The following is a 57,671-nucleotide window of genomic DNA, read 5'->3' as shown; positions in this document are numbered from 1 at the left end:
GAACTAGTTCTGTTTGTTGAAAATCTAATTTTGCTTCCTGCTCCGTGATGGTTCTTGCAATTTTGATGCTCTCAGGATAATGCGTTAGGATTTGAGATCCAATTCTGTCTTTGAGCGGTGTTACAATACTTCCCCGATTAGTATAATCTTCGGGATTGGCTGTAAAAACAAACTGTAAATCAAGTGGCATTCTTAGTTTGAACCCACGAATTTGAATATCGCCTTCTTGCAAAATATTAAATAAAGCTACTTGAATTCGAGCTTGTAAATCGGGTAATTCGTTGATGACAAAAATACAGCGATTCGCTCGTGGAATCATACCAAAATGAATCACTCTATCATCAGCATACGATAATTTTAAATTAGCAGCTTTTATTGGGTCAACATCGCCAATCAAATCAGCTACGGTAACATCTGGCGTGGCTAATTTTTCATAGAAACGTTCGCTTCGATGCAACCAAGAAATGGGTGTTGCATCGCCCAATTCATGAATTAAATCTTTGGCAAAACGAGAAATGGGATTCAATGGATCATCATTAATTTCGGAACCTGTAACAAACGGAATGTATTCGTCTAACAATTCAATCATTTTACGAGCCAATCGAGTTTTTGCCTGACCTCGAAGTCCGAGTAAATTGATGTTGTGACGGGATAAAATAGCCCGTTCTAATTCTGGAATTACAGTGTTTTCGAAACCATGAACTTCCGTAAAAGTGGGTTGACCTGATTTTATTTTTTCTCTTAAATTATGTCGCAATTCGTCTTTGATACTTTTGGTTTGATATCCTGATTGTTTTAATTCGCCTAAAGTGTGTATGTTGTTCATTTATAAATATTTTTATTGAAATTGCTATTGAAATTGTTGTTGATTACTGCTGTTTGCGTTAGGGATAGCAGTGGAAATCCTTTTTTGAGGCTTTTCGGCGAAAAAAAGATTGAAACGAATAGCCCGACCCGAAGGGAAACGCCCAAAATTATTTTATTCTTTTTTTTCGATTGGTTTCGTAATCCTCAAAAATCATTTCGCCCAAACCTTTTAGTCCTGTGTAAAATGCTTTTCCTTGATTGGCTTCGGTAAAATGATTTACAAATCGTTGCAAATAGGGATCATTAGCGATCATAAAAGTGATTATCGGAATATGTAATTTTCTAGCTTGTTGCGCTTGATTGTAGCATTTGTCTACAATATATTCGTCGAGTCCGTTGCTATTCATATAATAAGAACCGTCTTTTTCTCGGATACAACTTGGTTTCCCGTCCGTTATCATAAAAATTTGCTTGTTGGTGTTTCGTTTTCTACGCAATAAATCCATTGCTAATTGCAAACCCGCAACGGTATTGGTGTGATAAGGTCCAACTTTTAGATACGGTAAATCCCGAATTGCAATCGTCCAAGCATCGTTACCAAAAACGAGAATATCTAAAGTGTCTTTTGGATAACGAGTCGTAATTAACTCCGCTAGAGCCATTGCCACTTTTTTGGCAGGTGTAATTCGGTCTTCACCATACAAAATCATACTGTGGCTAATGTCTATCATCAGCACCGTACTCATTTGGGATTTGTATTGCGCTTCTTCGACTACCAAATCATTTTCGGTGAGCATGAAATCCGCTATTCCGTTATTGATTTGTGCGTTGCGTAAACTTTCGGTCAACGAAATTCGTTCTAAACTATCTCCAAAATGAAATTCACGAAATTCGCCTGTATGTTCGTCTCCGTTTCCTGCGTGTTTTGTTTTGTGATTTCCACTACCGGAACGTTTTAGATTTCCAAAAATAGTATCTAAGGCTTGTTGACGAATGGCTCTTTCTGTTTTGGCAGTAATCCCAATTCCCGTAGTTCCATCGTCTTTCAATTGTTCTCGAATATAGCCTTTTTTCTTTAAGTCTTCGATAAAATCATCGATGGTGTAAGCAGAATCGGTCAGTTTGTATTCTTTGTCTAATTCACGCAACCAATCGATGGCTTCATCAAAATCGCCCGAAGTATGCGTGATTAACTCCTTGAAAATCGAAAAAAGTTTATCGAATGGGGTTTGAAAAGGAGCTTCGTAACTCTTAAAATAAAATCCTTTTTTTGTGATACTATTCATAGCATTAAAATTACATTATTTTAGAACGTATCAAGGTGTAACATTTATTAATTTTTAGTTAAAACAAAAAAAACCGAAACAATTGCTGTTTCGGTTTCCTTTATTAATATGTGAAAAGTAAGCTGTTTGATATGATTTATTTTTTTTTACCACATAGAATCATGGAAAAAAATAACATTAAGACATTGCACTCTTTAATAGTGAAAACATAAGCTATGAGAATCCAAGACCTGAGTCCGCCGCAACGGACGAACTGGCGAAGCAATTGGTCTATTTCATTCTTCTTTCTATGATTCTCCTATGGTTAATTGAATATTCTTTTTGATAATTATTAAAAATTACACCCAACACAAGGACTATAGTTTTAATTTCGAATCAGCTTTCTGTATTTCAATCGTTTTGGAGTTAAATCTCCTCCCAAACGTTTCTTTTTATTTTCTTCATATTCAGAGAATCCACCTTCAAAATAATACACTTCAGAATCACCTTCAAAAGCCAAAATATGAGTACAAATTCTGTCCAAAAACCATCTATCGTGAGAAATTACTACGGCACAACCTGCAAAATTCTCTAAACCTTCCTCTAATGCACGAAGTGTATTGACATCTAAATCATTCGTTGGCTCATCTAATAAAAGTACATTGCCTTCTTCTTTCAAAGTCATCGCAAGATGCAAACGGTTACGTTCACCGCCGGAAAGCATCGAAACTTTCTTGTTTTGTTCGCCTCCGCCAAAATTGAAACGAGATAAGTAAGCGCGCGAATTCACTTGTTTTCCGCCCATCATGATTAATTCCTGACCATCAGAAAAGTTTTCCCAAATGGATTTGTCAGGTTTTATATTCGAATGTGCTTGATCAACATAAGCGATTTTTACAGTTTCTCCCACAGAAAATTGGCCAGAATCTGTTTTTTCTTCACCCATTATCATTCTGAAAATAGTAGATTTACCCGCACCATTTGGCCCAATAATTCCAACAATTCCAGCTTGAGGCAAAGTAAAATTCAAATTGTCGTACAATAATTTATCTCCAAAAGCTTTGGCAACATTCTTGGCTTCGATGACATTTGTCCCCAATCGTGGACCGTTCGGAATATAAATTTCCAAGTTTTCGTCCAATTGTTTTTGGTCTTCATTCAAGAGTTTATCATAGTTCTGTAAACGTGCTTTTTGTTTGGTTTGACGACCTTTTGCACCCTGACGAACCCATTCTAATTCTCGTTCCAACGTTTTTCTACGTTTCGAAGCTACTTTTTCTTCTTGTGCCATACGAGTTGATTTTTGGTCCAGCCAAGATGAATAATTTCCTTTCCAAGGAATTCCTTCTCCTCGGTCTAATTCCAAAATCCAACCTGCCACATTATCCAAGAAATACCTGTCGTGCGTTACTGCAATTACGGTTCCAGCATATTGAGCTAAATGTTGTTCTAACCACAAAACACTTTCTGCATCCAAGTGATTCGTAGGCTCATCGAGTAACAAAACATCAGGTTGTTGTAATAATAATCTACAAAGTGCAACACGACGACGTTCTCCGCCCGATAAATTCTTGATTGGCGTATCGCCTTCTGGAGTACGTAAAGCATCCATTGCAATTTCGAGTTTAGTATCGATTTCCCAAGCTCCAAGTGCATCAATTTTATCCTGCAATGCCGCTTGACGATCCATCAACTTATCCATTTTATCGGCATCAGAATAATTTTCTTCGAGACCAAACAAATCATTTATTTTATTATATTCTTCTAAAACTGCCATGGTTTCGGCAACACCTTCGCGAACAATTTCGATAACCGTTTTCGAATCGTCTAAAATAGGTTCTTGTTCTAAATAACCTACAGTATAACCCGGTTGAAAAACTACATCGCCTTGATAATTTTTGTCAACACCAGCAATAATCTTCAATAATGAAGATTTTCCTGAACCATTCAAACCTAAAATTCCAATTTTAGCTCCGTAAAAGAAACTTAAATAAATATTTTTAAGAACAGGTTTATCTGCTCCTGGATAGGTTTTACTCAATTTTTGCATTGAGAAAATTACTTTTTTATCGTCTGACATTTTAAATTATGATATTAGATTTATGATATTAAATTTTTATAAATAATCACTGAATACTAATTCAGTAGTTTGATGCTGAACACTGAACACTTTTTAGAGACGTCCTTTCAGCGAGCTAAAAACCCAAGCATTGGCCAAAAAACCAACACCTACGGCAGCAAATCCCCAACCAGCAACATCGTCGTATCTAAAAGCGCCCAATGCAATAAGCAACAAACCCATTAGCACCATTATAAAAGCTGCCCAACCCAAAATCGTATTTTTATTCATTCCCATAGCTCTAGTATTTTATGTTACATTCCTAATTCCAAAAATCGAAATAAGTGTGCAAATATCGTGAATTTTCGGTGTTAATTAAATATTTTATAAAGCATTTCTCGTAATAAATCCGATTGTGGCAAAGCATTTGCGCCAACTCCTTTGCTTTTTACGTCAACATCACGTAACGAAGATACAATCTGGCTCACTTTTTTCATGGAATAATTGCGTAAAGCAACATCATATTCTTTCAAGAAAAAAGGATTAACTCCAATTACTGCAGCTACATTTTTTGGATTTTTATCTTTCAAGCCATGGTATTTTAACAACTGAATGAAAAAGCCAAAAACCAACCCTGTTGTCATAACCATTGGATTATCTTTTGGGTTTTGTGCAAAATTATCTGCGATAGTATACGCTTTTAATTGATTTCTTTCACCAATGGCTTTTCGCAGTTCAAACACATTAAAATCTTTGCTGAACCCAATATTTTCTTCAATATGCATAGGTGTTATCGTACTTCCTTTGGGCAAAATGATTTGCAATTTCTCAAGTTCATTGTTTATTTTACTCAAATCTGTACCCAAAAACTCCACTAGCATAGCTGTTGCTTTGGGTTCAATCGAATAATTTTTTCCAGATAAAACGCGTTTAATCCAATCACCAACTTGGTTTTCGTAGAGTTTTTTACTTTCGTAAAGTACACCAGCTTTGGCTAATAGTTTGGGCAATTTTTTTCGTTTATCTAACGTTTTGTATTTATAACAAAAAACCAAAACTGTCGAAGGCATTGGGTTTTCGACATAATTTTCTAATTTATCAATGGTTCGAGCTAAATCTTGCGCTTCTTTTACAATAAGTACTTGGCGCTCTGCCATCATAGGATAGCGTTTTGCCGATGAAACGATATCTTCAATCGAAACATCTCGTCCGTACAAAACAGTTTGGTTGAAGCCTTTTTCTTCTTCCGAAAGTATGTTTTGCTCCATATAATCAGAAAGTTTGTCAATATAATACGACTCTTCACCCATCAAAAAATAGATTGGCTTGATGATTCCCGCTTTGATGTCATTGACTATTTTTAAAACTTCGTCCATTTTGTCTATTCTCTTTTATCTATTCTCTAAAAGTCTTACTTTTGCTTTATGCAAAAACTTAATTTTCCTTCTTATACATTTCGTTTCAAAAATAGTGAAAATAAAGTCGCTATTTTTGATGAAATCAGGAAAAAATTTATCATTCTCACACCAGAGGAATGGGTTCGTCAGCATGTTGTTCAATTTTTATTGCAAGAAAAAAAATACCCAAAATCCCTGATAAATGTAGAAAAAGTATTAAAAGTCAACGGATTACGAAAACGTTATGATGTTGTAGTTTATAATCCTGATGGTTCTATTTTTGTTTTAATAGAATGCAAAGCACCCGAAATTAAAATAGCACAAGCAACCTTTGATCAAATCGCACGTTATAATATGACGTTGAAGTCAGAACTTTTGATGGTTACCAATGGTTTGAATCATTACTTTTGTCAAATTGATTTTGAAAATGAAAAATATGAATTTTTAAATGAATTGCCAGATTACAAGTCTAATAATGAAATTATATAAATGAAAATAGCAGTAGTAATCCTCAATTGGAACGGCGTAAAATTACTTGAACAGTTTTTGCCCTCTGTTGTGCAATTTTCTCCTGAAGCAACTGTGTATGTTGCAGATAATGCTTCGACTGACGATTCAATTGCGTTTGTAAATGAACATTTTCCAACGGTGAAAATCATTAAAAATGAAACGAATTTGGGTTTCGCTGGTGGTTATAACGAAGCTTTAAAACACATAGATGCTGATATTTATGCTTTGGTTAATTCAGATATTGAAGTAACGGAAAACTGGCTAAAATCCATCGCAGAAACTTTCGAAAATGAACCGAAAACAGCTATAATTCAGCCCAAAATTTTGGATTATAAAAACAAAAATTATTTTGAGTATGCTGGTGCAGCTGGAGGATTCATTGACAAATATGGCTATCCTTTTTGTCGTGGTCGCGTTTTTGAAACTTTAGAAAAAGACAACGGGCAATACGACGACAATTGCGAAATATTTTGGGCTTCGGGTGCCTGTTTTTTTATTCGAAGTAGGGTTTACAGGGAATTGAAAGGTTTCGATGCTGATTTTTTTGCACATCAAGAAGAAATTGATTTATGTTGGCGTGCTTTCAATAAGGGTTATAAAATTAAATACAATTCTCAATCTGTGGTTTATCATGTTGGTGGTGCGACTTTACAACAAGGAAACCCGAAGAAAACATTCTTGAATTTTAGAAATTCTTTATTAATGCTGACTAAAAATCTACCCAAAGAAAATTTCTATACAATTCTATTCAACCGACTGATTTTAGACGGAATTGCTGGAATACAATTTCTTTTTCAAGGAAAATTCAAGCATTTTATAGCTATTCTGAAAGCACATTATTCGTTTTATCAACTATTTACCGCTAATTATAAAAAAAGAGCTCCTTTTCAAGTTAAAAAATACTATAAAACTAAAAGTATCGTTTATCTATATTTTATTAAAAAAAATAAAGTATTTAGTACTATATTTGACATTACTAAATAGTAAAACTAAATTTGTAATTCACAACTAATTAATTTTTAACTTCTATGAAAAAAATTGTAATTGCCTTATCCTTTTTTATGCTTTTAACTTCTTGTGTTTCAAAAAAGAAATACACCGATCTTGAGGCTAGAAACAAAGAAACACAAGATTTATTAAATTCTTGTACCGTAAAATTGAATTCTTGTTTAGAAGAAAAATCAGGGTTAAACGCTTCATTAGCAGCTTTAAGAGATCAAAACGAAAATTTAAAATCGACCAATCAAGGTTTGATAAGCACTTCTAAAGACATGACAATTTTAACTGCTCAAGGTGCGCAAAACATTGAAAAAGCTCTAGAAACAATCAAAGAAAAAGATTTAAAAATTTCAAGAATGCAAGATGCATTGACTAAAAAAGATAGTGTAACTCTTGCACTAGTTACTAGTTTAAAAAGTTCCGTTGGAATTTCTGATCCAGATATTGAAATCAATGTTGAAAAAGGAGTTGTTTTTATATCAATTGCTGACAAAATGTTATTCAAAAGCGGAAGTTATGATGTAACCGATAGAGCTAAAGGAATTTTGGCAAAAGTAGCAAAAGTAGTAAATGATAAACCTACATTTGAATGTATGGTTGAGGGTCATACCGATAATGTTCCTTATTCAGGAAGTGGTGTTTTACTTGACAACTGGGATTTAAGCGTTAAAAGATCGACATCAATCATTCGGGTTTTGACTGGTGAATTAAAAGTCAATCCAGCTCAATTAATTGCAGCAGGTAGAAGTTCTTACATTCCGTTAGTAGAAAATAGCTCTGCTGAAAATAGAGCTAGAAATAGAAGAACTCGAATTGTGGTTTTACCAAAAATCGACGAATTCTATGAAATGATTGAAAAAGAAATGAAAAAACAGAAATAGTAATTCAATTATAGAATTCTGATTTCAGATTAACATAAAACGTCTCGATATTCGAGGCGTTTTTCGTTTATATACGGTCATCTAAAACTACTAACTGAAAACTATAAAATATCCAAACTTCCCTTTCCTTCTCTCACAACAATGGGTTCATCGCCAGATAAATCGATAATAGTTGAGCCAATATTGTCTCCATAACCACCATCAATAACTACATCCACGAGATTTTGCCATTTCTCAAAAATAAGTTCTGGATCGGTTGTGTATTCGATTACATCGTCTTCATCATGAATTGAAGTTGAAACAATTGGGTTGCCTAATTGCCGAACAATTTCTAGAGCAATTGAATTGTCAGGAATCCGAATTCCGACCGTAGTTTTCTTTTTAAAATCTTTTGGAAGGTTATTATTTCCCGGTAAAATAAAAGTGTATGCGCCAGGTAAAGCTTTTTTTAAAAGTTTAAAAGTAGTTGTGTCAATTTGCTTTACATAATCCGAAAGGTTACTCAAATCATGACAAATAAACGAGAAATTAGCTTTTTCTAACTTCACTCCTTTTATTTTGGCAATGCGTTCTAAAGCTTTAGTATTGGTGATATCGCATCCCAAACCATAAACGGTATCGGTTGGATAGATTACCAAACCACCATTTTTTAAAATATCAACTACTTTTTTAATAGCAGCTTCGTTTGGGTTTTCTGGGTATATTTTCAGGAATTGAGCCATATCATTTAGTTTAAAGTTTAAAAATGTTTAAAGTTTAAAGTTCTTAATCCAACAACTTTAAACCTTAAACTTGAAACAAATTTCCTTACCCACTCACATCCAATTTAGCAAAACGCAACAATAATTTTCTATAATTTTGTCATTCTAAAGTAGGAAGAATCTCTACTTGTTACTTGCGTTTATTGTGATTCTTCCTACGTCAGAATGACAAATACACGATTAATTTTTCTGGTAAAATCTTAACAAATAGTTACCCAATCACATCCAACTTCGCAAAACGCAACAACAATTTCTTGATTCCGCCTACTTCAAATTTGATTTCGGCTTTTTTGTCTGCTCCTGCACCTTCGAGGTTGATGATTTCGCCTTTACCAAAACGCTCGTGCAGGACGATATTTCCAACAGTTAATTTGTTGTCAAATAAATTATTACTTCCTGAATTACTATTGCTCGAAACTGGTTTCAATTTACGAATATTTATGCCTGATTTGGGTGTATTATCGGTACTATATTTTGGAGGCGTTCCTCCTACTGGTTTTGCTAAACGCAATTTAGATTTGTCAATATCACCAAAAATATCACTATCAATCATGGGTTTGTATCGATAATTAGTTTCTTCGGCGGTGAGATATTCTAGATATTGCCCATCTATTTCTTCTATAAATCGCGAAGGTTCACTATCAGTTAGTTTTCCCCAACGGTAACGCGATTGTGCATACGTCAAATACGCCTGATGTTCCGCTCGAGTCAAAGCTACATAAAACAAACGGCGTTCTTCCTCGAGTTCGCTTCGTGTACTCATAGACATCGCACTCGGAAACAAATCTTCTTCCATTCCTACTACAAATACGTGCGGAAATTCTAATCCTTTAGCCAAATGTATGGTCATCAATGCCACTCGATCTTCATCGGAAGTGTCTTTGTCCAAATCAGTTGCTAGCGCCACATCTTCCATAAATTCGGACAATGCGCCACGAGCACCATCAATTTCTTTTTGCCCTTCGGTAAAATCCTTGATTCCGTTTAATAATTCTTCGATATTTTGGATTTTCGCCATTCCTTCTGGCGTAGCATCTTTCTTTAATTCTTGTACTAATCCTGTTTTTTTGGCTACATGATCAGTGATATAAAACGCATCCTGGTTTTCGTTGATGACCTGAAAACTTTGAATCATAGTTACAAAATCTTCTAGTTTTTGTTTGGTTCCTGAGTTTAATTTCAAGTCGATTTTGTCCATATTTTGCATGACTTCAAAAACAGAACGCTTGTAATGATTAGCTGCAACAGTCAGTTTTTCGACGGTTGTATCACCAATTCCTCGTGCTGGATAATTGATCACTCGAATCAATGCTTCTTCATCTTTTGGATTAATAACCAATCGCAAATAACACAAAACATCCTTGATTTCTTTTCGTTGGTAAAAAGACAAACCACCATAAATTCGGTAGGGAATATCTCTTTTTCTAAGTGCATCTTCCATAGCACGAGATTGCGCATTGGTTCGATACAAAATAGCAAAAGCACCATTCATCATTTGGTTTTGCATCTTTTGTTCAAAAATGGTACTCGCCACGAAACGTCCTTCTTCGGCATCGGTAATGCTACGATTCACTTTTATTTTAGGTCCAAAATCATTGGCTGTCCAAACAATTTTGTCGAGTTTGGTTTTGTTTTTATCGATAATCGTATTCGCAGCTTCCACAATATTTTTGGTCGAACGGTAATTTTGTTCTAATCTAAAGGTTTTTACCCCTTCATAATCTTTCTGAAAATTCAAAATATTATTGATATTCGCACCACGAAACGCATAAATACTTTGGGCATCATCGCCAACAACGCATATATTTTGGAATTTATCTGACAAGGCGCGAACAATCAAATACTGCGAATGATTGGTATCTTGGTACTCATCGACAAGAATATACCGAAACCTATTTTGATATTTTGCCAAAACTTCGGGAAAACGAGTCAATAATTCATTGGTTTTCAATAACAAATCATCAAAATCCATTGCGCCAGCTTTGAAGCATCTTTCTACATAATTTTGATAAATTTCGCCTAAACGCGGCTTTTTGCTCATGGCATCAGCTTCCTGTAATTCGGGATTATTGAAATACGCTTTTACGGTTATCAAACTGTTTTTATAACTAGAAATTCGACTCAAAACCTGTTTGGGTTTATAAACGTCTCTATCCAATTGCATTTCTTTAATCACAGCCGAAATCAATCGCACAGAATCCTGTGTATCGTAAATGGTGAAGTTCGAAGGATAACCTAATTTATCGGCTTCAGAACGCAAAATTCGAGCAAAAACAGAGTGAAAAGTTCCCATCCAAAGGTTCTTAGCTTCAGTAGAACCCACAATATCGGAGATACGCTTTTTCATTTCTCGAGCCGCTTTGTTCGTAAAAGTCAAGGCCAAAATACTAAAAGCATCCACGCCTAAACTCATTAAATAAGCAATTCGTATGGTCAATACACGGGTTTTACCCGAACCTGCGCCAGCAATAATTATCATTGGCCCATCTTTTTGCAAAACGGGTTCGCGTTGTGCTTCGTTAAGTTGTTCTATGTATTTATGCATGAAATTTTTCTGTTGATTGCAAAAATAAGGATTTAAGAATTAAAAAAAGTATAAATTCAATTCAAACGACAAGCCTTTTTAGACAACTATTTTTTTGCTTTTGGACGCTGATAAAACGGATTAGCTAAAGCGAAATCACGGATTAAAGCAGATTTATTTATATGTAATAACTTTAAAATCTGTTTTTATCTGCGTCTTTACGAAGTAAATCCGTTTTGTCTGTGTTCCATATTTTATTTATAAAAAACATCATAGCCAAACCGAATCAAGGTACCAATAACTACTATCAAAAAGAAAATCCTTATAAAATTATTGCCTTTATTGATAGCCAATTTTGCACCAATCCAACCACCAATTGCATTGCTTATTGCCATTGGAATTGCGATTGCCCAAATGATTTTTCCCTTTAGAATAAACAAACAAATGGATCCAAAATTTGTTGCAAGATTCACCATTTTAGCATTGGCGGAAGCGTGCAAAAAATCGAAACCCATTATGGCAATAAAGGCTACAACAAAAAAACTTCCGGTTCCGGGACCAATAAATCCATCATAAAAGCCTACAACAATGCTGATCCCAATAGCATTGAGAATTTGAGTGGTCGCAGAAATAGAACGTTCTACATGCTGTCCAAAATTTTTCTTGGCATAGGTATAAATTGCTAAAAGCGAAAGAACCACCAGTAATAATGGCTTCATAAAATCATTGCTCACATAAGTCAATAAAGTAGAACCTAAAAACGCCGAAGGAACAGCTAAAAACATCATAATTAACAATAATTTCCAGTTCATATCAACCTTTTTGAGGTATTGATAAGCAGCGAATGACGTTCCACTAAATGACGGGATTTTTAAGGTTCCAATTACGGTTGCTACGGGAAGATTTGGCAATAAAATTAATCCAATTGGAGTTTGAATTAATCCTCCACCACCTACAATGGCATCAATAAATCCCGCAGCAAAAGCAGCTAAACAGAGTAAAATAATAATGTAAGATTCCATTTTAATAAAATTTTACCAAATGTAAGATATAAGTTTATTTGTTTATTCGTTAATTTGTCCTTGATTTAAAAAAATATAAAATGGACTCCACTCGAATTATAGAATTAATAAGTTACACTTTACCAACACTATTAATGGGATTTATTGCTTATAATTTCTTTGAATTGTACACGAAAAACGAGGCTGCGAAGCGAAATTATCTACTTCAAAAAGAAACAAAACCTGATACTTTATCTATACGTTTGCAAGCTTACGAACGTATGACATTATTTTTGGAACGCATTAATCCCAGCCAGTTATTAGTGAGAATCACTCCGATTTCTGAAAATAAAAATGATTATCAAAATTATGTGATTGCACAAATTGAGCAAGAATTTGAACATAATTTAGCCCAGCAAATTTATATTTCTGACGAATGTTGGTCAATAATAACTACTGCTAAAAATGCTACAATACAAATGATTCTTCTAGCAACAAAAAATGAAGCGATAATTAATGCCAATCAATTGCGAGAAACTATATTGAAAAATTTATTAGAAAAACAATCGCCCAGTAGCGCTGCATTAGCGTTCTTAAAAAACGAAGTGAGTCAGTTATGGTAATATAGTATCGCTCTTATTTTGTGCATGAGTATACCCTAATTCCCACCATTTTTTCATTTTCCTTTTATTAAAAATCAAGGCGTTATTTGTTAATTTAGTTGGCGTATAATATAGATTTAGAGTGACTTTGTTGTTATTTGCGATAAGTTTTCCAATGGCAATATTGTGTTTTTCGATTTGATCTAATGTAATCCGGAATAAATCAATTAATAGCGAAAAAGGATTTCTACCAAAAATAGTTTTTGTAGTAAAACTTTCGGTTTCTAAAATAATGACATCAATTTCTGTTGCGCCACGATTAATGGCTTCTTGAATAGGAACTAAACTCGAAAAACCACCATCGCCATATTCATCACCGTTTTTAGTAACTAAACTCATGAACGGAATATAATTTCCCGAAATCCAAGTCCACTCGCAAAACTCTGCATACGTACAATCCTTTATCGATTTATATTCGGCTTCGTTTTTTGAAATATTGGTAACCGTAACTACAACATCGATTTTTGACTCTTTCAATTTATTAAAATCCGAAATAGGAAAATTTGATTTAATTAATTTTAGCAAATTTTTACTTTCTCCAAAAGTCCGTTTTCCTTTTAAAAATTGCCAAATTACACTAAAATGGTTGATGGTTACAATTTCAACACCGCCTCTTTTTTTTATAATAAAAGGGTTAATATCAAATATCTTGTCCATATTGACATTAGTGTAAATGTTCTTAATTTTATCAATATTCCCCATTGCCAAATGCGAAATCAGTAAACTTCCGGTTGAAGTACCTAAAAATAAATCATATTTACATTTTTTATTTTCTATTAAATATTGCGCAACACCGCCAGCAAATGCACCTTTACTTCCACCACCAGATATTACTAATGCTCTCATAAATTTATCTTTGTTCATACAGTTGCAACAATTGTGTTACTGTATTCCAATTGCGGATTGTTGCTGTAACATTCAATTTTTTTTCAATATATTTTTGGTCAAAACGTGTTTTTCCTGCCCCAACTGAATATTTAATGTAAATTCTACTGGCGTCAATACTGGCTTCGTCTGGTTTGAATTGGCTAATTTTCAATTCGTTCCTATTTTCCTTTTGCAATTCTTTCGAAACAAAAGCTACATACAATTTTTTAAAATCGATTTCATTTTCTTTCAAAAAAGGATTGTTCTTGAAACAAGCTTCCAAATCAGATTTTCCAATGACAACTACAGGCACTTCGTGACCAAAAGCCTTGAAAATCTCTTGTTTAATTTTAAAACCCACGGCGGCAGCATTTTCATCATCGGTGTCAACAAAAACATTTCCAGATTGGATATAGGTTTGCACATTTTCAAAACCAATGCCTTCTAGAGTAGTTTTCAAAGCCTCCATTTTTATCATATTATGTCCGGAAACATTTATGCCACGAAGCAATGCGAGATGAGTTGCCATTTTTTAGATTTTATTTTTTAATGATGCTTATTGTTTTGCATCAATTTCTGATTTTCTAAAAACAAAGTTACAAACCTTTACTGAACTAATCGAAGTAAATTTGTAAGTTTACTAACAGAAAAATTTTATAAAATTACATTGAAAAACAAAGCCTTATTTAATTGGAGTAGCGGCAAAGATTCTGCTTTGGCACTCTACAAAGTATTACAAAATCAAGAATTTGAAATTATCAGTTTGATAACAAGCGTAAACCAAGAATTTCAGCGTATTTCTATGCATGGAGTTCGAGTTACATTATTGGAGCAACAAGCACAAAGTATTGGTTTACCACTAGAAATCATGCAAATTCCTGAAATGCCTTCAATGGAAATCTATGAAAATGTTGTTCGAGAAACACTCGAAAAGCTAAAAAAGAACGGTGTTTTATATTCCATCTTTGGTGATATATTTCTAGAAGATTTACGAAAATACCGTGAGGATAAATTAGCCGAAATAGGAATTGAGGGTGTTTTTCCGCTTTGGAAAATTCCTACTCAAGACTTGATTAATGAATTTATTAACTTGGAATTTAAAACTATTGTCGTTTGTGTAAACGAACGTTTTCTTGACAAAAGCTTTGTAGGTCGCATAATCGACCAAAAATTCATTGATGATTTACCAGAAAACGTAGATGTATGTGGAGAAAATGGCGAGTTTCACACCTTTACTTTTGATGGTCCAATTTTCTCTAAACCAATAGCCTTCACAATTGGAGAAATCGTTTATCGCAAATACGAAAAACCAAAAACAGATTCTTCAAATACGGCCTGTGATACGAGTGCTACAGATGCTTTTGATTATGGATTTTGGTATTGTGATTTGATAGAGAAATAGCCAAAATTTGAATTCATACATTCCGCATTTCCAAACAAAAAGCTATCTTCGCTTCTAAAAGATAAAAGAATATAGAACAAAGAGAATAGACTCGATACCTCTATTTTCTATTCTCTTTGTTCTCTTTTCTAAAAAAATTTAAAATGTCCAACAACCTCCTAGAAACCCAAATCGAATATCTCAAAGGTGTCGGAACCAATCGTGGTGCTTTGCTTCGCAAGGAAATTGGAATTGATAAATACGGGGATTTACTTAATTTTTTTCCCAATCGATACATTGACAGAACACGGTATTACAAGATCAACAAATTGCAAAATAACGTTGCCGAAGTACAAATCATAGGTAAAATAATCAATATTAAAACCGTTGAATTTGGCAAAAATCAGAAACGATTAGTCGCCACATTCGTGGATGATACTGGTCAAATGGAACTCGTTTGGTTTCAAGGTCACAAATGGATCCGCGAAAGTTTAAAACTCAACGAAATGTGCGTTGTTTTTGGGAAATGCACTTCTTTTGGCAACACGTTTAATATGGCGCATCCCGAAATCGAATTGATGACAGAACACGAACAAAGTTTGCGTTCAGCAATGCAACCCGTTTATCCATCGACAGAAACCTTGTCAAATCGAGGAATTTCGAATCGGGTTGTAAACAAAATGATGCAGCAATTGTTTCAGGAAACACAAGCTCAATTCTCTGAAACCTTACCTATTTATTTGATTAATGAATTGCAACTGATTCCGAAAAATGCAGCTTTATTCAACATTCATTTTCCAAAAAGTCAAGAACTTTTGAATAAATCAAAATTTAGACTTGTATTTGAAGAGTTATTCTATATTCAATTACAATTAATCACAAAAAATCGGATTAGGAAGCATAAAATAAAAGGGCATCCTTTTACAAAAGTGGGAGACTATTTTAATGATTTTTACCAAAATCACCTGACTTTTGAGCTAACGAATGCTCAAAAAAGAGTCATCAAAGAAATCCGAATTGATATGGGAAGTAACGCACAAATGAACCGATTACTACAAGGCGATGTGGGATCTGGAAAAACAATTGTGGCTTTGATGAATATGCTGATTGCTTTAGATAATGGCTTTCAATCGTGCTTGATGGCACCAACCGAAATCTTGGCAAATCAACATTATAATGGTTTGACAGAATTAGCCAAAGAATTGAATATCAATATTAAAATACTCACTGGTTCAACAAAAATTGCAACTCGAAGAATCATTCACGAAGAACTCGAAAATGGAACTTTACACATCCTAATTGGTACGCACGCTTTATTGGAAGATAAAGTAAAATTCCAAAATCTAGGCTTAGCCGTGATTGACGAACAACATCGTTTTGGAGTGGAACAACGTTCGAAACTTTGGAAAAAAAATGATATTCCACCCCATATTTTAGTAATGACCGCCACTCCTATTCCTCGAACTTTAGCAATGAGTTTGTATGGCGATTTAGATATTTCGGTGATTGACGAATTACCGCCGGGCAGAAAACCCATTCAAACCGTACATCGTTTTGATAGCAATCGCCTGAAAGTTTGGAAATTTATTCGAGACCAAATTGCTTTGGGTCGCCAAATTTATATTGTTTATCCGCTGATTGAAGAATCAAAAACTATGGATTTCAAAGATTTGATGGATGGTTATGAAAGCATTTCGCGAGATTTTCCTTTGCCAGACTATTCCATTTCTATTCTGCACGGAAGAATGAAACCCGCAGATAAAGATGCCGAAATGAGACGCTTTGCGGAAGGAAAAACCAATATTATGGTGGCAACAACTGTGATTGAAGTAGGTGTAAATATTCCCAATGCGAGTGTGATGATTATAGAAAGTGCAGAACGTTTTGGACTTTCACAGCTCCACCAGTTGCGTGGAAGAGTAGGTCGTGGTGCGGAACAAAGCTATTGCATTTTGATGACGAGCCATAAATTGAGTGCCGACAGTAAAACCCGAATGGAAACAATGGTAGGAACAAATGACGGTTTCGAAATTGCCGAAGTTGATTTAAAATTACGTGGTCCAGGAGATTTAATGGGTAAGCAACAAAGTGGTGTACTCCAACTTCAAATTGCAGATTTAATTCGAGATCGAGATATCTTAATTTTAGCGCGAAATTATGCTTTACAAATTTTGAAGGATGATGCGTCAATGCAAAAACCTGAAAACGCTACTCTGAATGCAACTTATGCAGAATTGACAAAAAAGGCAACTATTTGGAATTATATAAGTTAATTATTAATTGAAAATTGACAATTGATAATTATATTTGCACTCAATAAAATATACTTATTTTAAAATGAAAATATCTTACAACTGGTTAAAACAATTCATAAAAATAGATTGGAAATCCGAAGAAACTGCTGCTTTATTGACCGATTTAGGTCTTGAAGTTGAAATGGTCTACAACTACCAATCGGTTAAAGGTGGATTGGAAGGAATTGTTGTAGGTGAGGTTCTAACCTGTGTGCAACATCCAGATGCAGACCGATTGAAAGTAACCACAGTAGATCTTGGAGATGGAATCCCTTTGCAAATTGTTTGTGGCGCAACTAATGTAGCTGTTGGCCAAAAAGTACCCGTTGCGACCATTGGAACAACATTATATGACAAAGACGGCAATGCTTTTCAAATAAAAAAAGGAAAAATTAGAGGTCAGGAAAGTCACGGGATGATTTGCGCCGAAGACGAATTGGGTCTTGGCGAAAGTCACGATGGCATTATGGTACTTGACAATTCCTTCAAAACTGGATCGACTGCGGCTAGTGTTTTTAAAATTGAAAATGACGAAATTTTCGAAATTGGACTAACTCCCAATCGTGCAGATGCAATGAGCCACTTTGGTGTAGCCAGAGATTTAAGAGCCGGTTTGTTACAAAGCGGTGTTAATGTAGAACTAATCACACCATCAGTAAGTAATTTTAGAGTTGATAAAAGGATTTTAAAAATAGATGTGGATGTAAAAGCACCACTTTTAGCTCCACGATATTGTGGTGTCACAATTTCTGGAATTACAATAAAACCATCACCAGCTTGGTTGCAAAACCGTTTAAAAGCTATTGGTATCAATCCAAAAAATAATCTAGTCGATGTTACCAATTATGTGCTTCACGAATTAGGACAGCCACTTCACGCGTTTGATGCAGCGAAAATAAATGGCAAAATTAGTGTAAAAACAGTAGCTACAGGTACCAAATTTACAACTCTTGACGACATAGAAAGAAGTTTGCACGAAGAAGATTTGATGATTTGTGACGAAAACGGTCCATTGTGTATAGCAGGAGTTTTTGGCGGAAAAAATTCTGGAGTTTCAGATACTACCACATCTGTTTTCTTAGAAAGTGCTTATTTTAATGCTGTGAGCATTCGAAAAAGCGCCAAAAGACACCAACTTAATACCGATGCTTCCTTTCGATTTGAAAGAGGAATTGATCCAACAATTACCGAATATGCTTTGAAACGTGCTGCCTTGTTAATTCAAGAAGTTTCTGGGGGCGAAATCACTTCGGATATTATTGATATTTATCCAAAGAAAATTGAAGATTTTCCAGTGGTTTTGAATTTTAATAATGTTAAGAAAATTATTGGTCAAGAATTACCAAAGGAAACTATTAAAAACATTTTAGTTTCATTAGAAATAAAAGTAAATAGTGTTTCTGATGCTGGATTAGGCTTGACAATTCCTGCTTATAGAGTTGATGTGCAAAGAGAAATCGATGTTATCGAAGAAATTCTTCGAGTGTATGGTTACAACAATATCAAATTCTCGGAGAAATTAAACGCAACTGTTTCTAATGCGCCTAGAACCGAAGATTATAAAGTTCAAAACATCATTGCAACGCAATTGAATTCGCAAGGATTTAATGAAATGATGGCGAATTCCTTGACGACTTCTTCCTACGTTCTATTGTCAGAAATGTTGAAAGAAGAACACAATGTATTGATATTAAATCCATTGAGCAATGATTTGGCGGCAATGCGACAATCGTTATTATTCTCTGGATTAGAAGCTATTTCGTACAACATCAATCGTAGAAATTCAGATTTGAAATTTTTTGAATTCGGGAAAACCTACCATAAATTAGATTCAGGTTACGAAGAACACAAACATTTGACGATGCTCGTGACTGGAAACAGAAATCAAGAAAGCTGGACTAATGCTCAAAAACCTTCGGATTTCTTTTTATTTAAAGGGTATGTAAATGGAGTGCTTTCGAGATTAGGAATACAAAAAACACAAAATCTTCCCATAACTTCGGATGTTTTTTCAGAGGGAATGGCGATTGGTTTTGGAAATGATATTCTAGTTGAATATGGCGTGGTCAAAAAATCAGTTTTAAAACATTTTGACATCAAGCAAGAAGTTTTGTTTGCCGATTTTAATTGGGCATTGCTATTGAAATTGCTTTCCAATAAAATCAAATTCACCGAGATTCCCAAATATCCAGAAGTTCGACGAGATTTGTCCTTGCTATTGGATGACAATGTTTCCTTTGATTCTATCTATAACATTGCTAGACAAAGCGAAAAATCATTGTTGAAAGACATTAGTTTGTTTGATGTGTACCAGGGCAAGAATCTTCCTGAAGGCAAGAAATCCTATGCCGTGAGTTTCACGATTCAAGATAATACCAAAACCCTGACCGATGTTCAAATTGACAAAATTATGATCAAGTTGCAAAAGAATCTGGAAACCGAATTGGGTGCTAGTTTGAGGTAAAATTTTTAACCATATAAGGCAATTAAGGTCATTAGATAATCACAAACATATAAAATAGTCCATAAAACAAGGCTATTTGTCACTCTGTAGGAGTCTCGACGCACGAGAGCAGGGACGCTTTACAGCGTGACAAAAGGACTTGGCAGATTGCATTAGATTATATAACTGGTTCGTATGAGTTAAATATAAATGCCAATCCTAAAATTAGGGTTGGCATTTATATTTTAAAACATATTTTCTGATATCTTGCTAATTAGGAATTCAATTCCTAATTTGTGACATTATTTAAAATCTGGCAAGTTAAATATGGAACTTATTTTATAGTTCGTTCGTTCTTGATTTTCATTACCACCATAAACCAAGTGCAAATGTGTATCGGTTTTTAAATATTTAAAATAATCTAGTCCTTTAAAATAGTTTTGGTTGATTGTTTTTGCGGATTTAATCTCAATGGCATCAAGTCTAGCACCAGTTTCAGCGATTAAATCTACTTCGTTTTGGGATTTATCTCTCCAAAAATAAAATTTTGTTCTTGTTGAATTATTTATTCCGTTTTTATACATTTCTGAAACTACTAAATTTTCAAAAATATTTCCTTTTGCAAAATGTAACTCTAAATCTTCTGTACTACGAATTCCCAACAAATAACATAGTAAACCAGTGTCGTGAAAGTATATTTTTGGTGTTTTTACAATCACCTTATTAAAATTAGAATGATAGGGTTGCAACTTAAACGCGAGAAAAGAAGTTTCTAAAAGAGTAAACCACGAATTGATAGTTTTGTTGTCTAAATCCAACTCGTTGCCTAAACTACTTTGATTGAATAATTGCCCTACTCTACCGGCTAATAATTGTATAAATTTTTGAAATAAATCGAGATTTGAAATATTTTTAAGCAATCGAACATCTCTTTCAACATAGGTTTTAATATAATTTCCATAATAATCTGACGAATCTATATTTTGAATTATTTTTCGAGGATAAGAACCTGAAACGGCGTATCCTTCCCAATTTCGCACACTATATTCTGTTTTTTCTAATTCTTCAATCGAAAAAGGTAAAAGAGTAAACAATGCAACTCTACCTGCTAGAGATTGCGTAATTTGTTCCATCATCAGGAAATTTTGTGATCCTGTAATAATGTATTCCCCGTTTATTTTTCGCTCATCGGTAACTACTTGCAAATAGGAAAACAAACTGGGTACATTCTGAATTTCATCAATGATAACGCCATTTTGATAGGTTTGAAGAAAACCCATCGGGTCTGTTTTTGCAAATTCCCTATCCGATAAATTTTCTAAATTGACATACTTATAATTGGGTTTTACAATTTTAGACAAAGTAGTTTTTCCAGATTGTCGTGGCCCAGTTATAGCGACAATGGGGAATTTTTCTAGTAATTCTTCTACTTTTGGAGTAATCGTTCTTGCTATCATTCTGCTAAATTAGGAATTCGATTCCTAATCTGCAAGAACTATTTTTATTTGATGAACTTTATTCCTTCACAAATCGTGCATTCGATGTTCCCTTGTCTGAATTTATTTTGATGAAATAATTCCCAGCTGTTAAACTAGAAACATCAATCTTAGAGACTTTCTCCGCATTGGTAACAACCAAAACCAATTGTCCCAAAGCATTGTAAATACTGATGGATTTAATTTCGATTGTTTCTTTTGCAGTAATATTCAATTCCGTTTTTGCTGGATTTGGATATACAGTAAAATAGCTAGCAAAGTCAAAATCTTGTGTTCCTAAGGTTTTGAAAGTTGAAGTGGCTTTGTTGGTAAGAATCGGGAAATTATAATCGAAATAGATATTGGCTTCGTTGGTAAATGTATCATTTACCACAAGCGTTGGCAACGTTTTTATTTTGAAAACAATATAACCATCATTATTGGCATCATCAAAAGGAAGATTGATGTTTTCAAAGATGAATTCTACCTTATTTCCCGCAGTAATATTGGTTACATAAGAATGACTGGCACTGGTTGGTAACAAAGTCGAAATGTCAAATTTGGTTAAATCAATCATATCTTTTACTACCACATTCGTGGCGGCGAAAGTTCCTGTATTTTCAAAACGAATCATATAATGAACGTATTGACCAATCAGTGCTGGAGTAATTACCGCACCTTCTAAGCAAGTTTTATCATTCGGGTCATAAGAACCCAACACGGTTTGATTAAATTCAAAAGTATTGTCAATAGGTGTTTCGTCTGTGGCAGATGAAGTTATTGAAGTGATAAAATTTAAGTTTGCACCATTAATTACAGGAGGAATTTCCATTGGCGAATTCACATTCATCGTGAAAATAATTTCACGAGTTTCAAAAGGTTTTAAAGTGGTAAAATTCCACGATAAATTATTTGTGGATTGATTTGTTGTTATTGGATTTGCAACAACTAAATCTAAAACCGCATCCATAAAAATTAAATTTACCGAACCCGATTGAGTTGTATTTCCTTTGTTTTTATAGATTAGTTTGTATTTGACATCAAAACCGGGTCTTGCTGATGTTAAAGGAAGTATAATAACGCTTAAATCGGGATTCAATTTAGGCTTTATACAGAAATTTTGAACGAAAGGGCTAGTTTGGCTTGGAAAAGTAACGTTTATTCTAGTTGGTGAAACTATAAAATAACTAGGGTTTTCTAGTATTGGAGTAATGGAATAAGTTCCTGCTTGAACAGGAATTGAATAATTACCTGATCCATCGGAAATCAAATTTGCTACCGTTGTGCCATTAGTAATACTAAATTTTAAATTTGGCATTAAAGCATCATTTGCATCACAACCATCGGAATTACTATCATATTTTTGATTTCCTTTGATAGTATAAAATGTACCACCTGAAACAAAGGAACAATATGAATTTATAACACAATTAGAATAACCGTATTCAGTTGTTTGTTTTTGTATGGATTCGAGTTCATTATCATCAACACAAATGTATTTTAGGGTTGGGATATTGGAAAAATTATCGGAATCGTTTCTTATTCCGTTTTTCAAAAACAAAGATTCTAATGGATTAAGCGACCACGATTTTGCTGTAAGGTTTAATAATTTACTTAAATCTAAGGTAGTAATTTGGTTATTATCACAGTAAAAACTTTTGAGTTTAAATAATTTGCTAATATCTAATGTTTTAAGATTATTGTTCCTGCAAAATAGAAATTCAATACTATTTAAATTACTTAAATCTAAAATTGTAAGTTGATTGTTGTCACAATGCAAGTAAACTAGATTTCTTAAGTTGTTTAAGTTTAAAACATTAATTTTATTACCTGGACAGTATAAACGAACCAGATTTTTGAAATTTAATATTCCTGTTAAATCATTTATATTGGATGATTCTACACTTAAAAAGGAAATAGATAAAGCCTCACTAATTTGAATTTCATTATCATTATTGGTATCAATTTTAACTGCATTAGCATTTATATCTTTTGCAATAGAATTTGTAGAATTCGCCGCCAATAACTTCGCTTTAAAATTCGCATCAGGAATGGAAACAATTTGAGCGTTTGTAGAAGTAAAAACACAAAAAGCAATGAGTAAAAAGTAGATTTGTTTCATTTGGGAAATTTAGTTCATAAATATATGAATTATGAATTATGAATTATGAATTATGAATTATTTAATAATCTTTTTCTTTTAAAAATAAAATTTAAAAATAAAGTTCACGAAGGGAGACTATTCTCTTGTCAGGAATGACAATACAGCACAAAAAAACACCATTTCGTTATGATTAAGAAATGGTGTCTTTAATTTATCTAATTTTCCAATCTTCTGGATTTTTTGAGGTGTGCAAAATACCAATTATGATAATTGCCTTTTTATTCGGATCGATATAATAATGAATCATATAAGGAAAAGTTTCCATAACTGCTGTATGAACTTCAAAATATCTAATTTGAGCCAGATTTGGAAACAATCTTAATCTTGAAATAGTTTGTCTAACTGCACTTAAAAACTCATTTCCTAATCCTTTTTTCTGAATATTGTACCATTTTACAGCTTCTCGTAAATCATTCTTCGCAGTATTTTGTATTACAGATTTAAACTTCATAGATTTTCTTTTTCCAGCTCATCACAAAAAAAATCAAAATCAGTAACATCTTCCGGGTTTTGTTTGTAATCTTTTAATCTTTTATCTATAATATCTTTGTGCCATTGAGGAATATCGTCTTCTGGATCAGAAGGCAAAATAATAACTTCTACTCTTTTTGCAGTAAAATCTTTTGGAAGCACAACGCTAAACGTATGATTTTCAACATCAATAATTTGTTTTATAGCTTGCATATTTTTTGAGTTTTAACAAAAGTACAAAAATAAGTACTGGTAATAACAAAAAAAAACTCCGCAAATTGCGGAGCTATTTATACTATTTAAAAATTTCTAACCTCTAAAATATACAATTCCTAAGGTCACTGCAATTTGCCCAATCCAAAAAATGAACATCCATTTTATAATGTCGGATTTTACATTTGCTAAATCTTCTTTAGTTGCTAGCACATCTTTTTCCTTCTCAAAAGTTCTTTCACCTTTACTCTCAACATATTCTGTAAGTGATTTGGCTTCATTTTCACCAAGTTTTCCTTTGAGAATATTATACATTTCTATGGTTGAAATTGCATTCATAAGTATTAGATTTTAAACAAATTTACAAAAAAAGTAGATTGAATAGCAAGGTTATAAATAATTATCTATTTTGGACATTTTTTGAATTATAAATAGGAATCTATATTTATTTATCATTGAGAGGCACGAGCACCATAATATTACTTGCTTCCAATATGAGATTGCTTCGTCGTGCCTCCTCGCAATGACAGGAAACCACAAAAAAAAGCTCCACATTACTGCGGAGCTTTCTATATTCAAACAATTAAAAGATTATTTCTTTTTCTCGTTTTTTTCCATTTTGGCTTTCAAGCCAGCAAGGATGTCATTGTTATCTCCAAGAGTTGCCGCTGGTGAATTAGTTGCAGAAGCTACTGCTTCTTGAACTGCTTTAACTGCTTTTTCCTCTTCTTCACGGAAAATAGCTGTGTGAGATGCAACCACTCTTTTGAATTCTTTGTTGAATTCGATTACTTTGAATTCAGCAGTTTCGCCTTTTTTCAATTTCTTACCGTCTTCTTTTTCAAGGTGACGTGTAGGAATGAAAGCAACAATATCTTCACCGAATTCTACAGTAGCACCTTTGTCAACAATCTCGGCAATTTCACCTGAGTGGATAGTTCCCACTGCGAATGAAGCTTCGTATTGATCCCAAGGATTAGCCGTAGTTTGTTTGTGACCTAAAGATAATTTACGTCCGTCAACATCTAACTCTAATACTACTACATCTAGTTTCTCACCAACATTTACAAATTCAGATGGATGTTTGATTTTCTTAGTCCAAGAAAGGTCAGAGATATAAATCAATCCGTCGATTCCTTCTTCTAATTCTACAAAAATTCCAAAGTTTGTAAAGTTTCTAACGATTCCAGAATGTTTAGAACCTACTGGATATTTAGCTGTGATATCGGTCCAAGGATCTTGAGACAATTGTTTGATACCTAATGACATTTTACGATCGTCTCTATCCAAAGTTAAAATAACTCCTTCAACAATATCTCCTACTTTTACGAAATCTTGAGCAGAACGTAAATGAGTAGACCATGACATTTCAGATACGTGAATTAAACCTTCAACACCTTCAGCTACTTCGATAAATGCACCGTAATCAGCGATTACAACTACTTTACCTTTTACTTTATCTCCTATGGTTAATTTAGAATCTAAAGCATCCCACGGATGAGCGTTCAATTGTTTCAATCCTAATTGGATTCTTGTTTTCTCGTCATCAAAATCAAGGATAACCACATTAAGAACTTGATCTAATTCAAGAACTTCAGATGGATGATTGATTCTAGACCAAGAAAGATCCGTAATGTGGATTAATCCATCAACACCTCCAAGGTCAATAAACACACCGTAAGAAGTAATGTTTTTAACAACACCTTCTAATACTTGTCCTTTTTGTAATTTTCCGATGATTTCTTTTTTCTGTACCTCAATATCCGCTTCGATAAGCGCTTTGTGAGATACAACAACATTTTTGAATTCGTGGTTGATTTTCACCACCTTAAATTCCATCATTTTATTTACATATACATCGTAGTCTCTAATTGGTTTAACATCAATTTGAGAACCTGGAAGGAAAGCTTCGATTCCAAAAACATCAACGATCATACCACCTTTAGTTCTGCATTTCACAAAACCATTAACGATTTCACCTGTTTCGTTAGCCGAAATAACTCTATCCCAAGATTTGATAGTACGTGCTTTACGGTGAGAAAGAACCAATTGACCTGTTTTATCCTCACGGATGTCAATCAATACTTCTACTTTGTCGCCTACTTTTAAATTTGGATTGTAACGGAATTCGTTTAAAGAAATAACACCTTCCGATTTTGCGTTGATATCAACGATAACGTCTCTATCTGTAATTCTAACAACTACACCTTCAACTACTTCTTCTTGATCTGTAGCGATAAAAGTTTTTGAAACTAGTTCTTCGAATTCTAATAAGTTTTTTTCATCTACTGCATCAATACCTTCTTCAAAGTTGTGCCAGTTAAAATTTGCTAAAAACTCTTCTTGTGATTTTACTTGTTCAGACATGCTGATTAAAAATTTGTATTCTGTATTTTCTTGAGTTTCATAACGTGAGAGAAAACAACAGAAGTTGTTTGTATAATTAGAAATACCTAAAGGAAACTCTTATTCACCAAAAGGACTGCAAAAGTAATGCTTTTATATGAATTAGCAAAATTATTACTCAGAGATAATGGATTGATTATTAGGAGCAGGTCTTTTTGGGGTTTTTAGGACGATTGCTCCCGCTTTTCGTTGCAATCTTGTCATTGCGAGCTTGCGAAGCAATCTCACAACAACAAGGATTTACTCTACAATCGGGGCTAATTATGACTTATAGGATTTCAATACTTTTTTTACAATTTGTCCTTACATGACAAAGCTTCCAGCCTTTAATAGGCTGGAAGCTTTATTAAATGACGCCACTTCACTCGAGGTTAGTTATGACTTATAAGATTTCAAAGTAAATAAAAGCTAAAAAACAAACTATTTAATAAAATATAAAACAACCCTCTTTTAAAATTTTGTAAGAAAAAATGAATATATTTGAAGATAAATACTGCTGTTTATCATACAAAACAACCCGATTAAAGAGAGAAAAATTGGACAGAATCAGACTTTAATGAGTTAGTGGCTAGTTTTCGCCATCACATAAAAAATATCTTTTAAATGAAAATACTCTATATAATTGGAAATGGTTTTGACATTAATCTAGGTCTAAAAACTCGTTATTCTGACTTTTACGAACATTATAAGACACTTCAATCTAAATCTCCAATTGTTAAAACATTAAAAGACAATATTGGCAAAAACTTTAAAAATTGGTCTGACCTTGAGCAAGCAATTGGAGTATATACTGAAAACTTTAACACTGTAGATGAATTCATAGATGTATATGAGGACATTGGGGATAATTTAGGAGATTATTTGAAAGAGCAAGAAAACCGATTTGATTTTTCGAAAATAGATACCGAGAAATTATCTGAATATTTAGCATTTCCTGAAAGGTCGTTACTCAAAGCAGATAAAGAAATATTGGAAGAATATAAAAATAAATGGAATTCTGAACATTGGGATGTAAACATAATAACTTTAAATTACACTAATTCTCTAGAACAAATTCTTGGAAATGATAATACAAGTCTAATATTAGGTGCTCATCATAATTCTAAAATTTTTTTAAGAGGACTTGAACATATTCATGGATATTGTGATGATAGAATGATTATGGGTGTAAATGATGTTTCACAAATAAAAAATCAAAGTTTTCATAATAATCAAGATATTCTAGATGCTTTAATAAAACCTTATTGTAATAAAGTTAATAAAACTACAATTGACAATCTTTGTAATTCTCAAATTACTAAAGCTAATTTAATTTGCATTTTCGGGTCATCAATTGGAGATACAGATAATTATTGGTGGCACGCAATTGGTGAGCAACTAAAGAAAGGCATTTGCTTATTAATTTTTACTCGAGGAGAAGAAATAAGTAAAAGATGGAGTTATAAAAAAGCAAAATCGGAAAGAGAAATGAGAGATTATTTTCTTAACAAAACTAACTTAAATGACGAAGAAAAAGCAAGTTTTCGAGATAATATATTCGTAGGCGTGAATACTGAAATGTTTGGAAGTATATCATTATAAATCCAGCCACTAAAGCGGTTTCAAGAAATGGCGAAAAATGTGCAAAATTCACATTTTTCTTTCGCAGGAAATTTTATCTTTAAGGAACTCTACCGGGATAATGTAAACATTGAATATTCAGACAATGAAGAAAAACTTAATTCTATTTTTAACATTACTTACATTATTCACTTCGTGTAACGGACAAAAGACTATTGGAAAATCTGTAAATGAACTAGGCAATCATTTATGGTACGTTTTTCAAGACACAAAAAACAATTATTGGTTTAGTAGTAATGGCGAAGGAGTGTATCGCTATGACGGAAAAAAGATTATCAATTTTACAACAAAAGATGGTCTTGCTAACGACACTATAAGACAAATTCAAGAAGACAAATTTGGCAATATATTTATTTCAACTTTCGGTGGTATCAACAAGTTTGATGGAAAGACATTTACTACTTTGCAACCAATCAAAAGCAAAGAATGGAAATTAGAGTCCAATGATTTGTGGTTTTATATATTGGGGAAAAAAAATGAAGGTGCTTATCGCTACGATGGGAAAAATTTATATAATTTGGAGTTTCCCAAGCACTATCTTCACGATGAAATTTATCCACGAGTTGTCAATTCGTTTTTCAGTCCTTACGAAGTATATTGCATTTACAAAGATAGAAAAGGTGCAATCTGGTTTGGCACGTCTGTTTTTGGTGCTTGTCGTTTTGATGGAAAATCTATAAAATGGATGTACGAAAATGATTTGACAATCGGTTTAAATGGAGGCACGTTTGGTATTCGGTCAATTTTTGAAGATAGAAAAGGAGAGTTTTGGTTTTGTAACACTTGGCACAAGTATATTTTCGATTTTGAAAAGACAATAAAAAGCGACCGACTTCAATATCAAAAAACAGAAGGTATTGGAAACAAACAAATATTTGGTGGCGATGAATACATTTATTATTCCCACATTGTAGAAGACAACAACGGAAATATTTGGTTGACTACTTGGGACAAAGGAGTTTATAAATATGACGGAAAAAATATTACAAATTACTTAATAAAAGACGGTTCTAAAGACGTTAACTTAATTTCAATGTACAAAGACAATCAAGGTGATTTATGGCTTGGAACACCAAATAACGGAACATTTAAATTCAACGGAAACTCATTTGAAAAATTTAATCCTTAATGAAAGAAAAAGAGCAGCCAATAAGATGGTTTTCGGTAAACTTTAAAGTTGGTTTTGTACCTGAAAGTTCGGTCTCAAATCCATATATTTGGCTAACCAAATTGCTTGGATTTACAATATTCATCTCTCATAAGGCTTGCGCGGTTTTGCAAACCCCACTCCGCAAAGTCTCCGACTTTGAGGATGCGTTCATCAGTGTGTGACTGACCTAAAATTTAACCCAAAATAACTCGGTTGAAAACCTAAAATCACTACCTCAAAGTCGGAGACTTTGCGGAGCAGGCTTCCAGTTCGCCGCGGCGAACTGGAAGCCTTGTAAAACTAAAAAACTAATGAGTAAATAATTAATTTAAAACTATTTGAATTTGTATTTATCTTATTACTGTTACCTTTAAAAAAGTAGCTGGTATAGATGTAGTATTCGCTGTAGTGCTTTTGTTTTGACTGTTAAAAAGAACTTCTAATTCATGCTGTAACTCCATAGCTTTTCCGTTTTTTTCAGCTGCTTCAAAAGCGTTCATTGTTGGACCATAAAAGGTTTTAAAAGTATTTACAAGTTCGGATGGATTTCCTGAGATTCTAAATGTAAAAGTATCTTTGACAAATGATATGTTTTCTTTTATTATACCGGCATTAACAAATCGCTCAATAACATTTTCCTCAATTCCCCATAACATTGGACTAATGAATCCTTCTGGTGGTGGTGGAGTATATGCAGAGCTTATTTTTAATATTTGAGCTACAAGAGTTGGATCGCCAGGAATCCAATTACCCATTACAATTCTTCCTCCAGAACGAGTTACACGAACCATTTCTTTGGCTACATCAAATGGTTTTGGTGCGAACATTGCGCCAAATATACTTACTACAAGGTCAAATGATTGGTCCTTTAGTTCCTGCAAATCTGTAGCATCGCCTTCTTGAAAAGTGCAGTTTTTAAGCCCTTCATTTTTAGCACGAAGGTTTCCCGCTTCAACGAGATTAGTTGCTATATCAACTCCTAAAACATTGGCGCCAAATTTTGCTTCAGGTATTGCTGTGGTACCATCGCCACAGCCAAGATCAAGAACGTCTAATCCTTTGGTGATTCCCAATTTGGCAACTAATGCCTCACCACTTTCACGCATGCTTTCGGCAATTCTAGTAAAATCACCTTTTTCCCATAATGCTTTATTTGGATTCATATCTTTTTGTTTTAAGAAGCCCTAAATTAATATTTATTTTTCAATATACCAAATATTTTTTCCATAAGTAGCTCATTACTAATTAGTAAAGTTTTAAAAAGAGCTATTATTAATTTCATAAAAAAATATTATTTTTAAGAATGAGGTTGGGGAAATAATGAGTTTTAAATAATTTTACTTCGAACATTTTAAATTTGTCAAAAAAAACTCGCCAAACTAACCGAGCAGAAATTTCTCTATTTTCAAAATACAAGCATAGATTACAGCCTTTAATAGGCAGGAAGATTTATTAAAACAAAAAACCCGACAGGTTTTAAAATCTGTCGGGTTTGAAATATAAAAATAATTTCTTAATGACTCACATTCGCCACTTCATCAGGATTGTGTTTGTGTTTAAACAAAACGGCAAAAGCAATCGCAATCAACAATGCATAACCAGCAAACGAAAGCCAGATATTATGCCAATCTCTTACGCCATCGTGTGTAAAAAATTTATCAATTGCCCAACCCGAAGTAAAGCTTCCTAAAATAGCTCCTACTCCATTAGTCATCATCATAAACAATCCTTGAGCAGAAGAACGGTTTTTAGAATCCGTATTGGTTTCTACAAATAAAGAACCCGAAATATTGAAGAAATCAAATGCCATTCCGTAAACAATGCATGACATAATTATCATCCACAAACCATCAACTGGATTGCCATAAGCAAACAAAGCAAAACGTAAAACCCAAGCAAACATAGAAATTAACATCACTTGTTTAATCCCAAATCGTTTCAAGAAAAACGGAATTGCTAATATAAACAAGGTTTCGGATATTTGTGAAATCGACATTATTATAGTAGAATATTTAACAACGAATGAATCTGCATATTCTGGAATAGTTGCAAATTCTGATAAAAAAACATCTCCATAAGCATTAGTCAATTGTAATGCACCGCCTAAAAACATAGAGAAAATAAAGAACAAAGCCATTTTATAATCAGCAAACAATTTGAAGGATTCTAAACCTAATGTTTCCATTAACGACGCATTTTCTTTGGTCAATCGTTGTGGTTTACATTCAGGTAATGAAAATGCATAAAATCCTAAAATAAGTGCTCCAACTCCAGCGATATAAAATTGATAATCAGTTGCTTTACTACCCGTTAAGTTCGTAATCCACATGGCAACAATAAAGCCAACAGTTCCCCAAACACGAATGGGTGGATAATCCTTAACAACGTCTTTATTATTTAATTTTAGTGCTGTAAATGATATGGAATTACTCAATGCAATGGTTGGCATATAAAAACACATGGCCAATAACATGATGTATATAAAAGTTGTTGGTGTGTCCACTTGTGGTAAATAAAATAAAACTCCTGCATATAAAATATGAAGAATACCATATAATTTCTCAGCATTTACCCATCTATCGGCAATAATTCCAGTGAGTGTTGGCATAAACAACGAAGCAATTCCCATAGTTCCAAAAACAAGTCCAAATTGTGTTCCTTCCCAACTTTTTGTACCGAACCAGTAATTTGCAATTGTAATTAACCATGCACCCCAAACAAAAAATTGGAGAAAACTCATTATTGTCAAGCGACTTTTAATATTCATAAAATTGTAGTTTAGTTAGGAAAATATCGAATCAATTGGGTAAATCTAATACTAATTTAAATAAATCAAATTAAAATTAAAGAATTTGTGATAAACTTAAATAATTGTAAACTACGAAGCAAATTTTATACGACTGTTTAGGAAAGGATGTAAAGCCTAGATATTAAATAAATTTTAGTAGGATTTAAAATCAATACTGTCTGGATTTGTCAATTTATTCAATTCTGTTTTTAATTTTTGATCTAATAATTGCATTCCAAATTGAAAAGATGCGTTCATCCAACCAAAACCTTCTCGTGTAATATACTCAAAATCAGTTCCTTGATTTCCATATTCTGCAAAAACTTTGTGCGATGCGCTTACCACATCATATTTTTCAGGAACGGTTCCATTGTAGTCACAAGCATTTTTTGTAATCATCCAAAGCCAACGGTACATAAGTTCCTGAGCTTTAACCGTATAACCATAATTTAATAATCCTTGCCAAATAATTATTTGGTGTGGTGGCCAACCGTTTGGAAAATCCCATTGGCGTTGCATTTGATATTCGCCAATATTAGACAAAGCTTCTTTTGAAGAACCCGCAATTCCACCCAAGAAAATCAGTTTAGGTAAACCGTTTTCTACCATTTTTTTGGCTTGCAATTTTGTAGCAATATTTGCCCAAAGCGGAAAAAAACTAGTAGCGGAAAGAAATATGTTTTGTTCTTGAGTTTTAAAATTATAATCAAAATAACAGCCTATATCTTCATTCCAAAGAAAATGATTCATCAAGTTTTTTCTAGTTTCGGCTTTTAATAACCAATATTCACTATTGTAATTTCTATCCTCAATTTGAAAATTATCATTAAAAAATTCTGCAATTAATGCTGCAAAATCGGTTTCATATTTATACAACATGGCATTTAATTCCACTGGATTCAAATGCGCACAAATAGCTTCTAACCGATACGTAGTGTCGTGACCACTTTCGCGAACGCTCCGATCGTGCACAAAATATGCGTCTAATGCTGGATTTTCTATTTTTCGTTGGTAATATAATTTTTCATAATCGGGTATCGAAAGCTTTGCTTCTTGTGCAAAAGGCTTTAAAATTTCATCGTAATGCCCCATTTCGGTTTCTGGTGGCAAACCAATTCCTTGAGCATGAAATCGATTCAGGCCATTTTTAGTCAATCTTTTTCCTGTTTCCATCCAAACAGTTTCATATTCTTTGATGCAAATAGTAAGTTTTTGGCTCAGCCAGTTAGTATCTTTTACTGACATTGCTTCAAAAACTTCACGAATCATACTCGAATAAAAAGGAGGTTGCGTTCTGGTGAGATAATACGATCTGTTAGCATTTAAAATTTTGCCGTAATGTGTAATTTGATAGTCAAAATTTTCAACCATGCTTTTTGCCAGCTCCATTTTCCCGTCAATTAACAACCCTATATTTTCAAAATAACTATCCCAACCGTACATTTCGTTAAATCGATCTCCTGGAACTACAAATGGAAATCCGGTTGTTTTTTGACCTTCTTTTTTTAAAGCTAAAGCTAAAATTCCGCCATCATCATTGATACTACTTACATATTTTGGAGTAATATCTTTGGGAAGCTGAATTACTTTTAGATTAAATTTAGGAGCTAATTTTTGGAAGTATTCAAAGGCGAAATCATCCGTAAAAGGCACATAAATTATGGGTTGTTCTGTTTTTGATTTGGAATCTAACAGTAGCTTTTCTAATCCTTGCTCATCTAAGGTTCTTGTTAAACCATCCCAAAAATAAGTGGCAATCATTCTAGAAATTCGATTGGCTGGCAATTCAAAAATTTTGTCTGATTCTATAAAATCGTTATCGGCTTCTTTGGCGAGAATTAGTTCTTGCAATAAATTAGACAAATAATAAGTACCTTCAACTACAATTTTTTCGGTTTTAGACTTTAATACAAATCGTTTTAGCCCTTTGTCCTCAATGGTAATTCGCTTATCACGATCCGTATCTTCCTGAAGTAGGAGTTCTGAAATCGTTTTTTTGATGTTGACTGCAATTTTCATGTTTTAGAAATAAAATTAACTGAGCTCCATTTTATGAACTAATTTATTTAAAATCCACAATAAAATAAAAATCACAGTTATTGGAATTAATGAAAAATAAAATGCAGTTGTACCATCAAACTTTTCAAAAACATGCCCTGTTATTATAGAACCAGTAGTTCCACCAAGTGCTGAAAAAACAACGATCAATCCTGACATGGAACTGTGCATGTGCTTGGGTAAAGCAGACAAAATTGTCGAGTTAAGTATTGGATAAATTGGTGCTAAAAACAAACCCATAATAGGCAATAAATAAACCACTAAAGGTGCGTTAAACCAAGTCATAGTTTCATTACTAATTACAGTACTTTTAGCCATTGGCAATACCAGTAGCACAATTGCTGCCACTATTATAAGACAAATTGATAGAAAATAAATCCAACGTACACGAAGCAAAACAAAACCTGAAAGTAGTCTTCCAATAAAAGATGCTCCAGCTAAAATTGCTCCAGCTTGAATGGCCATACTCGATGGTGCGTGCAAAATTTCTTGATAGAAAGTTGGAAACCAAGTTTGAAAACTTTGCTCTAAAAGCACATAAAAAAATATCGAAAAAATGAAAACAATGATTAACGGTTTGATGATGAGCGAAAACATGGCTTGAAAATCTTTTTTAAGTGTGGTGTTTGCAATTTTAGCTTCACTTTCGTCTAATTTTGCGATGAATAAAAGTAAGAATGCTATGAAAGATAGTCCCGAAAGCATCCAATAAATAGTAAGCCATTCGCGTGATTTTGGGTCATTATCATTTACATATTGACTAATTACTACATTTCCAATTAAGATACCAGCCATAAAAGTTGCCTCGAGCAAACTCATAAAACTCCCATGCTCTTTGACACCTTTAGTAATTATACCAATGGTTGCAAAAACAGAAACTTTTATAAGTGCAAATGAAATTCCTATTACAAAAAAGAGCAATTTAAAATACCAAAATCCATCAGAGAAAGGGATCAAAAAACAGGCTATGGTAACAAATGCTAAACCAATTAACATCGATTTTTTGAGACCAATTTTAGGTAAAAAAGAAGCTAAAATAAAAGAAGCAAATGCTATGGGCAAATCCTTAAATCCCTCAAGTACAGATGCGTCAGATTTAGATATATCAAAGTTTCGTTGCACTTGTAATATTACCGTTCCAACACTGTTTAAAAGTATTGCAAAAACAAAATAATTAAAAAAAAGCGAGATTGTAATTAGTGGATTTTTCATATTTCAAAAATTAATTTAATTCTAAATCAGTATTCAGATATTCCTGAAAATTTATTCCTTCTGGCAATCTTCCCACATTTTGCAGCTTCAAAACGGCTAGTTTTTGGGCTATTACTATAGTTTCATTAAAATTTTTGTTCAATAGTTGTGCGTACAAAAATCCTGTCCAGAAAGCATCTCCCGCACCAGTTGAATCCTTTATATCATTTACTGGTAAGGCTTTTTGTTGAATCAATCCAAATTGCAAATTAGACAAAACTACACCATCCTTGCCTTTTGTTAAGCATATAGTTTCTGCACCTAAAGCGTGAAAATAGTCAAAAATATAATCTTCGGTTTTAGCTTCCGAAAAAAGTCTAAAACAATCATCCTCGCTCAATTTCACTAGCGGATTTGTTGATAAATAATCTGCTAAAACTAATTTTGCTTCTTCTCGATTGGGCCAAATTCTTTCCGAAAAATTAATATCAATGCTGGTTTGAAGCCCAAATTCTTTCGCTTTTTTTGCACTTTCTAAAATAGTTTTTCGTGCTGGATTTTTGCTCAAAGCAAAACAGGTTGTATGAAAAATTTTAGCACTTTCTAATAATTCATCTGGAATTTGGCTCTTTTCAATTTGAAAATCAGCTTCTCGATAGGGAATAAAATCCGGTGTTCCAGTAGATTTAGAAACAAATATAACCGAGGTTGGTTCGGTTTCTGATTTTCGTATTTGAGTTGTAATTACATCATTCAATTTTAGCTTTCGAACAATATATTCGCCGAGTCCGTCTTGTCCGCAAGTAGCCACTAACACTGATTTTAAGCCAAGCCTCGCTGCGTTTACAGCAACATTTGTTGGAGAACCACCTAAAAAACGATGGTAATCTTTGGTTCTACTTATTGTGGTATTTACTTCATGTCCTATTAAATCTATGAGTACTTCACCAACACTTATTATATCTATCGTTTTTTTCATTTGTTAAACTAAAAACTTGAAATTTGTATTTATACTTTGATTCAACATTACAGTTGCTGCAGCACTCCATGCACAAAAAGGCACACCATTTGGGGCTTTTGTTTCGCTATTGAAATTTTCATAAAAACTAAAATCATCAACAGCATTTGCCTTGTTTATTGCCTCTAAAAGTTCCGAAGCTTCGGATGTTTTTCCTTTTGAAAGTAGGGCTAACCCAAAAAAACCGTTAACCATAGTCCAACTTCCTCCGTTGTGAAACTCGTTTGGATAGTTCCTGAATTCGTATTTACAATTATTCTTTAATAAATTCCAATCTAAATCACTGTCATAAATTGGTGGCCAAAAAGCCGGTAATAATTGCAAAGGTATCTGGTTTTTGAGTGCTATACAATACTTTAGAATCTTGTTCTGGAATTCTTGTGAACCAATATTTAAATACAACGCCAATGAATTTGCAAAAGCATCAAACTGAGTTTTATAACCTGCTGGTGAAAAAGCACAAGGCATGAATTCTTGAATATTTATTTCATTATATGCTCTATCGTGGTATTTTTCTCCAATTGAGTTTGGTGTAAAATTGATTTCGATTTGTGCTGTAATTTTTTCAATTTTATTGGTAATCTCTATATCTTTTACAAAATAATTATAACTCTTTAAAGCCCAAATTCGTAACAATTGATCGTATAAAACATAACCGTCTGTGATGTATTCATCGGCCCAATTTCCTGATAAAGGAACATACAAAAGTCCTTTATTATTAAATTCCCAAGCTTCAAGAAGTTGAAGACATTTTTCAATTACGGCATTATATTTTGCAACAAACGCCTTATCCTTTTTGTAATAGGCATATTGACAAATACCAATAATAAACCACGTTACTGCATCTACTCTACCGGCTAAACCTCCATAACTAACTTCAACAATCTTTTCTGTAGTCATCACATTTGACGGAATTGTGCCGTTTTTATGTTGATTATTAGCCAAGGTTTCGAGTGTGTGCTTGAATGTTTCAATTAAGTTTTCATCTCCAGAAGCTAATGCTGCAAGTCCACAAATGACACCATCTCTTGCCCAAACTCTTTTGTAATTAGAAATATTTTGGGCGCTGGCAAGAAATCCTTCGGATGAGGCTACTCGTTGTAGCAATTTTATAGCCTCGCCATAATTAATATCGTTATCCATGATTTATTAATTTGACACTTTCTTGCTTTTAATCATAAGCGTACAAAAAGCACTAATGAGTAATAAAACACCTGCAAAACTAATAGCATTTCTTGCGTCATTATTTAAAAAATTTTTGAGTATGTAGCCAAATGACAAATTTTGAAAAATCATTGGAATAACAATCATCATATTAATAATTCCCATATAAACGCCATATCGTTCTTTAGGAATGTTAGAAACTACTAATAAATAAGGAATTCCCATCATACTTGCCCAACCAATACCGTAACCTATAATGACTGCAAAAAATAAATATTGATTGTGAATTATTGGAAAAACTAAAAATGAAATTCCTGCAAGAATTAAACAAACAAAATGCACATATTTTGCACCATATTTTTTTGCTAAAACTGCTAAATAAAAAGCAATTGAAAATGTAACAATAAATCCAAAAGCTCCTATTAATCCATTCCATTGTACTGCACTTTCGTATAAAGAAGTTTGTTTAGGCGTTGCGTCCCATACAGAAAGCGCCATACTTTTTGAGTTGTTTTGCCAATAACACATTAATGCATACCATTGAAAAAAGTAAATCAAAAACAACTGCCACATCACTTTGGGCATTTCTAAAACTGCGTTATAAATTTCTATAAATGGAGTAAAAACATTTATAGGATTTGCTTTTAATACTGCAATTTCTTCTACGGTTGGTGGTATTTCTTTGGTTTTACTCATACTCCACCAAATAGAAGAAATCGAGAGTATTGCACCTAGAAAAAATGACCCGAAAATCCAATTGGGTAATGCACCTGTATAACCAACAATAATCATGGGGAATAGAAACAACGAAATGTAAGATAAAAACTGTCCAAAACCTGTGAAAAAACTTTGCGCTTGAAAACCTGTTGGTTGTTGTTCTTCATCTAAAGTATCAGCAATAAATGCTCTATAAGGTTCCATTGCTGTATTGTTACCAACATCTAATATCCATAACAATCCGGCTGCCATCCAAAGTGAGCTACTAAATGGGAATATAAACAAGCAAAGACTACACAAAATAGCTCCAATAAAAAAATAGGGTTTACGCCTTCCAAATTTTGGATGCCACGTTTTGTCGCTCAAAGCACCTATTATTGGTTGTATTAATAAACCTGTCATTGGGCCAGCAAGATTTAACATGGGAATTTGATCTGGATTTGCGCCAAGAAAATCGTAAATTGGATTTACGGCACTTTGTTGTAAACCAAAGCTATATTGTATACCAAAGAAACCAACATTCATATTGATAATTTGCCAAAAACTCATTTTTAATTTTACACTCATATTCAGTTATTATAATGGTTCGTTATTTCTTTAAATTTAATTTTAAAAATTTTAACAAAATCATTATATAAAACTAAATCGTTTTCGGTAGAACCGAAAACGATTTCGAAATAGTAAAAACAGGAGTTTAAATCTTTAATTATTTTGACTCAAAAGGGATAAAAATTGTGGTTTCCCATGATAACTCATCACCACCATTAAATGGGTTAGCCCTAAAATGTTCTAATACTTTATTTTGCAATTTATAATTATGGCGTTTTGCATAATCCATCAATGTAAACCAGGCTCGATCTGATGTTCTAAAGTTGCCAAAATAAGTTGCTTTTAATCCTTTAATTACGGGTATTGTTTTAAATTTCACTCTATCATCAGCAATGATTTTCGTGTTTTTATCTATTGGAAAACAATAATTAAAATCAATAGTTTCAGTTTCATAATCCCAATTTGTAATTTCTAAATAAGGACTTTCAATAATTGCTATTTTATTTTTATATAAAAACCCCGTTATATCTGCATCATTAGCAATCATATTACGAGCTTTTTCTTGAAGTACACTTTTTAAACTGATGTAGGCAACAAATATTTCCTTCGAATTTCCTTCTCCATCAATTTTAATTTTGAAATTTTTAATATGCTCGTCAATCCCCATTTTTAAATCAGTGATTTTTTTAATTTGCTCTTTTTTAAATTCTGTGTTAAAAAAGGGAACAGTGAGCCTGTTATAAATACTACTCTGCATATCTTTTATTCCGACACTTACTTTGGTAATTGAGTCATTTATGGGTTTCATTTCCCAAGTATATTGCAAGTGAGTTTGCCCCTTTTTCATCTCTTTTTTTAAATAATCAAAATTATTTTTTTCTAACAAAGAATAAAGTTCCTTTTGATTTGCAGTTTGGCTTGCGGTCCACTCATTTACACCTTGAAAAACAGTACCTGTAGCAGCTTTGACATTAAATGAAATGAAATAATCACTTTTTTTTAGGAATAAATACCAAATTAAAAACAACGAAAAAAATACACTTAATCCAATTATAATTTTTTTTCTACTTAACATTTAGTTTTTCATTTTTAATTTATTTACAATAAAATCTCCAACATTCTTACCTTGAACAATTCCGTTGACAATAGCAGCTTTGTAGTGAATTCCACCATAAAAACGACTGTTCGCAGCTTCTTTTGATGCATCATTAAAAGATTTAAATTTTCTGATTGGTAAACCAAATTGGATTTCTGTATCATCAGCAAAATTAAAATTATCTCCAAAAACCGAAGTTAAAATTGTCGCCGCACTTGTTGAAGCTACAGAATGACCACTTGTATATTCTGGAAATGGTGGTGTTTGCAATAGTGGTTTCCAGTTCTCGTCTATGTTTTGATTGATAACCGTTTCTGGTCTTACAACATTGCTTCGGTATTTTTCGTCCCAGCAACTGATAAAAGCTTCAAAAAGTCCAATAGAAGTTTGGGTATAAGCAAAAACTGTTTTTTCAAAATCTGCTTTTGATTTTTTACAAGCAATTTTCACAATTCCCATCCAATGTGCTCCGGGAGAAATTTTCTTTTTTGCAAACATCATGTGCCCTTGAGTTACACTTACAAAAGGATTGCAGTCCCAAAATTGTGCGATTTGAATTTCTTCAGAATGATCTCCCTTTTTTTTCATCATTAAACTTATATCATAAACTTCTTGCACTTCTTTGAAAAAAGTAGAATTCTTATCTAATGAAAATGGCGCTGGAGGAACAGGTTTAAACTGTGATGCAGAATCTAAAACTAGGGTTCTAATTTTCCCCCAATGTGGTTCAATTCCGTCCATATAAGCTGGAGGTGTTGGTTGCCATCTTCCTGGTTCGTTTGTGTGAACAGAAAATTTAGGAAATGTTCTGGTCTCTTTATAATTGTCTTTCGACATCCATTTTTTTATTCTATCAGCTACTTTTAGTCCATATTCTTTTGAAACTTCAAATTCTTTTGAGTTTTCATTTTCCCATTTTACATAAAGGCTGTCTCTGAATTTTTCGATTAAATCTTCCGAAAAAACTAATTGTTTGCTCATTTCCATGTGCGCAATTAAGGCGGCTAGGTGCTGATTTACGCCACTTTTCGGATCTAATTTTGGAATAGAATCCAAGCCTTTTAACTGGCTTTGCAAACTTGTGTAGGACGCATTATTTTGTGCTATAATTTCATAAGCTGCAATATTTGGATAGACAAAAATTCGACTCGCAACAGGAGGCGAAAATATATCGTGAATCATAATTTGAGTTACGTTGTCAATTGCAGCATAATACTCATCGGTGCTTACAACAATTGATTTATCCTTTTCACAGGAAATGAAAAGTATTGAAATTGCTAGAAATAAAAATTTAAGTTTCATTGTTTTAATTATTGAGTGGTGTTTTTATCATAAGCTGTGTCAAAGTTTGAAAGTTTGACACAGTTGACTTAGTAAATTTATTTTGCAAGTGGCATTTCATACACTTCTGCCTGTTTATTATTTATGGTTACCAATAAATATTTTTTGCCTTTAAAAGTCAAAATATTTAGATGTCTGACTGCTTTTTGAGTTAAATCGATACCAATTTTATTGCCTAAAAATATGGTTTTTTCATTTTTGATTAATGCTCCCGAAAAACCATCAAACTTACTTTGATAAGGAGTAACTCCAAAATAATTTCCTGCAGCAAAAACCTCTTCGTTTTTATCCGAATCAAAATTTGATTTTACAAAAGTATTTATTGGTGCTACTTGCATTTTATTAGATAAAGGAACAAAAACAAATTTTCCGTTTTCATTTTTTAAGTAACCCGATTTTAAATTATGAACCTCATATAATTTTGCTTTCTCGAGTAATTTTGGATCAAAAATTTTATCCACTTTTTTTCCAGCAAATGATTTATAACTGTTGAATTTCTTTTTGAGCATGCCACTAAATTGTTCTGCAAGTTCGTCTAAACCTAGTGTGGTATAATAACCACCATTTTTTTCGATGGTTACTATTGTTTCAAATGCTTCGTTTTTATCAAAATCATCATAATACATTTTCATAGGGAATTCTTGTGAAGCTTTGAATTTCGAATTCATACCCCAATTCCCAACCAGATAGTCTAAATCTCCATCTTTATCTATATCAAATTCAATTAATGATTGCCACAAACCATTGCATTTTTCGGGAAATATTGTTGGAGTTACATTAGCAAATTTCCCGTTTTTATTGGCAAAGAAAGTAGGTTTCATCCACTCACCTACAACAATTAAATCTGCCGTTCCGTCTTTATTAAAATCACTAAAAACAGCGTCAGTAACCATACCTATTCCTTCAAATGTTTTATTTTGTGTAAGGGTAAATTTTCCTTTGTTGTTGTTCAATAAATAACAATCCGAAGTGCTTCCAAATCTATTAGTAAGCGAATTATTTCCTACAAAAACATCTAAATCTCCATCTTTATCATAGTCAAATGCTTTTACAACCGATGAATTTTGGCGCATTACGGGTAAATTTGTATTTAGCAATTTATCTCCAGAATACAAACGGTCTTGCAAATTTTGTGCATTTTCGCCACTTCCAGAAGCAACATACAAATCATTTATTTTGTCTGAATTGAAATCTCCAATGACTGCCGAAGCATCTTCGAATAGAGAATCTTTTTCAATTTCAGGATACGGTTTTTTAACAAACCCATTTTCGTTTTGAATATAAACGGTAGCTTTTTTTCCTTTAGAACCTCCAAAGAAAATATCCTCTTTACCATCCGCACTTAAATCTCCTATTGCTATTGCTGGTCCACGATCTGAACGTTGATAAGGTATTAATTTTTGAACTAGAAAATCAATAAAATCATTTTCTTGATGTGTAAAGTTTATGCCTAAATTTGATGCTACTTTATTAAAAAGTGGTTTTACGACTGGATATAATTTTTTGTAATCAAACGATTTTCTATTGGCATTAGCTTTAATAGTAAGCGTTTGGTTGGTTTTTACATTTTTCAATGTTTGATATGTTTTATCTGGCCAAACCACAACGAGTGAATCTATTTTTGCTTTTTTGCCATACCCAAAATGCAGTATTGGTTCTGATGAGGACTGAAAACCTCTTGTGGTTTGCAACTCTTTGAATTGCTTTTTACCATTATAATAAGAGATTACTTTGGCTCCAATTCCAAAGGAATTTTTGCCTTCGAATCGCAATTTAATTTTTAGATAATTGGATTTTGCATTGGTTTGATTGATATAAACCGATGCAATATTGTTGATGTTATTTGTTACTACATCTAAATCTCCATCGTTATCAATATCCGCATAACTGCTTCCGTTTGAAATTATAGAATCATTTTCTATCCAATCGCTTGATTTATTTTTAAAATTTAAGTCGGCTGTACCCTGAAAAACATAATTGGTTGCATTTCCTTTTGGCATTTTGTTTAACGCCTGTTTGTCCAATAATTTGGTTGTAGAAATTTTACTTTTGATTTGATCATTCGAAAAATACTTAACATAATCTAAGTCATTTGGACGTTTAGGAATACCGTTAGAAACAAAAATATCTTGTTCACCATCTTGATCGTAATCGGCAAAAAGCGCACTCCAACTCCAATCTGTTGCTGCAACTCCACTTAATAATGCGGTTTCAGTAAAATGAGTTCCTGCTTGATTTATTTGCAACATATTTCGAGAATATTGATAATGATACCCTAATTTTTCGGTTCTCAATTTCATCATTTGAACATTATCGTCGCCTAATGATGCTTTCAATACTTTCTCGCTTTCTGGAAGCATGTCCAGTGTCATGAGGTCTGGAAAACCATCATGATTGACATCGGCAACATCAACTCCCATTGAAAATCTGCTCGTGTGACCAAAATATTTTTTTAGACTCTCCGTGAAAGTTCCATCGCCATTATTGAGGTAGTAATAATCGTCTTCATGAAAATCGTTACCTATATAAATATCCGGATAACCGTCTAAATTAAAATCGGCAACTGCTAATCCTAATCCATAACCATTTGCTCCACCAAAAATTCCGGCTTGTTCACTTACATCTACAAATTTTCCATTATTATTTTGAAATAATTTATCACCACACTCGTAGCTTCGCTTATTACGAATGTCAGCATTACCAAATGAAAATTCAGAATGTACAGCGTGATTCAACAAATACATATCTAAATCACCATCTAAATCATAATCAAAAAAAGCTGCCGAAGAACTGTAATTATCAAGATCTAAACCATATTCTGCGGCACTTTCGGTAAAAGTGTTATTTTTGTTATTGATAAAAAGCTCGTTGTGACCTTCAAATCCATTGATTCCTACAACGGCGCACACATAAATATCCAAAAAACCATCGCCATTGACATCGGCCATAACAGTTCCGGCATTCCAATCGCTTTGACCTTCTACTCCAGCTTTGGCAGTAATATCATCAAATTTATTATTGCCTTTGTTTAAATACAAACTGTTTTTTCCTTGATTGGATGTAAAATAAATATCAACCAAACCATCGTTGTTGATGTCGCCAAGTGCTACACCACCACCATTATAATAGTAGAGGTAATCTAAAATAGAAATGTTTTTTGATTCTAAGAGTTGATTGTTAAATGTTATATTACTTTCCTCTGGTGAAAGTTTTTCAAAGAGTTTCTCTTGCTTTTTAGAGCAAGAAACAATAAGCAATGAAACAAAAAGTATTTTAAAAAAATTATTCATTGCTTTTGAATATTTTAGGTTTATTATTATTTATAACTGCAAGGATTGAAACCGATTTATTTTTATTTTGTAAAATTTTAACATGCCTCACTTCTCCATTCAAAAAGAATCCAGATTGAGAATAAGGCAACCAAGAATAGGTTCCTTTTTTATCTCCTATAAGCACATTTCCGTAATTTGAATCCAATCGAGAAAATTGTGGTTTAAAGCCAAATTGATTTCCACCCAGAATTATATCCAAAATTCCGTCTTTATTTACATCCAAAACAGCTATCGTGTTCACACTCGAAAACTGCACTTGTTGTGGCATTGCTTTGATATTGAAATCTCCATTTCCCATATTGATAGCAATAACACTTTCTTGAATGACTGCTGTTTTTTGAATCGAATTATTTATGATATCTGTAGCAAACAATTCTTGGATTGATTTTTTTGCATATTCGAGATAGCTCAAATTTTTCTTTTTTATGGAAGGAATTTGTCCTGCTAATTCTTTCTTTAAACTCAATGGCTTATCCTTACCCTCGATACTTCGTGTTGTAATTTGTTCTATTGTACCGTTCGCATCAAAATCATTAACAAACAATTTCATTGGGTTAGAAACTGTTGCTTTATAAGCTGTATTTGTACCTTTATTTCCAAGTATCAAATCTTTTTTGCCATCATTGTTTAAATCTACGCAAGCAATCGAGTTCCAAAAACCACTAAAATTAGTAAGATTAGATTTAAAATTAACTAAACGGCGACCGGTATTTTTGAAAATTCTTGGTGCCATCCAATCGCCAACTAGTATTAAATCTTTCTTGGAATCATTATCAATATCTTCCCAAACGGCAGCGGTTATCATTCCAACTTCATTTAATTTAAAGGCTTTTTTATCTGTAACATTGGTAAAGTTTCCTTTTCCATCATTTTCTAATAATAAATGTTTTGGATCAATTCCATAAACTCCCGGAACACTGCGACTGCCAATGAACACATCAATATCGCCATCATTGTCAAAATCAGTTGGTGCAATTACAGCAACATTATTGTTCCTTGTTGGAAGATTTGTTTTGCTTTTTGTAAAAATTCCTTTCCCATTATTCAAGTACAATCTGTTTTTATAATTGGCTTGGTCCGCTTTTTCATTTCCTCCAGAACCTACTAATAAATCTTGATCACCATCATTATCAGCATCAAAAAAACAAGCGGCTGTGTCTTCATTGTGGGCATCTTTATTAATATCTATTTGAGCTGTACTTGCATAAACATCGTTTCCTTTATTTAAATAAATAGCTTTTGGATTTCCTTTAGCTCCGCCAATAAAAACATCGTCATTGCCATCGCCATTAATATCAGCAACTGCAAGTGCTGGTCCTTCTTGCGAAAGCATTTTGGAGATTAATCCTTCGTAATCAAAATCGATATAATCGTTTTCTTTGTGAGTTAAAAACGAATTATTTTTTTCGGATAATAATGGTTTTAAACTATTTTTTGCAACTATATAATCCGATTTTGCATTTGCAATACTCAAGTTTATTGTCGAATTGTTAGCTACTTTTTTTATAGTTTGAAATTTACCATTTGGCCAAATCACTTGCAAAGAATCTATTTTCTTAGTTCCTATTCCAAAAGTCATTACATAATCAATAGAAGATTGAAAACCTCTTGAAGGAATTAATTCTTGTTTCAAAATTTCTTTCCCTGAAAATAAGTGAACCACACTTCCAACTCCAAATTTATTTTGATTCTCTCCTTTTAATTTCACTTTTACAAAATGGTTGCTTTTAATTTTTTCGGAATTATTTTGATATACAAAGGATTCCATGTTGACGTTATTGACAATTAAATCTAAATCCCCGTCATTGTCTAAATCGCCATAAGCTGCACCATTTGAAAAACTTGGTGTATCTAAACCCCATTTTTGAGCTTCATTAGAAAAAGTCAAATTTTTATTATTTTTATAAGCATAATTAGCAATTGGTGTGCTAGGCATTTTGTCGATAATCGTTTGGATTTCTTCTTTTTTGCCCGTTACAACCATTTTTTGCATAAACTCATTAGCGAAAAAATCCATAAAATCTTGATTCGTCAAATCATTATAAATACCGTTGCTCACAAAAATATCCTTGTAACCGTCATTATCCATGTCAAACAATAATGCGCCCCAACTCCAATCTGTTTTTGCTACTCCAGCATAATTCGCTATTTCAAGAAATTGATCTTCGCCATTGTTTAGCTGCAAGGTGTTTTGCATGTATTGATAATAAAAATCTAAATTTAATTTTCTGGTAAATAAATCATAATTATCAAAACTAGTTGTAGTTTTTAAACGTTCGTCAGGTTCTGGCAACATATCGGTAACAAATATATCTGACTTGCCATCGTTGTTAATGTCTGCCATATCTGCACCCATTGAAGCTTGACTGGTGTGTGATGCCCATTCTTGAATTTTTTCAGAAAAGGTTCCGTTTTTATTATTGATATATAAATAATCTCGTTCATAAAAATCATTAGAAATATAAATATCCGGGTACAAATCTCCGTTTACGTCACCTACAGTTACACCAAGTCCAAAGCCAATAAGGCTTCCGTATATTCCTGATTCTTCGCTTACATCTTTGAATTTTCCGTTATCATTACGCAATAATTTATCTCCACCACCTTTAAGAATTTCGGCAACATCCCAATCTTTGTCCCGTAATTCTCGCTTATTCGAATAATTTAGACTACTTACTGGAATAAAACTATTGTTCAAGATATAACAGTCTAAATCGCCGTCTTTATCATAATCAAAAAAAGCAGCATGTGTAGTAATTCCGGTATCGGCTAGATTGTATTGATCTGCTTTTTCGGAGAAAGTAGTGTTCCCGTTATTGATAAAGAGTTCATTTTTTTGATTATCTCCTTTATCATTGCCCGCATTACAGACATAAATATCGAGCAAACCATCTGCGTTAATGTCAACCATTACTACTCCTGTTGACCAAGTTTTAGTTCCTTGAACGCCTGCTGTTTTTGAAATATCTTCAAATTTAAAATTCCCTTTGTTCAAATAAAGTTTATTAGTTCCTAGATTAGAAGTAAAATACACATCAGAGAGTCCATCATTATTAATGTCTCCTATGGCAACTCCACCGCCATTATAGAAATTCCTGTATTTAAAAATATTCATATTCGCTCCATTCTTAACTTCATTAACAAAATTAATTCCTGTTGTTGAAGCGTCTAATTTAGAGAATAAGTTGTCTTGATTATCTTGATTTTCTTTAGAGCAATTAGAGAAAATCAGTACAAAAAAGGATAATAAAACAAAACGATAAAACATATTGCATACTGTGTTTAGTTAGGTAATTCAATAACTTACAATTGCCTAAATTATATAATAATAACTAATAAAAAAAACGGTTTTGTAAATAGTTTACAAAAATAAAGAGGGTAATAAATACCCTCTTTATAACTAACTCAAAACAAAATTAATAGTAAACAAATTCTTAATATCCAGGATTCTGGGTTAAATTTGGATTAAATAATGCAGCAGAAGGAATTGGAAATAAAACATATCTATTATCAGATACATACGCTTTCAACTCTCTTGCTTGCAAAAATTTACCAAAACGAATCATATCATTTCTTCTGTATTCTTCCCACCACAATTCACGTCCTCTTTCAGCATAAATCCCTTCAAGGTCAAGTGTAACAGCAGGACGGTTTGTTCTTGCAAAATAAGCAGTCATATCTGGAGCAGTTCCTGTCCCACCACGTAATATTGCCTCTGCTTTCATTAACAAAGCATCAGAATAACGCATTAATACAAAATCGTTATTAGGAGATCCTAAATTTGATACGTCTGGAATGTATTTTACACCTCTAATACCCGCTGCTTCAAGTGATAAACCACTTGTAATCAAAGTTACTGATGGTGTAAAAATTAAGGGTTGCTTTGTAGGAGGAACAGTTGTACTACCTGGAATGTTAATTCTATCGCGTACAATATCAACTCCTCCTGGCTTGTATACTTGCCCTACAATAAAACCAACTGGGTTTCCAAAATTAGTAATATTTGCTGCATCAGCATTCTTTGCACGTCTGTCGTTAGGATTAAATTTATTGTAGTATTCTGCTACAGTAGAAAATCCGTTCCAACCGTCGGGTGTCATATTATAATGCATACCAAATCTCCAGAAACATTGAATGTTTCCACCCGCACCATTACTGTTTTTAGAAGCAAATAATACTTCTGGTGAGGTGTTGTTGTCCGGTTTAAAGTTATCCCAATAATCAGGAGCTAATGAACTTGATATTGCATTGACGTGTGTAACCACTTTAGACATATCTGCGGCTGCAAAAGTGTATGGTCCAGCTGGTGCAGCTGCAGTAAATACTCCCTTGTTCAAATACAGTTTGGCCAATAAAAAGTTAGCAGCATCTTTGTTTGCAATACTAGGATCACCCACAGTTCTGGCTGGCAAAGCTCCTAAAATAGCTTCCAATTCGCTTATTACAAAACCTGTTGCTTCTGCTCTAGCCCATACTTTTGGGTTGTCAGTATCGGGAGATCCGACTTCTCTGTACGGTGCTTGACCAAATAAATCGATTACATGATAGTAATAAAAAGCTCTTAAAAAACGAGCTTCGGCTACTTGTGTTGGAGTACCTGTACCACTATTAATAACTTTGTTACAGTTATTTACTTGTGATAATAATTGATTCCATGCACCTCGCACTTCATTATGATCTGGACCCCAAGTATGCACGTGAATTTGTCTCCACACTCCATTATCGTCCCAGTCACCACCACGTGTTGGGCCAACAAGTGCATCCGTTGACATTTCGTTCAAAGCAAACATAGTTCCTTGTCCTTGAAAGTTTCTCAATCCTTCGTAAGCAGTGGTTAAAAAAGCTACTGGATTAACAGTACCTCCACCACCATCTTCAGAGACTACAACTCCATCTAATATTTCTTCATTTAACTGCGTACAACTCACTCCAAGGAAAAGTGTACCAGCAAAGAAAATACCTTTAATTATATTATTTTTTTTCATTTTTTAATTTATTAAAATGTTACATTAAGTCCAAAACCAAGACTTTTCTCTCTTGGATACGATAAAAATTCCATACCTGCAGATGGTACACCGTTTAAAGATTTATCAGTATCAACTTCAGGATCAGTTCCAGAATAGCCCGTTATTATGAATAAATTAGTTGCGTTTACAAAGAAGCGAGCTGATTTAATTTTTAATTTATCAACGAAACTTCCTTTAAAAGTATACCCCACATTTAAGTTACCCAAACGTAAGAAATCTCCTTTTTCTAAATATTTAGTAGAAGGCGAATTAGGATCTCCTTGTGCTTGAGCTGACGTTGCAGCTTCAAGTGTAGTATTTCTACCTCCTAAAAATGCTCCTTTAAAGAAATACGCATTAGTAGTATTGTTATAAATATAATGACCAAACGCACCATAGAATGAAGCACTAGCATCAAAGTTTTTGTACGTTACATTAGTAGAAAAACCAACATTTATTTTAGGTAAGGGTTGTTTGTCTAATAATTTTTTAGAAGCAGTACCTAAACCCGTATCATTTCCTGCGGCATCCGCATAGATAGAGTTTCCATTTGCATCGTAACCTCTCCATTCGTACAAGAAATAAGAATAAAGTGGAGCATTGTTTGTAATAACTTGCGCATAAGCTCCCGATAATCCTTGCCCATTTAAACCACCAGTTTGAACAAAACCTGTGAAATTTTCAAATTTATTAGAATTGAAAGAAGCATTGCCTGAAATTTCCCAAGTTAAGTCTTCTTTGTTTATTACTTTGTAATTCAATGAGACCTCAAAACCTTGATTAATTAAGTTTCCATCAACATTCAATAAACGAGGGAAAAATGTTCCAGGTTGAGATCCATCTGCTTGATTTGGAAAAATCAAATCCGAAGTGTTTTTGCTATAATAATCAACGGAACCAGATAATCTGTTGTTAAAAAATTCAAAATCAGCACCAACACCATAAGAGGTAGTTGTTTCCCATTTTAATAAAGGATTCGAATTGTTATCTGTATTCAAAGTACCATTATCTCCATATTGACCTCTTGAAATTGATGAGTTTGGAGCAAATTCTTGGTTACCCGTAGTACCTGTATTACCTCTAATTTTGAAGTTGTTTACAATTCCTTCTTTATCTTCAATTACTTTGTATGCCACACCAAGAGATGGGAAGTAACCGTATTTATTATCAGTACCAAATTTACTAGAACCATCGGCACGTATTGTAGCGGTCAAAAGTATTTTTTTGTAAAGTGTAGCATTAACTCTAGCAAAATACGATTGCAATTCTACTCTATTTCTATAGGAAGAAACTCTATATTCTCTAACTAAACCACCTTCAATATTATCAATCAAATTAGTTTGAGCAACATCATATCCTTTACCTCTTGAAACATTTCCATCTGCCAAATAATCATAATATGAATAGCCTAATAAACCATCGATAAGGAAATTAGCACTAACTTCTTTGTTATAGTTCATGGTGTGCTCAAAAGTTCTGTTGAATTTGTTTTGATTTGCAATAACGGCAACACCTCTTTTTGTCAAAGAACCTCCAGGAACAGATGCCGTAAATTGATCTCCTTGAATGTCTATAGTAGGCAATAATTGACTTTTTCTAGAAGAAGATGAACCTTCAATACCAAATAAAAATTTGTAAGTCCAACGGCTGTTAATTTTCCAAGTAGTACTAATGTTTCCAATGATTTTTGCCGTATTTGTATAATCTTTATAGGCATTTAATAATTGTACCGGATTTAAAAAAGTATTACTAACCACATTATACGAACCATCTGGATTATAAATTGGAGATGTTGGATTCCAATATAATGCAGAACCAATTAGGTTTCCTATAAAACCTGAATCATTTGATACAACTGTAGCATTATCTTTAATACCAGTGTAACCTAATCTAGTTTCCACTTTCAAAGCACCACCAAAAAAGTCGTTTGAATTGTAAAGGGCAGCACTGTATTTTCCTATTCCAGAATTTTTTATAATACCGTCAGCGTCTGTAGCACCTAATGAAAATCTCGTATTTGAATTATCTGTAGATTTAGAAAAAGTCAAATCATGATTTTTAGTAATTCCATCTTGTATGACAGCATCTTTCCAGTAGTAATCTCTACCACCTTGATCATCACCACCTGCAGCGACAAACTGATCTGGAGTCATAACTCCAAAATCACCTGACATTTTACTGAATTGTACCGAGGTAGAATAGGTTAATTCTGGTTCTTTTGATTTACCTTTTTTAGTTGTTATTACAATAACACCATTTGCACCACGTGAACCGTAAATAGCAGTAGAAGAAGCATCTTTCAATACACTGATACTTTCAATATCGTTTTGATTCACAAAGTTCAATGGGTTTCTAGGAGTAGAAGATCCCAAAAGACCATCTCCACCTGAAGAAACATTTCCACCATCTAATGGCACACCATCAATTACAATAAGTGGACCATTACCTGAACGAACAGAGGTGTTTCCACGAACTCTAATAGAAACTGCTCCACCTGGCTCACCACTTGACTGTGTAACTTGTACACCTGCTACTTTACCTCTCAACAATTGCGCTGGAGATGGCGAAGCAACATTATCAAATTTCTTAGAACTTAATTGATCAATTGCTCCTGTAGCATCTTTCTTTCTAACAGAACCGTAGCCTATAACTACAACTTCTTTTAGTTCAGATGCGTCGTCTTTTAAAACAACATCAATTGTTGTTTTTCCAGCAGCACTTACTTCTTGAGTTTTAAGTCCAATGTAACTAAAAACAAGGACAGCATTTGCCCCTACATTTTTGATGGAAAATTTACCATCGAGATCAGTTTGAGCTCCGTTGTTTGTTCCCTTTACTAATACAGAAGCACCCGGAAGCGGACCACTTCCATCAGATACTTTACCTGACACATCTTGCGAATACGTCAAACTAGTACATAGCATCGTTAGAAACACCATCAAGCCTTTAAGTAGACTATTTTTCATACGTAATAATTAAGTTGGTTAATAATTTGTTTTAATTGGTTATTGTTTATTCAATATCAAATATAAATCTAAAAATTATGTTTTTTTTATGAAAATCAAAACTATAACGATATAGTGATACCGAAAACGTTTTCGATTTTAAAATTAATCCTGCAATTTTTTATAATTAAAATTATACTATCTGTAAATTTAAACTGTAAAAAATACACATAACGCAAATATTAACAGTTGTTTAATATAAATCATCACTGATTAAAATTAAAACAGGTTGATTACGAATAAATCATTAAAAAAATCGCAATTATAATCCAAAATAATGATAATAATTCAAAATAGTAATTTGAAATGATGTTTGTGTAAATAAAATGACTAGCAACTACAAGAAGACAAGATTGTAATTTTTATACTTCATTTTGCACCAAGTTGTCTTGCTGACAAAGGAAGCATCTCATTATGAGATTCCGCCTGCTTCGGAATGACAAGATTGTAGTTTATTATACTTCATTATACACCAAGTTGTCTTGCTGACAAAGGAAGCATCTCATTATGAGATTCCTCTTGTTAGGAATGACAAGATTGTAATTTTTATACTTCATTTTGCACCAAGTTGTCTTGCTGACAAAGGAAGCATCTCATTATAAGATTCCTCGTGCCTCGGAATGACAAGTTTGTACTTTTTATACTTCATTATACACCAAGTTGTCTTGCTGACAAAGGAAGCATCTCATTATAAGATTCCGCCTGCCTCGGAATGACAAGTTTGTGGTTTATTATACTTCACTATACACAAAGTTGTCTTGCTGACAAAGGAAGCATCTCATTATAAGATTCCTCGTGCCTCGGAATGACAAGTTTGTGGTTTATTATACTACATTTTGCACCAAGTTGTCACGCTGACAAAGGAAGCATCTCATTATGAGATTCCTCGTGCCTCGGAATGACAAGTTTGTGGTTTTTATACTTCACTAAACACCAAGTTGTCTTGCTGACAAAGGAAGCATCTCATTATGAGATTCCTCGTGCCTCGGAATGACAAGTTTGTGATTTTTATACTTCATTTTGCACCAAGTTGTCTTGCTGACAAAGGAAGCATCTCATTATGAGATTCCTCGTGCCTCGGAATGACAAAACTGAGTCGATTATTGCTCAACTTGAAGCATTTCAATTGATTTTAATAAATAAACAGCTGTAATTATAAATACAAAAAACCGTTACTAAAAAGTGTTTTAGTAACGAATTTAATTACCGCAAAAAAGGGTGATTTTAATTTTCTATAGTAATCGTCTTATTATCAACTCCAAGTCCAATTAACTTTAAGGATTTCCATTTTTTGGGTAACAATCCTTTATTGTATTTTAATCCTTCATCTGTTTGTTCTACGCCACCAAAACCATAAATAACCGCTTGAAGCATTGCTCCTGCTCCAGTTGCAAAATAAGGATTATTACTATTTGCTGATTCCGAGAATACGCCAAAAGGTGGGCGACTGTTAGGTAAATACGATTTTACAAAATATTCATAAGCCTTTGCTGCATCGCCTAATCTTGAATATAAAACCGATAAAACTCCTGATGACATTGCTGGACCGTCTTTTGGGTCAATTTTTTGTGCATAGTATTCTAAATCTCTTACGATTTGTGCTTTATCTGTAATGATATGTAATGGATAAGCCAATAAATTCACATCGGCTTGTTTAATCATTTGTCCTTTATAGCCTTTGTAGTTTTGGGTAATTCCGTTTTCAGTATGAATTACTAATTTATTAGAAACAGCAATCCATTTTGGATCGATTGGTTCCTCCAGAATAGTTGCTGCTTTTATGGTGTTTTTCAAAGCTTCAATTGCAGAGGCATTGGTAAACGCATTATCATCAATATGTTGCGCATATTCATCGGCGCCAACCACATTTAGAATAGAATAAGTATCATCTTGATTTTTTACCACACGACTTACCCAAAAATCAGCAATCTCTTTTAATACATTATATTCTTTTCGCAACCACGTTTTATCTTGTGTATAGGTGTAATAATTCCAAAAAGCGATAGCGACATCTGCTGTAATGTGTTGCTCAAAAATCCCAGTCAATGCCCAAGTTGGTGTTGCTTCTTCGCCAGTATCATCAGATTCCCATGGATACATTGCTCCTTTATAACCATAAATAAAAGCTTTTTGTTTGGCTTTCTGCAATCTGTCCGAACGATAATCCAAGCATGATTTTGCCATATCGGGTTGCAAGGCCAAAAGTGTTGGATACATCCAAAGTTCGGTGTCCCAAAAAATATGTCCGTTGTATCCTTGACTTGACAAACCCATTGGCGCAATACTTTGTCTGGTTTCAGGTCGTATGTAAGAATACAAATTATACAAAGCAAAACGAACGCGTTGTTGTGCATCGAGATCACCTTCGATTTGAATGTCGCCCGTATTCCACAATTCAGCCCAAGCTTGTTTGTGTTTATTTAATAATTTATCTATTCCTTCTTGCAAAGCATAAATAGGTTGTCTTTCGGATTCGTTGAGTGGATCGGTTACATCTTTTGAAGTACAAATTCCTCCAGCAACAGCAAATCGGTATTTTTTTCCTTTTAGTAGTTTTTTGGTAAAACCTACTTCGTTCCCAGTTTGTTTCAAAGTTTCGGTTGGACCATCAAAAAGGAAAGTGGTTGAAGCCGCAACTTTATATTTACCAGTTAATGTTTTTGCGGTAGTTCCAAAAACGGGCATCAAATATTGATTGTCTTTCAAAACCCGGAACTGACTTTTAGCTTCTTTCAATTCTTCTGGAACAACCATATAATTATTAGCCGTAATTTCGATATCTTTAGTAGGCGTAATTTCGACAATTGCCATTGCCGAAAAAGGAATAGCTCTGTTTGCCAAAATTGTGTAGTTGATACTTGCCAAACCTTTGAACGAAAATGATGTGGTGCTTGTTCCTTCTTTCATAGAAACAATTTGACTCCAATTGTCTATGTTATCTGATTTTATTTCTTGGTTGTCTATATAAAGGTGTAAATTCAAAAATTCTATACCGCGAACAATTCTACTGATTCCGTTTTCGGGACTTCCGTCGTAAACACCATTTAGTATTATTTCTTTTGTTTTTAATGGCGTGTCGTCCGTAACGATTCCTATTTGTCCGTTTGCCATGGCAACTCCAAAATAGTTTTCTCTGGAATTTGCATACAAATGCCATTCGTCTGATTTTGCTTGACCAAAAACAATTGGACTTGCTAAAAGTAACAAGCACAGGCTTTTTAAATTTGAAATCATCTTTTTTAAATTTTTTAATTATTTTCAAACTTAAATCTTTTATTTCTTATTAGCCTGTTTATTTGGCCAAGACCATAGAAATTAACACCGATAACGATTTCGATAAATCGAAAACGATTTCGATTTTAAGAGCCGCTTTTTTTACAAAAAGAATTCTATTTTTATGCTAATAAATAAACCCGTTGGGTGTAATTCATTTTTTATATTTTTTAACACATCGATACATAGTTTTTGTGAATTTTGTTAAGCCGTTTCACTCTTTGATAGTGAAACATAGCTATGAGAAACCAAGAATTGGTCTATCTAACTCTTTTTTCTATGATTCTATGCGTTTAATTTTTTAGATATTCTGAATTATTAATAATTACACCCAACGGGTTAAAAATTAAATCTTTATTTAAATAAATTGTAAATTGAATAAGCTATTGATTCTAACATTTTCGCTAGTGGCAATGTTACTTTTTTCTTGTAAAAAGGAAGAAAATAACACTGAGATTTCTATTACTTCCTCTGAAACATTAAAAACTGATTCCTTGAAAACATACAAAGAATCCTTTAGACCGCAATTTCATTTTTCTCCAGAAAAAAAATGGATGAATGACCCCAACGGAATGGTTTATTACAAAGGGATTTATCATTTATTTTATCAATATTATCCAGAGGATATCGTTTGGGGACCAATGCATTGGGGACACGCAACGAGTACGGATTTAATCCATTGGAAACACAAAAAAATTGCATTATTCCCAGATAAATTAGGCTATATTTTCTCCGGAAGTGCCGTTGTGGATTTCAACAATACATCTGGTTTGGGTTCTATTGAAAACCCACCAATGATTGCCATTTTTACCTACCACAACATGGAAACCGAAAAGGCTGGAAAAATAAATACGCAATCACAAGGATTGGCTTACAGTTTAGACGAAGGGGAAACTTGGACGAAATACAATGCAAATCCAATTATTGCCAATCCAAATTTAAAAGATTTCAGAGATCCAAAAGTGTTCTGGAACGAAACTACAAAATTGTGGAACATGGTTTTAGTAGCTGGCGATTGTGCCCAATTTTATACTTCAAAAAATTTAATTAACTGGAATTTTGAAAGCGAATTTGGCAAAGGAATTGGTGCTCATGGAGGTGTATGGGAATGTCCAGATATTTTTAAATTAAAAGTCGAAAATTCAACAGAAGAGAAGTGGGTTTTATTAATAAGCATTAATCCTGGCGCACCAAACGGCGGTTCCGGAACACAATATTTTATTGGTGATTTTGACGGAAAAAGCTTTAAAACAACTCAAAAAGAGTTTAAATGGGTTGATTACGGCACTGATAATTACGCTGGTGTAACTTATAATGATGCACCTGACAACAAACGCATTTTCATAGGCTGGATGAGCAATTGGCTCTATGCAAGAGAAACGCCAACTAAAAACTGGAGAAGCGCCATGACATTGCCAAGAGTGCTTTCTCTGGCTAAAATAAACGGTGATTATATTCTGAAAAATGCTCCAGTGGAGCAATTCAAAAAACAGCAAGTTTCGGAGTTTTCAAAAGATGTAATCACTATAAAAGCAGGGCAAAAAACGACCTTGAAATATGATTATTTAAATCAATCTGAATTGCAATTTAGTGCAAAGAATCAGAATTTAAAATTGATTTTTTCTAATGAAGTTAATGACTCATTAGTAATCAATTATGATTCGAAACAAAAAATATTTTCTGTTGACAGAAGCCATTCAGGAATAGTCAATTTTGAAAAAAGTTTTGGAAAAGAAATTCATAAAATGGCAACTCCAAACATCATTTCAGAAACTATAAACTA

40 protein-coding genes (1 of these 40 running past the window's edge) are annotated in these 57,671 nt (G+C 33.2%); 10 read left to right on the top strand and 30 right to left on the bottom strand.

Translation table 11 applies throughout. The features are described from left to right. From RMO53_RS11965 to holA, 5 genes are all read right to left on the bottom strand, one after another. Positions 1-826, bottom strand: partial view of a magnesium chelatase gene (locus tag RMO53_RS11965; protein WP_310381047.1) — the 5' portion only. Its footprint begins 632 nt before the window's first position; only the first 826 of its 1,458 coding nucleotides appear in the window; its start codon is at positions 824-826; the stop codon falls past the left edge of the window. A 148-nt stretch (positions 827-974) separates the two neighbouring features. Then, a complete protein-coding gene (locus RMO53_RS11960; protein ID WP_310381043.1) occupies positions 975-2,093 on the bottom strand; it encodes a VWA domain-containing protein in 1,119 nt (372 codons plus the stop codon). A 364-nt stretch (positions 2,094-2,457) separates the two neighbouring features. After that, positions 2,458-4,152 (bottom strand): energy-dependent translational throttle protein EttA, encoded by a 1,695-nt coding sequence (gene ettA / locus RMO53_RS11955; protein ID WP_310381042.1) that lies wholly within the window; start codon positions 4,150-4,152, stop codon positions 2,458-2,460. 93 nt (positions 4,153-4,245) lie between these two features. After that, on the bottom strand, positions 4,246-4,428 hold the full coding sequence (locus RMO53_RS11950) for a CAL67264 family membrane protein (protein ID WP_310381039.1): 183 nt from the start codon (positions 4,426-4,428) through the stop codon (positions 4,246-4,248). 74 nt (positions 4,429-4,502) lie between these two features. Then, a complete protein-coding gene (gene holA / locus RMO53_RS11945; RefSeq protein ID WP_310381037.1) occupies positions 4,503-5,507 on the bottom strand; it encodes a DNA polymerase III subunit delta in 1,005 nt (334 codons plus the stop codon). Positions 5,508-5,555: 48 nt separating this feature from the next. On the opposite strand from holA, the gene RMO53_RS11940 reads away from it, so the two are divergent. The 3 genes from RMO53_RS11940 to RMO53_RS11930 are packed head-to-tail and all read left to right on the top strand — an operon-like array spanning position 5,556 to position 7,918. Continuing rightward, entirely contained in the window at positions 5,556-6,017 is a 462-nt protein-coding gene (locus tag RMO53_RS11940) for a type I restriction enzyme HsdR N-terminal domain-containing protein (protein WP_310381035.1), read from the top strand. Further along, on the top strand, positions 6,018-7,022 hold the full coding sequence (locus RMO53_RS11935; RefSeq protein WP_310381032.1) for a glycosyltransferase family 2 protein: 1,005 nt from the start codon (positions 6,018-6,020) through the stop codon (positions 7,020-7,022). Between the two features lie 44 nt (positions 7,023-7,066). Further along, a complete protein-coding gene (locus RMO53_RS11930) occupies positions 7,067-7,918 on the top strand; it encodes an OmpA family protein (protein WP_310381030.1) in 852 nt (283 codons plus the stop codon). Between the two features lie 101 nt (positions 7,919-8,019). Here RMO53_RS11930 and RMO53_RS11925 read toward each other — a convergent pair whose 3' ends face one another. The 3 genes from RMO53_RS11925 to RMO53_RS11915 form a co-directional block, all read right to left on the bottom strand. Continuing rightward, complete coding sequence (locus RMO53_RS11925) at positions 8,020-8,640, bottom strand: L-threonylcarbamoyladenylate synthase (protein WP_310381027.1); 621 nt, start codon at positions 8,638-8,640, stop codon at positions 8,020-8,022. 250 nt (positions 8,641-8,890) lie between these two features. After that, entirely contained in the window at positions 8,891-11,224 is a 2,334-nt protein-coding gene (locus tag RMO53_RS11920) for a UvrD-helicase domain-containing protein (protein ID WP_310381024.1), read from the bottom strand. A gap of 233 nt (positions 11,225-11,457) precedes the next feature. After that, entirely contained in the window at positions 11,458-12,225 is a 768-nt protein-coding gene (locus RMO53_RS11915) for a TSUP family transporter (RefSeq protein ID WP_310381021.1), read from the bottom strand. Positions 12,226-12,305: 80 nt separating this feature from the next. Here RMO53_RS11915 and RMO53_RS11910 point away from each other — a divergent pair, with 80 nt between their 5' ends. Continuing rightward, entirely contained in the window at positions 12,306-12,827 is a 522-nt protein-coding gene (locus tag RMO53_RS11910) for a hypothetical protein (protein ID WP_310381019.1), read from the top strand. On the opposite strand, the gene RMO53_RS11905 is transcribed toward RMO53_RS11910, so the two are convergent. Further along, entirely contained in the window at positions 12,819-13,712 is an 894-nt protein-coding gene (locus RMO53_RS11905; protein ID WP_310381462.1) for a patatin-like phospholipase family protein, read from the bottom strand. The two genes, RMO53_RS11910 and RMO53_RS11905, sit on opposite strands and share 9 nt — an antisense overlap. 4 nt (positions 13,713-13,716) lie before the next feature. Next, on the bottom strand, positions 13,717-14,262 hold the full coding sequence (locus tag RMO53_RS11900) for a DUF1697 domain-containing protein (protein WP_310381015.1): 546 nt from the start codon (positions 14,260-14,262) through the stop codon (positions 13,717-13,719). A 138-nt stretch (positions 14,263-14,400) separates the two neighbouring features. Here RMO53_RS11900 and RMO53_RS11895 point away from each other — a divergent pair, with 138 nt between their 5' ends. From RMO53_RS11895 to pheT, 3 genes are all read left to right on the top strand, one after another. After that, a complete protein-coding gene (locus tag RMO53_RS11895) occupies positions 14,401-15,135 on the top strand; it encodes a diphthine--ammonia ligase (RefSeq protein ID WP_310381012.1) in 735 nt (244 codons plus the stop codon). 143 nt (positions 15,136-15,278) lie between these two features. Next, a complete protein-coding gene (gene recG, locus RMO53_RS11890; RefSeq protein WP_310381010.1) occupies positions 15,279-17,387 on the top strand; it encodes an ATP-dependent DNA helicase RecG in 2,109 nt (702 codons plus the stop codon). Between the two features lie 64 nt (positions 17,388-17,451). Next, positions 17,452-19,872, top strand: a complete 2,421-nt coding sequence (gene pheT, locus RMO53_RS11885) for a phenylalanine--tRNA ligase subunit beta (protein WP_310381008.1) — start codon at positions 17,452-17,454, stop codon at positions 19,870-19,872. A gap of 281 nt (positions 19,873-20,153) precedes the next feature. On the opposite strand, the gene RMO53_RS11880 is transcribed toward pheT, so the two are convergent. From RMO53_RS11880 to rpsA, 6 genes are all read right to left on the bottom strand, one after another. Next, complete coding sequence (locus RMO53_RS11880; protein ID WP_310381005.1) at positions 20,154-21,308, bottom strand: ATP-binding protein; 1,155 nt, start codon at positions 21,306-21,308, stop codon at positions 20,154-20,156. A gap of 58 nt (positions 21,309-21,366) precedes the next feature. Then, entirely contained in the window at positions 21,367-23,448 is a 2,082-nt protein-coding gene (locus RMO53_RS11875; protein ID WP_310381002.1) for a T9SS type A sorting domain-containing protein, read from the bottom strand. Between the two features lie 193 nt (positions 23,449-23,641). Further along, positions 23,642-23,941: a type II toxin-antitoxin system RelE/ParE family toxin gene (locus tag RMO53_RS11870; protein WP_310380999.1), complete on the bottom strand. Its 300-nt coding sequence runs from the start codon at positions 23,939-23,941 to the stop codon at positions 23,642-23,644. Then, on the bottom strand, positions 23,938-24,174 hold the full coding sequence (locus RMO53_RS11865; RefSeq protein WP_310380997.1) for an addiction module protein: 237 nt from the start codon (positions 24,172-24,174) through the stop codon (positions 23,938-23,940). Before RMO53_RS11865 ends, RMO53_RS11870 begins: the two co-directional genes overlap by 4 nt. Positions 24,175-24,270: 96 nt before the next feature. Then, positions 24,271-24,513, bottom strand: coding sequence for a hypothetical protein (locus RMO53_RS11860; RefSeq protein ID WP_310380994.1), 243 nt, complete (start codon positions 24,511-24,513; stop codon positions 24,271-24,273). Positions 24,514-24,765: 252 nt separating this feature from the next. After that, a complete protein-coding gene (rpsA, locus tag RMO53_RS11855; protein ID WP_310380991.1) occupies positions 24,766-26,541 on the bottom strand; it encodes a 30S ribosomal protein S1 in 1,776 nt (591 codons plus the stop codon). A 642-nt stretch (positions 26,542-27,183) separates the two neighbouring features. Between rpsA and RMO53_RS11850 the strand changes: the two genes are divergently transcribed. Then, the gene (locus tag RMO53_RS11850) at positions 27,184-28,161 is read left to right on the top strand and encodes an AbiH family protein (protein WP_310380988.1); all 978 of its coding nucleotides are present in this window, start codon (positions 27,184-27,186) and stop codon (positions 28,159-28,161) included. A gap of 124 nt (positions 28,162-28,285) precedes the next feature. Beyond that, a complete protein-coding gene (locus RMO53_RS11845; RefSeq protein WP_310380986.1) occupies positions 28,286-29,329 on the top strand; it encodes a two-component regulator propeller domain-containing protein in 1,044 nt (347 codons plus the stop codon). 371 nt (positions 29,330-29,700) lie between these two features. Here RMO53_RS11845 and RMO53_RS11840 read toward each other — a convergent pair whose 3' ends face one another. From RMO53_RS11840 to RMO53_RS11775, 14 genes are all read right to left on the bottom strand, one after another. Continuing rightward, positions 29,701-30,513 carry a class I SAM-dependent methyltransferase gene (locus RMO53_RS11840; protein WP_310380983.1) on the bottom strand — a complete coding sequence of 271 codons (813 nt, stop codon included), beginning with the start codon at positions 30,511-30,513 and terminating at the stop codon, positions 29,701-29,703. 350 nt (positions 30,514-30,863) lie between these two features. Beyond that, entirely contained in the window at positions 30,864-32,117 is a 1,254-nt protein-coding gene (locus RMO53_RS11835; protein WP_310380980.1) for a nucleoside permease, read from the bottom strand. A gap of 174 nt (positions 32,118-32,291) precedes the next feature. After that, positions 32,292-34,157 (bottom strand): trehalase family glycosidase, encoded by a 1,866-nt coding sequence (locus tag RMO53_RS11830; protein WP_310380978.1) that lies wholly within the window; start codon positions 34,155-34,157, stop codon positions 32,292-32,294. Between the two features lie 15 nt (positions 34,158-34,172). Further along, positions 34,173-35,408: an MFS transporter gene (locus RMO53_RS11825; RefSeq protein WP_310380976.1), complete on the bottom strand. Its 1,236-nt coding sequence runs from the start codon at positions 35,406-35,408 to the stop codon at positions 34,173-34,175. A gap of 10 nt (positions 35,409-35,418) precedes the next feature. Next, a complete protein-coding gene (locus RMO53_RS11820) occupies positions 35,419-36,366 on the bottom strand; it encodes a PfkB family carbohydrate kinase (RefSeq protein WP_310380972.1) in 948 nt (315 codons plus the stop codon). Positions 36,367-36,369: 3 nt separating this feature from the next. Beyond that, positions 36,370-37,548: a glycoside hydrolase 100 family protein gene (locus RMO53_RS11815; protein ID WP_310380969.1), complete on the bottom strand. Its 1,179-nt coding sequence runs from the start codon at positions 37,546-37,548 to the stop codon at positions 36,370-36,372. Positions 37,549-37,554: 6 nt separating this feature from the next. Beyond that, positions 37,555-38,835: an MFS transporter gene (locus tag RMO53_RS11810; RefSeq protein ID WP_409024833.1), complete on the bottom strand. Its 1,281-nt coding sequence runs from the start codon at positions 38,833-38,835 to the stop codon at positions 37,555-37,557. A 157-nt stretch (positions 38,836-38,992) separates the two neighbouring features. Next, complete coding sequence (locus RMO53_RS11805; protein WP_310380964.1) at positions 38,993-39,910, bottom strand: hypothetical protein; 918 nt, start codon at positions 39,908-39,910, stop codon at positions 38,993-38,995. Beyond that, positions 39,911-41,233, bottom strand: a complete 1,323-nt coding sequence (locus RMO53_RS11800; RefSeq protein ID WP_310380962.1) for a vanadium-dependent haloperoxidase — start codon at positions 41,231-41,233, stop codon at positions 39,911-39,913. It lies immediately after the preceding gene. Positions 41,234-41,310: 77 nt separating this feature from the next. After that, entirely contained in the window at positions 41,311-44,562 is a 3,252-nt protein-coding gene (locus RMO53_RS11795) for a VCBS repeat-containing protein (RefSeq protein WP_310380959.1), read from the bottom strand. Beyond that, on the bottom strand, positions 44,555-47,872 hold the full coding sequence (locus RMO53_RS11790; RefSeq protein WP_310380956.1) for a VCBS repeat-containing protein: 3,318 nt from the start codon (positions 47,870-47,872) through the stop codon (positions 44,555-44,557). The genes RMO53_RS11795 and RMO53_RS11790 overlap by 8 nt, the downstream gene beginning before the upstream one ends. A gap of 166 nt (positions 47,873-48,038) precedes the next feature. Continuing rightward, positions 48,039-49,589 (bottom strand): RagB/SusD family nutrient uptake outer membrane protein, encoded by a 1,551-nt coding sequence (locus RMO53_RS11785; RefSeq protein ID WP_310380953.1) that lies wholly within the window; start codon positions 49,587-49,589, stop codon positions 48,039-48,041. Positions 49,590-49,600: 11 nt separating this feature from the next. Further along, the gene (locus tag RMO53_RS11780; protein WP_310380951.1) at positions 49,601-52,576 is read right to left on the bottom strand and encodes a SusC/RagA family TonB-linked outer membrane protein; all 2,976 of its coding nucleotides are present in this window, start codon (positions 52,574-52,576) and stop codon (positions 49,601-49,603) included. 1,263 nt (positions 52,577-53,839) lie between these two features. Continuing rightward, entirely contained in the window at positions 53,840-55,849 is a 2,010-nt protein-coding gene (locus tag RMO53_RS11775) for a glycosyl hydrolase family 95 catalytic domain-containing protein (protein ID WP_310380948.1), read from the bottom strand. 533 nt (positions 55,850-56,382) lie between these two features. Between RMO53_RS11775 and RMO53_RS11770 the strand changes: the two genes are divergently transcribed. Next, a partial coding sequence (locus tag RMO53_RS11770) for a glycoside hydrolase family 32 protein (RefSeq protein WP_310380945.1) occupies positions 56,383-57,671 on the top strand: 1,289 nt, incomplete at its 3' end.

The organism is Flavobacterium sp. (assembly GCF_031409475.1).
Lineage (GTDB): Bacteria > Bacteroidota > Bacteroidia > Flavobacteriales > Flavobacteriaceae > Flavobacterium.
This window is presented reverse-complemented; position numbering and strand designations above follow the sequence as displayed.

Bases quoted from the DNA above. Each gene is read 5' to 3' on its own strand.
- RMO53_RS11805 (WP_310380964.1), bottom strand. From the start codon at position 39,910: ATGTTAAGTAGAAAAAAAATTATAATTGGATTAAGTGTATTTTTTTCG.
- RMO53_RS11860 (WP_310380994.1), bottom strand. From the start codon at position 24,513: ATGAATGCAATTTCAACCATAGAAATGTATAATATTCTCAAAGGAAAA.
- RMO53_RS11880 (WP_310381005.1), bottom strand. From the start codon at position 21,308: ATGATAGCAAGAACGATTACTCCAAAAGTAGAAGAATTACTAGAAAAA.
- RMO53_RS11850 (WP_310380988.1), top strand. From the start codon at position 27,184: ATGAAAATACTCTATATAATTGGAAATGGTTTTGACATTAATCTAGGT.
- RMO53_RS11840 (WP_310380983.1), bottom strand. From the start codon at position 30,513: ATGAATCCAAATAAAGCATTATGGGAAAAAGGTGATTTTACTAGAATT.
- RMO53_RS11795 (WP_310380959.1), bottom strand. From the start codon at position 44,562: ATGAATAATTTTTTTAAAATACTTTTTGTTTCATTGCTTATTGTTTCT.
- RMO53_RS11910 (WP_310381019.1), top strand. From the start codon at position 12,306: ATGGACTCCACTCGAATTATAGAATTAATAAGTTACACTTTACCAACA.
- RMO53_RS11915 (WP_310381021.1), bottom strand. From the start codon at position 12,225: ATGGAATCTTACATTATTATTTTACTCTGTTTAGCTGCTTTTGCTGCG.
- RMO53_RS11820 (WP_310380972.1), bottom strand. From the start codon at position 36,366: ATGAAAAAAACGATAGATATAATAAGTGTTGGTGAAGTACTCATAGAT.
- RMO53_RS11900 (WP_310381015.1), bottom strand. From the start codon at position 14,262: ATGGCAACTCATCTCGCATTGCTTCGTGGCATAAATGTTTCCGGACAT.
- RMO53_RS11800 (WP_310380962.1), bottom strand. From the start codon at position 41,233: ATGAAACTTAAATTTTTATTTCTAGCAATTTCAATACTTTTCATTTCC.
- RMO53_RS11845 (WP_310380986.1), top strand. From the start codon at position 28,286: ATGAAGAAAAACTTAATTCTATTTTTAACATTACTTACATTATTCACT.
- RMO53_RS11865 (WP_310380997.1), bottom strand. From the start codon at position 24,174: ATGCAAGCTATAAAACAAATTATTGATGTTGAAAATCATACGTTTAGC.
- RMO53_RS11780 (WP_310380951.1), bottom strand. From the start codon at position 52,576: ATGAAAAATAGTCTACTTAAAGGCTTGATGGTGTTTCTAACGATGCTA.
- rpsA (WP_310380991.1), bottom strand. From the start codon at position 26,541: ATGTCTGAACAAGTAAAATCACAAGAAGAGTTTTTAGCAAATTTTAAC.
- RMO53_RS11825 (WP_310380976.1), bottom strand. From the start codon at position 35,408: ATGAAAAATCCACTAATTACAATCTCGCTTTTTTTTAATTATTTTGTT.
- RMO53_RS11935 (WP_310381032.1), top strand. From the start codon at position 6,018: ATGAAAATAGCAGTAGTAATCCTCAATTGGAACGGCGTAAAATTACTT.
- holA (WP_310381037.1), bottom strand. From the start codon at position 5,507: ATGGACGAAGTTTTAAAAATAGTCAATGACATCAAAGCGGGAATCATC.
- RMO53_RS11925 (WP_310381027.1), bottom strand. From the start codon at position 8,640: ATGGCTCAATTCCTGAAAATATACCCAGAAAACCCAAACGAAGCTGCT.
- RMO53_RS11870 (WP_310380999.1), bottom strand. From the start codon at position 23,941: ATGAAGTTTAAATCTGTAATACAAAATACTGCGAAGAATGATTTACGA.
- recG (WP_310381010.1), top strand. From the start codon at position 15,279: ATGTCCAACAACCTCCTAGAAACCCAAATCGAATATCTCAAAGGTGTC.
- RMO53_RS11775 (WP_310380948.1), bottom strand. From the start codon at position 55,849: ATGATTTCAAATTTAAAAAGCCTGTGCTTGTTACTTTTAGCAAGTCCA.
- ettA (WP_310381042.1), bottom strand. From the start codon at position 4,152: ATGTCAGACGATAAAAAAGTAATTTTCTCAATGCAAAAATTGAGTAAA.
- RMO53_RS11920 (WP_310381024.1), bottom strand. From the start codon at position 11,224: ATGCATAAATACATAGAACAACTTAACGAAGCACAACGCGAACCCGTT.
- RMO53_RS11810 (WP_409024833.1), bottom strand. From the start codon at position 38,835: ATGAGTTTTTGGCAAATTATCAATATGAATGTTGGTTTCTTTGGTATA.
- RMO53_RS11930 (WP_310381030.1), top strand. From the start codon at position 7,067: ATGAAAAAAATTGTAATTGCCTTATCCTTTTTTATGCTTTTAACTTCT.
- RMO53_RS11830 (WP_310380978.1), bottom strand. From the start codon at position 34,157: ATGAAAATTGCAGTCAACATCAAAAAAACGATTTCAGAACTCCTACTT.
- pheT (WP_310381008.1), top strand. From the start codon at position 17,452: ATGAAAATATCTTACAACTGGTTAAAACAATTCATAAAAATAGATTGG.
- RMO53_RS11875 (WP_310381002.1), bottom strand. From the start codon at position 23,448: ATGAAACAAATCTACTTTTTACTCATTGCTTTTTGTGTTTTTACTTCT.
- RMO53_RS11815 (WP_310380969.1), bottom strand. From the start codon at position 37,548: ATGGATAACGATATTAATTATGGCGAGGCTATAAAATTGCTACAACGA.
- RMO53_RS11950 (WP_310381039.1), bottom strand. From the start codon at position 4,428: ATGGGAATGAATAAAAATACGATTTTGGGTTGGGCAGCTTTTATAATG.
- RMO53_RS11940 (WP_310381035.1), top strand. From the start codon at position 5,556: ATGCAAAAACTTAATTTTCCTTCTTATACATTTCGTTTCAAAAATAGT.
- RMO53_RS11790 (WP_310380956.1), bottom strand. From the start codon at position 47,872: ATGTTTTATCGTTTTGTTTTATTATCCTTTTTTGTACTGATTTTCTCT.
- RMO53_RS11835 (WP_310380980.1), bottom strand. From the start codon at position 32,117: ATGAATATTAAAAGTCGCTTGACAATAATGAGTTTTCTCCAATTTTTT.
- RMO53_RS11785 (WP_310380953.1), bottom strand. From the start codon at position 49,589: ATGAAAAAAAATAATATAATTAAAGGTATTTTCTTTGCTGGTACACTT.
- RMO53_RS11905 (WP_310381462.1), bottom strand. From the start codon at position 13,712: ATGAGAGCATTAGTAATATCTGGTGGTGGAAGTAAAGGTGCATTTGCT.
- RMO53_RS11960 (WP_310381043.1), bottom strand. From the start codon at position 2,093: ATGAATAGTATCACAAAAAAAGGATTTTATTTTAAGAGTTACGAAGCT.